Source organism: Litoribrevibacter albus, from assembly GCF_030159995.1.
In the GTDB taxonomy this organism is placed as follows: Bacteria; Pseudomonadota; Gammaproteobacteria; order Pseudomonadales; family Litoribrevibacteraceae; genus Litoribrevibacter; species Litoribrevibacter albus.
This window is the reverse complement of the sequence record NZ_BSNM01000025.1, coordinates 1-50,273: the sequence shown is the minus strand read 5'-3', so window position 1 is coordinate 50,273 and position 50,273 is coordinate 1. Positions and strand designations below refer to the sequence as shown.

Sequence of the window (50,273 nt, the reverse complement as noted above, 5' to 3'; positions counted from 1 at the left end):
GACTGTTGGTATGGGTTCTGTAGGTGGTGTATCTCAAACAATTGGTACAATCCACATGGAGAACTTGGACGTATCTGGTACTACTTTGAAAGTATACGGTCACTAAGTTGATCTGATTGCTTTAAAGTAAGTATTGAAAAAGCCGCCTTCGGGCGGCTTTTTTGTGTTTGATTAACTTATTGTTACTTCAATTGGTTAGTTTTAATCGGTATTATAAATTTTTATAACATAGCATTCTAAAGGAATAAAAATAATGAAATTAATGTTGAGTGCCTTCTCTATTTTTATGATGTTTTTCTCTGCTTTAGCTTTTTCTGATGAGTCAAAGCAGGTGGTTGAGCGTGATTTTAATCTTCTAATGAAGAACGGTATGAAGACTGCGTTGACTCAGCTTGGTGAGTCAAGACAGGTTCCTCCTTTTATGTTGCTTGTTAAGCAGGATGGTGAGTTGGGAGTTGTTTATGTTCCCCAGGGAGAGGAAGCTAAGAATGTTTCTGTTGATCGACAAGTTTTCAAGTTAAGAGATATGGCGGTTCAGACTGCTAAAGCAGGTGAAGCAAGGGCGATTTTGATTTGTTTCTATTCATCATTGGCTGTGGATGAGGTTCAACATCAAGGGTTGATGTTTGAAATGGAGCATGCTCAGAAAGTCGGAATGCTTAGATTTTTACCAATCACAGAAAATGAAGAAACTGAAAACTTAGTTGTGCATACCAAAAAAATGGTTACAGAGAATAAACCGTTGGTTATGTTCAAGTAGTCATCGTCTGACTCTTTTAAATTTTCTTTTGTATAAAAATGTGAAACGCTTAATACAATTTTTGGTACAGTATGTACTATAGTGTAGTAACTCTAATAATAAGAAAGCGTTTCACATGATAATTATTCTTCTCGGATCTCTCGTCGCCTTGTATGGCACCTTCTATGTAGCAGATATAGAAGAGAAACCAAGAGATGTTGTTTACTTTGAACAATCAGGTAATCAATATGTCCCTTCATTTACTGATCACACAAATGTTGAGCCTTTGGCGGCTATGCGCTATCGAAATATGGTTAGGCAGGCATATGATTACAGTTGTGGGTCAGCCGCTTTAACTACAATTCTTGATTATTACCTTGGTAGGAACTTTCAGGAGCGTCATGTGATGGAAGGTCTGCTTGAGTATGGTGAGACGGAAAAAATTGTAGAGCGACGAGGGTTTTCCTTGTTGGACATGAAGCGATTAGTGACTGCATTAGGTCACCCTGCTGGTGGCTTTAAAGCGAGTATTGATGATTTAGTTGAATTAGAACATCCAGCTATTGTTCCAATTGAATATGCAGGCTTTAAGCACTTTGTTGTTGTAAGGGATGTTCTTGATGGTCGTGTTTTTCTTGCAGATCCATCACTCGGGAATTTAAGTTTTACATTGACTAGATTTGAGGAAATATGGGACAGAAATGTACTGTTTATTGTATTTCCTGGTGATAGAGAGCCGGTGAATGCCCTTAAGTTGAAAGATGAGGATCTTCGTTATATTAGTGAATCAACAATTAATGTTGTTGCTTTCCATGAATTTCCGCAATTTATTACAAGTATGGAACATCAGACCGAAACGGCTTTTGGCGGTATTCAAACATATAGGGAAATTACGACTGATACATCAGGTGAAGTTTCTGAAGAGACTTACAAAGCAAACCCTCCTGAAGGTCGAATTTACTTTAAACGAAAATAATTATAAAAATTAGAGAGTAGATAAATATGAAGACTAAAGTGATTGGCAAGGTGCTCATTACTTTGATTACGACCAGTGGATTAGTTTTTTCACATGGTTTGTATGCTGCAACTAAGGAAGAGGCTAAGTCTGCTGCTCGTGAAGCCCTAACAAAGAAATCAGATGATTCTGATTCGCAAAAGGCGCTAGAAGAAGTTTTTGAAGCAGCTGAAAATAATTACTCTTTACTTAAAAAAGGCGGTATGGCGTTAAACTATAGTTTTAGTTACAGCTACTTTGCAGATCAGAGTATTGATTTGGATATCCAGAGTGGTCGTATTATTGCCGCAGATACAAGTACCTCTGCTAATCATAGTTTCACTAATACATTTACTTTCGATTACGGACTTTTAAATAACTTAACGGCAAGTGTTAGTCTTCCTTTGGTGGCTAAGTTTGAAACGACTGAAGACATCAATTCTTACGCTTTAGGTGATATTTCTTTGAGTCTTCGCTGGCAGCCCTGGGCTGTAGTTCCTGGAGAACTTAATAAAACATTGTTTGCAACCTTTAGTACAAAAACTGGGGAGAGTCCATACGAGATTAAGATCGATGAGGAACTTTCCACAGGTAGTGGATATTATTCATTAGGCTTTGGTGGAAGTGCATCCAAAGTATTGGACCCTGTAGTACTGTTCGGATCTTTAAGTTATACGCATAACTTTATCGTTGAAGATCTGTATCAGGCCAGAAGTGGTCGAATTCTTGAGGCGGTTGATCCTGGTGATTCTTACTCATTATCTGGTGGTTTTGCATACTCGCTATCATATGATGTTTCTTTGACTGCTTCTGTCCAGGGGTCATATAGTGACTCAACGATTTTTGATTTCGTAGATACCCGCACAGTACGTAATGTCGGAACAGAAGATGATCCTGTTGAGGTTGTAACTGTCCTGGATAATAAGGCCGAGTTAGGGCAGCAGTTTAGTGGGGTTATGAACTTTGCTTTAGGTATCCGGATTGACCATTCTACAATTATGAATATCAATACTGGTTTTGGTTTGACCGAAGACTCACCAGACATGGTTGTGGGTATATCAATGCCATTGGATATTTCGGGATTGAAAGACTTTTCAAGCTCAGAACAATAATTAATAAGAATAATAAATTAGGATAGCCTCAATGAGATTTAACACACTAGCGGCATTGCTGGTTACGGTCTTCTATTGCCTATTTCCTCTGAACAGTTTTGCTCAAATGGGGCAGAACTTAACAATTAGTCCGCATGCGCGTTCACAAGGAAATGCGGTTACCGCCAATCCTCAAGGTGTAGTTGAATCTATACACTTTAATCCAGCTGGTTTGACCAAGTTAGATGGTCGTCAGTTAGAAGCAAGTCTTACCAACGTTGCAATGCGGTTAAGTGCTAAGTTTCATGCTCCGGAAGATTACGAGTTGCTTGGGCTTGATGAGGATGATGATCCTGTTGCTAATACTAAAAGCTTGACTACGACCATTGCATTGTATGCTCCTGTTCTTGGTTATCAGGCACCTAAGTTGCCTATGGCTACTCTTCCTAGTACTGGGATTTCAATTCAACCACCAGGTTCAAAGCTAACCTTTGCAAGTGGTATATATGCTCCCTTTGCGTTTGGCTATAAAAGAGCAGGTGATGATCCAGGTAAATATCAAGGTGAAGAGTTAGCTTTGACACGATTAACTTATTTTTCACCTTCCATCGCATATAAGTATAGTGATGAGCTGTCTTTTGGTGCGTCTTTTGGCATGTCCTACCAGAGTTTGTACCTACAACAAGATATGCGTACACCAAATATTTTAGTCGCGATGGCTGATATGCTACAGGATGCTTTTGGTTGTGAAGAAGGGGGCGGGGGTGATGATCCATTGGCTCCATTACTGACTTTGTGTGGTGGTCGTGTTGGTCCGTTTCGTGATGCAGGTGAGTTGACTGTGGAAATGGAGGAGCGTTTATCGCCGACCTTTAATGTGGGGGTTTTGTGGGAACCAACTGACTGGTTTGCGTGGGGTGCAACTTATCAAAGTTCATCTGATATGTCTTTGAGTGGTAAATACGAGTTAGATTATTCATCTGATTTTACAGGCTTTTGGCAGGTTTTTAACTCTTCCATTTTTGGTTCAATCACTGGGGCTATTTTCAATTTGCCTCGAGGTGTTGATATGGATCGTGGGAATCTGTCCATGGATCTGACTTATCCTATGCACTTTCAGACAGGTGTGAAGCTTAAATTAACGCCTCATCATACCTTTACATTTGATATCGGCTATACAGATTATGACGAGTGGGAAGCGTTCGTTATTGAGCTTGATAAACCACTGGATATTACAGGGGCTGGTCAAATTCTTTCACCTAATAATGTGGGCTCCCGTTCTCTGAAAATTGGTCTTGATTATAAAAGTGTATGGTCATGGGGAATTGGCTTTGAGCATCAAATTACCTCTCGTTTAAAAACTCGCATTGGCTATGAACCACGTCGTTCTTCAGTGCCAGACGATAGACGTAATATTCTTGCGCCTCTTGGTGATGTTCATTTCTTTAGTACAGGTTTGGGCTACACCTGGGATAAGGACACCGAGTTGAGTTTTGATTTGTCGTTTCTTCAATCTAAAGAATATATTCCTGCTGATACCAGTGATGGTTTGAATATTGATTCGGTTACCAACTTGGTTTACAACCCCTACGCTGGAATGGATGTAGAAACAAAGCTAACTCTTGTTTTAGCTGGTATGACCTTTAGGACAAAATTTTAGGTGAGTGTTATGTCGAGTTCTTTAGTTAGATTTATTTATACAGCTTTTTCATTCTTCTTAATCTTATTGTCTCAGGCTATTTTCGCAGCAGGGATTTCAATTGACTTAACTACCCAAGTTTCAATTGATAGATTCGACTATGGAGAAAATGGTGAGGTCATTACCGAAGAGTTGGTGTTTGGAGGTTCTGGTGGTGATGAGGAAATCCAAGAGAATACAGAGGTTGAGTCTTCGTTAGGTGATGTTGTATTAGGTTATGTTGGTGAACAACATTATGGCTCAGTAATTGATCGATCAGGCTTTGATATAACTGCACATGATTCAACAGCTTCAGAGCAACTTGTTAGTGAATGTACTATTCCCGTAGTAACTCCTATATCTACAATATACTCACAATCTTCAGATGATATTTCAAACATTCTTTATCTACGTGAGCCCTTCTTTTCTTCAAATAGTGTTATTAATAGTCGTTTTGATACTTCTAGTTTTAGTCCTCTGGCATTTGGTGGGGGGCTGGTTTCTACAAATATTCTGGCTGAGTCCGAAGGGACTGTGTCTAAAGTCTTAAATTTTCTTGAGTCAGGTAAGTTTGCTTTTGAGGCTTATATCGATGGTCAAGATCCTGATGATAAATTTGAATTTTATGTGGATGATATAAAGATTGTTGAAATTAAAAATACTCATTCTCGGTTGTATGAGTTTGAGATATCAGCAGGTCCTCATAAGATTGAATGGATATACACCAGAGGTGTTAGTACTAATGGTGAGGGTAGGGCAGTAATTGACCTCATAGTATATGGCGGGACAAATTTAGACTCTGATGGTGATGGTTATAGTGATTATGATGAAATGCTATGGAGTTTGAATGCAGGCTCAGCTGATTCGGATAATGATGGTCTAACTAACCTTGAAGAATACCAAATAGGTTCTCATCCTTATCGACGTGATTCTGATGGTGACGGAATCGAAGATGGGAAAGAAGTAAACGTTTATGGTACCGATCCTAGAAAATATGACACTGATGGCGATGGGCTGTCAGATCTATGGGAAATTGCTCAATCTGATTTTAATGATTTAATCACTCTTGATCCTTTGAATCCCGAGGACGGTCAAATAAGTGATTACATTAAGTCCAACTCATGGGAAAAACGAATTACTGTTTTTGGCGCAAAAACAGATCAAGAAACAGATCAAGAAACAGATCAAGAATCGGAATCGGTGTATTCCCGGCTGACATTTGAAGGTTATGAAAATTCAGGTGAACTTCGGTTTTGGGGGGGGACAAGTATTTGTCAAACTGCGTTAAATCGTAATTTAAATAGTCACGCAAATAATGGTTCCGCTGCGTTGGAGCTATCTGGGTTACGTAAATATCAGCGCAGCTTGACTACTCTATTACTTCCAGAAAGTACTTCTAACAGATGGCTTGTTAAGCTTAATCATTTTATGTCTGAAGATTATGCTATTTACTATAAAGCTATTGATCTTGCTAATCCAAATACTGAATTAAATAACTATACTCGGTTGAATTCCATGCAAGGTGTATGGGAGGGCTCTGACTTATACTTTGATTTATCAAGTGAAAGTTTTGTACAGCCGGCACTAGGCTTATATATCTATCGATATAAAAATACAGAGGGTAAACAAGGTGCGGCCCTTCTGGATGATATTGAGGTTATGTCTCTTGACTCGTTGAGTTGTACTGCCAAGGATGGATGTTTAGCGCTGATTGATGCTGACAGTAATGGTATTAATGACTTTTGGGAAGAAGAGCAAGGATCGGATTTAACGGATGAAGATGGATTAACCATCTTACAGGAATACCTAATAGGTACTTCTGCTGGCAACAAAGACTCTGATAATGATGGTTTATCTGATGATCTTGAGCTGCAGAATGGAACGCTTGCGTTATCTAAAGATTCAGATAGTGATGGCATCATTGATGGCTGGGAGCTAGCATTCAATCTTGATCTATTTACTCCGAATACTTTGTCTGACATTGATGGTGATGGGACACAAGATCGTTGGGAGTATCCTAGAAATACAGATCCCAATACACCGACTGATTTGTCTCAAAACCTGGTAGATTTCTATCGATATGATCTCAATGATTTAAAGAATATAGATTACGACTTTTCAGAATTAGCAAGTTTACCGAAAATTAAGTCTTTGTTTTCTGACTTCGACAAGTATTGGAATGTTAATAACAATGGTGAACTGGAAGCGTATGTTCCACAATTTACTCAAGTCGATTTGTCAATCCTAACGAATTCTAAAACAGCCGCTACTTTACATATGGAAGTGCTTTATGATCATGAAACAGGGTGCTGCGATAGTTTAAAATTTTATGAAGATGGCAATTTTTCTCAACAATTGAGTGCTTCCCCTGATTGGCAAACGGTAGAAATCACAATTCCTAATCATGTAACAATTGTTCAATTGTTTGCGAATCGTGACGGTAGTGCAGGCGGAGTTCAAAATGTATTTAAAATACGTAATGTCTTTTTTGCGGATAAAACGAAAAACTCGGATGCTGATACCTATGAGTTTAATGACTTTTTCGAATTAAAGAATGGTTTTGATCCATCCGATTCAAGTATTCCTGACGCTTTAGGGGATCCTGATAAGGATAATCTCACTACCTTAGACGAGTTTACCCAAGGCACCAGTCCAACGTCCAAAGATACTGATTCTGATGGTGTTGAAGATGATGAAGATCCTTTCCCGAACGATCCTGCGGAGTCGGTGGATACCGATGGTGATGGTATTGGAGATAATGCGGACTTGGATGATGATTCTGATGGTATGCCTGACCTTTTCGAAATGGCAAATGGGTTTAATTGGTTAGATGCTTCAGATGCAAGTCAGGATAAAGACAACGACGGTATTACCAATGTAATGGAGTATATTTTAGGTCTGAACCCTAACGTTGATGATAATCCTCCTACTATTCATGGAATAAATAAGATCACTATTAATAGTAGTGGTAAATTGACTTATGTAGATATTGAGACACCAGTAGGAAAAGATGCTGGTTCTACTAAAGAGTTTGATGTGTTTAGTGATGTTGATGATTATTGGTTTGAGCCGGGAAGACATTTAATTAAATGGACGACTGAGGATGATGCTAAGAATGTTACGACAAAGACACAGCTAATTAATGTTCGCCCTAGACTTAACTTTAAAGATCCTTATATATACACGCAAGATGGTGAGTCAAGTGTCTGTCTGGAGTTAAACGGCAACAGTTATGTCTATCCGCTAGAGGTTAACCTGGAGATTGGCCCTGTAGAGTTTAGTAAACTCCCCGGCGAGTTCAACTTTACAGGATCGGTATCGGATGATGAAGAAACACCGATGTCTCAACAGACTAAACAAGATTTGAAGCTGACAATAAATCAAGGGCGTTTAATTTGTACAAATTACACCTTTGAAGATTCGGCCCAAATAGTAGTTAAAAATGTCAGTGATGGTATCGTACGTTCGGGTAATGAAACTGCATATGTTATAAAAACAGAAGAAGCGCTAGCACCTAAAGTCTCTTTAAGTGTGGAGCAAAGCTCTATAATTACTCGTCTCTTGGATTCTAATTCAGGTATCGTTGAAGTTAATTTAGATGTCACTTTTCCTGATGGGATGGAAGGCATAATTGATTGGTCAAACAGTGATTCATCTCTGGTCAGACTGGAGTCAGATCCTACGCAATTTATCTTTTCACCAGCAGGGTTGATTGACGGTGTATACAAAGTTGTGGTGGTTGTTTCTGATGCTGTAGGGCAACGATTACCTATCAGAAAAGAGTTATCTTTGTTTGTAGAGAGTAGAGCTTCCGGGCCGCTACCTGATTTTGATCTCGATGCCATTGCAGATTATTCTGGTACGAACAATGACAGTTCCAGTGTTATCACAAGCGATGGTCACAAAGTGGTTATGGAAACACATTCTAACTACAGTCTTTCTTTACCTGATAACTTAGTAACGAAAGGATCTTCATTGCCATTAATTCGTTTGACCGAAGAAACCTATAAGTTAATTACTGGTAAGGCGTTACCTCCTCCTGATGATCAGTCAAGCGATGGGGTTGATTTAGATGAAACACAATATGAATATATGTCAGAGATGTATTCTGAAATATTTGGCCCTACAATCCCGACTAAGATACAACCTTCTAATATTATAGGTTTTGTTATTGAAGGTTTGTCGCAACCAGGAGAGCAGGCGAAAGTGGTGATTAAGCTAGAAGAGCGATTACCTGTCAGTAGTACCATTTATAAGTATGTGTCTGGAGCTTGGGTAGAATTTGATACTTCTGGTAGTGATTCATTAGGTTCTGCAGCATCAATAAATGGAGCATGTCCAAAGCCTGGTTCTTCGAGATACATAAGCGAGCTGAGATTGGGTAATGATTGTGTTCAAATCAGTATCACAGATGGTGGGCCGAATGACGAAGATCATTTAGCAAATGGAACGATTGTTGATCCAGGAGTAATTGGTGATCAGGGAGACTTTGTGCGTGATGAGCCTTCGGTGAAAAAACTTGGAGGAGGCGGTTCCCTTGGTTGGGGGCTGATTATTTCTTTGTTCTGTATTTACTTGAAGAGAAGACACTTGATCAAATATGCGTAAGTTGACGCTGATTTTTTTGCTTTTTCCTATATTGGTTTGGGCTGATGATTACTATTCATGGATTGATCAGAACGGAGTTTTGAGAAATAGCTTCATTGAAAGAAACAGGGTTACTCTGGCTGAAATTGAACGCTATAAATCTCTGTCTCTTTCAGATTATGTTGCGGAGGATAATAGGATTGCATCTGTTGCGTATCAAATTGATCCCTTATCAGAAAAAGAGAAAAAGCGGAAATACTATACTTGGGTAGAGGCAGACGGGAGAACTCATAATACTGAGTATGCGACAGCTCCTCAAAGTATTGAAAAGAAAACTCTTGTGCTACAAGGTGGTGAGCTTGCCTCTGATTATATCGATGGGGATCAATTGGCAAGACAAGGTTTCCTTAGGGAAGAGGAGTCTTTGCATTATAGCTGGGTCGATCCTACTGGTCGGCTTGTCTCTTCGGAGTATACACCTGGTTCAAATGTATCTATTCAATCACGGACAATTATTAATTACACGGACGCAAATCAATACCTTTTTGAACCTGATCAGGGTGACAGGCCAGTTCAGGCGTTGGGTGACTTAGTTCCTTCATTGAGCTCGGAACCAAAGTCAGTCATTTCTTTGGATAAGAAACTCGTTGCTCGTATAAAAGACACATGCTGCGCTCAAATTCCAGAAGAAAGCTTTTATTCTTTAACGCCTGAAGACTCTGTGTATGAAAAGTTGGGTGAGCTGTCTCCAAGTTATGAATTTCCAACGGGTCAAAGTTACTACCTTCCAATTCGTTTACCTGTTTCACAGCAGACCTATGGCATTAAGGTAAAAAGCTTTGCTCAAAAAGGCGTCTTTTATCCAGTATTATTATTTCTTGATGAAAACAGACAGCCAACGCGTTACGTGACCGACTCTGTAGTTGAATATCATGAAGAAACCTGGGATCGGTATGCACATCTTGAGGGAAGAATCATGATCAAACCAAGTTATGGCGAGCGTTTTGTTTTGATTTTTACAACTCAAGAAGACCTAAAAAGAATTACTCAAAGGAAACAAAACTTAGCTGTCTTAGCCGAGCATGAACACTCACGGACAGGAAGTTTAGAAGTGAAAGTTATTTATTGATAGCTCTCCAGAGTGATCATTCCCATCCTGGGTGTGATGAAATTTCAGGTTAGGATTGAAAAGGTAATGTAAAACAGTGTAAATTGAGCCACTGCAGTTTAAGTAGATCCATTTTTAAGTATTTGTAATTTTTTAGGACAATATCCAAGGATGAAGGCTATGTCGTTTTGCCGTGTAATAGGTGTTTTGATCACTTTCTTTTGTTTTTTTAATACGGCTTTTTCAGCTCCTTCCAATATACCCCCTCAATATCAAAGTGTTTTTAAAACATTACCTGCTGATCAGCAGGCTAGAGCTCTCCAAATGCTGAAGCAAAACGGGGCTGACGAGCAGAAAGCAGAATTTATCCAGCCTCATATATATCAACCTCGTTACACGGGCTCTATTACCCAGTCTAGTAGTAGAGAGTCTGTTATCCAATCAGTGACACAAGACGATATCTCTCAAGAGCAAAATTTACGGCCTTTTGGATATGATCTTTTTGCCTCTGAGCCAACAACATTTGCTCCAGCTACAGATATTCCAGTCCCTCAAGAATATGTTATTGGTCCTGGTGATACTTTTGAAGTCAGTCTTTTCGGGAAGGTGAGCGCTCAATACTCTTTGGTCGTCCAGAGAGATGGAAGTATAAATGTTCCAGAATTAGGCTTGATTCGAGTTGCTGGGCTGGAGTTTAGTGAGGCTCGTGATGTTATCACGAATCGGATAAAGAATCAGAAAATAGGTATCACTACTGTTGTAACTATGGGTGAGCTTCGTTCGATGCGTGTCTTCGTTCTTGGAGATGCATGGAAGCCCGGTTCATACACTGTTAGCGCATTATCAACAATATCACACGCTATCATGGCTAGTGGTGGAGTGAAAGAAAGTGGTTCTTTAAGGAATATTCAGCTTAAACGTAATGGCACATTAGTAACTATTTTTGATTTGTATGACTTCCTATTGGAGGGGGATACTTCTAAGGATCTAAAATTGCTGCCAGGTGATGCAGTGTTTATTCCACCTGTTGGATCAACCGTGTCAGTTGATGGTCAAGTTAATCGTCCTGCTATTTATGAGTTGAATGGTGAGAGCACCCTAGATGAGGTTATCCAGCTTGCTGGTGGCTTAAAGGCAACGGCGGATAAGCGTTATATACAACTACAAAGAATTGAGACGGGTACTCAGCAATCTCTGCTTGATATAGACACTACTCAAAAGAATGTACTAAGTACCAAAATCAAAGATGGAGATCGATTAATTGCCTACTCGATTGTTGACCACTTTGAAAAGGTTGTCACTATTAAAGGTCATGTTAAAAGAGAACGTAAATACCAATGGTTCAGAGGCATGAAAATGTCTGATGTGCTTGGAGATATTTCAATCTTTAAAGATCAGGTGGACCTGAAATATGTATTGGTGAAGAGAGTTAAGGCTAGTAATAGGTCAATTGAATTTCATTCAGTTAATTTGGTGCCTGTAATTCTAGATTCTACTGCTCCTGAAAATATTTTGTTAGAACCAAGGGATGAGATTCGGATACTGTCTTTAGGAGAGAATCGTGCCAAGCAACTATTGCCGATAACCCAAGAGTTAAGATACCAAGCAAATGCATTTGAATTACCAAAGTTGGTAGAGATTCAAGGCGCAGTCACAAATCCAGGGGTTTATCCTTACGTTCAAGGGATGAAGTTATCGGATATTTTTGAAACTGCAAAAGGTTACTTAAGAAATGAATACGAACCTTACAATTTATTTGGTGTAATCGAACGTATTGATCCTCAAACCAAAAATAGAAGCTTTAATACCTTCCTTCCTTATAGAGTATTGGTTAATTCAGATGATATTCAACTCCGATCAGGCGATAGAGTGTTTTTCTTTAATGAAGAACACATTGATTATCTGTCATCTGCCGATATTCATGATGTATTAAATGGTCAAGAACCCTCTTCTCTTAACTTAAAATCAGATGGTCTATTGGTTACAAAAACTCTTCAAGAGCAAACAGACGCTCTGTTAGCTGAGGATCGATCTTTAAGTGAGAGCTTTAAAGAATCGCAAGGAATTGTCACACAAGAGCAGCAAACTGCACTCTCTGGTTTATGTCGGGGTCTTATTGAATTAGCAGAGGTTGTTAATAGCGAGGGTGGGAGCCGCATCAAACGAGCTATTGCAACACAGGCAACTGCTGAGCAGATTTCCCTCAAAAATGTAATGAAATGTCCTAGTATTTATGACTCTTATCCTTATCTTTTACCAATGTTGATGGAATATGTGGTTGCTGTCCAAGGGGAATCCAGAGAGCCAGGTTTATATCCTATAGCTGAATCTGTTGACGCTGGCTTTATGATTGAAGCTGTTGGTGGGATTACTCAAGATGGTGATTTGCAACATGTAGAATTGGCTTCAGTTAAAAACCAATTAGCTAGTGGGCAGCTGTTTAGACAAGTGAACCTGCAAGAAGAGTCTCATCAAACATATCCTGGTGATATTCTTAGTGTTCGTCCAAAGATCACTCAAGTTGAAAAAGGAGTGATAAAGTTAAGTGGAGAGTTTGTTTATCCTGGTGTTTATAGCTTTAAAAAGGGTGAAACCTTATCTCAAGTGGTTCTCAGGGCGGGTGGTTTAACAAAAGATGCATATCCATATGGTGCGGTTTTCACCAGAGAAAGTACCAGAAAGCTTGAGCAAAAAGCATTTAAGCGAGCTGCAGAGGAATTAAACAGTGCCTTATTCACTGCAATTGCAAGTGGGACATTCAAATCAGCAGGCGGTGCTGATGCGATTGCTATGCTACAAGGACTGACCAAAGAGCTTGAAGAAACAGAGGCTCTTGGGCGTATTGTTGTTGAGGCTGACCCATCAATATTGGAGGTTAGGCCTGAACTGGATATAAAATTGGAAGTCGGTGACACAATTTTTATTCCTAAGCGCACTCGAACCGTCTCTGTCGTTGGACAAGTGTTAAATCCTGGTACGCTCTTATTTGATCCAGAGCTTGATTCAATTGATTATCTAAATCAATCAGGTGGCTACTCTGAATCAGCGGATGAAGATAGGGTCTTTATTGTTTTACCAAATGGTAGTGCACGTACACTTCAAGCGTCTTGGTGGAACTATCAATCGACAAATATTCCACCTGGCTCGACAATCATTGTTCCTCGTGATGCCCGGCCTATTGATTGGTTAGCGTTAACTCAAAGTGTCACAGGTATTGCTTCGCAGTTAGCGATTACAGCTGCTTCCTTGGCAACAATTTCTGATAATTAAGGTTCTATAAGAAATTGTAAATTTTACAGTGTTCTCCCTAAGATAATAGGTCCTACCTTGTTAGGTAAACAGGGTAATTAACGATAATATGGTTTATGAATAAGCAATTGACTAAGAACTCTCAAACTCCTACTCCTTACTTCGAACAAGCACCAGATGAAATTGACCTGCTTGAACTTTGGCGTGCGATATGGTCTCAAAAGTGGAAGGTTATTCTGATTACGTTAATTTTTTCTGTTGGTAGCGTAATTTTTGCACTGTATCAACCGAATCTATATACATCAGAGGCGCTATTAGTTCCAGCAGGTGATGATAAGTCTAGCTCGGGCTTGGGCGCTTTGGCTGGGCAGTTTGGCGGGTTGGCATCTCTCGCTGGGGTTAGTTTGTCTTCTGGGGGGGGAGATAAAACGGAAGAAGCATTGGCGATTCTTAAATCAAGGGAGTTTATTACCCAGTTTGTTCGTAAAAGTAATATTTTAATCCCGCTTTTCGCACTTCAACCCATGCGATTCTCTCAAGGTGTTGCCTTAGATCCAAGTATATATGATGAATCGACAAATACCTGGGTAAGAGAGGTTCAATCTCCATATACGGCTGAACCAACGGATTGGGAGATCTACAAAGCGTTTTCTCAAATCTTAACAGTATCAACTGACAAGCAAACAGGATTGGTAACAGTATCGATTGAGTGGTATTTACCTGAGCAAGCACAGCAGTGGGTAACTTTATTAATTAAAGGATTAAATGAGCATATAAAGAGTAGAGACGTTAGTGAGGCACAAAAAAGTATCAATTTCATTCGGGAAAAGATTAAAGAAGTGAGCTTGGTTGATATGCAGGCGATCTTTTTTAACTTGATCGAAGCTCAAGGTAAGACAATTATGCTTGCAGAGGTGCGAGATGAGTATGCGTTTCGAACTATTGATCCTGCCGTGGTGCCTCTTGAAAAATCAAAACCAAAACGCGCCTTAATATGTGTTTTGGGGACTTTGCTTGGGGGGATGTTAGGTACCCTATGGGCATTAGTTTCTTATTTTGTTAAGAAACGTTCAGAAACTGAGCCCATGGATGCAGTTAACTAGCCAATATTGAAAAGGATTTGCATTGACGTGCTGGATGCCGTGGTTGGAGAGATTGATTGTAAGCGTGCCTTTGGGTTTTTTTTGCTTTTAGTTTTAAGTTGTATTAGCTGGGCTGAAGAAACTCTTGTGGTTGAGCCAGTTCGGATGACCCATTCTGACTTTGGTGGTGTAGGGTTGTTGCAAACCCCTACTGCACGTCATGCTCCAGATGGTAACTTTAATGTCAACTTTTCGCACGTTTCCCCATACAATCGTACTTCTATAACTGCCCAAATTTTACCTTGGCTAGAGGGTACTGTACGTTATACCGCAATTACTAACCGACGTTACAGCCAGGATGAAGAGTTTTCAGGCTCTCAAACCTATAAAGATCGGGGATTTGATATAAAAACCCGCTTATGGCGAGAAAATAAATATCTACCTGAAGTCTCTTTCGCTTTTTATGACTTTCTTGGCACAGGTCTGTTTAGCTCAGAATTTTTATTAGCTTCAAAGCGTTATTATGACTTGGATTTTTCTTTCGGGTTAGCTTGGGGCTATGCGGGCATAAATGGTGGTATTAAGAATCCGTTCACGTTTTTAAGTAATCGCTTTCAGACTAGAGAGAAGGATGTTGGTGAAGGTGGGGATGTTTCTCTGGGGCAATATTTCTCAGGGGAGGAAATTGCTTTGATTGGAGGAGTAGAGTATGCACCTTCAGGGAGTGATTGGGCATTTAAACTGGAACTTGACGGGAATGATTATACTCAAGAGTCTTCTGATCTTGATGGCCAAACAAACAATGATGGAGACTTTGTACAAAACTATCCTGTCAATTTAGGTGTTGTTTATCGTCTGAATGATTTATTTCGTGTCCAGGTTGGGTGGGAGCGTGGTGATACCTTAATGGCAGGTATCCAGTTGGGTATGAACTTAGGTTCTGAAAAAACAATGATGCCTAAGTTCGATAATCCACCTGAGCGCATTTTTGAAAAGCAAGCCGAAGATAACCGGTTAGTCAACGAAGCTTTGCTTTCGAAAGGTAAAAGAGAACAGGTTCATGCTCGATTAGCCGCTGAGAAAATAACAGTTTCTGCATTGGATTCTTCTGAGAACCAAATAACAGTTTATGCTAGTCAAAAACGCTTTCGAAACCAGGCAGATGCGGTTGGTCGAGCTACTCGAATCTTAATTAATGAGCTTCCTTCAACTTTGGCAAGTGTTCGCTATGTGAATAAAGAAGGACCTGTTAATACAAATCAAATTGATGTTTATGTTGAGCCTTTTAAGAGAGCTGTGGCAGACGAAACGGAAGGCGGTTTTAATAAGTCGTACTTGCGATTAAGTGAAGCTCCTTTGGATGACCAGGGAGCGGATGAGTTAGTTGATTATCCGCTGTTTGATTGGAGAGTTAGGCCAGTTCTTACCCCAAGCTTTGGTGCACCTGAGGCTTTTGTTTTGTATCAGTTCTGGTTGAAGCTTGCTGCAGATTTCCAATTTAGTAAGAATCTGTCTTTAAATAATGTTTTTGGTGTTGATATAGCCAATAATTACAATAAGTTGGAAGTTGAATCGGATTCTGTTTTGCCTCATGTCCGTTCAGATGTGGCAAAGTATGCCGAAGAAGGTGCTACTGGCATTAAGCGGATGCAGATAGATTATATCTGGAAGCCTTTCGGGGCAAGTTATGCTCGTCTATCATCGGGTATCTTTGAAACTATGTTTGGTGGCGTTGGTGGTGAGTTTTTATACAAGCCTGTCAAAAGTCGTTTGGCTGTTGGGATTGATGCGAATTATGTGAAACAGCGTGATTACAAACAACTTTTTGTATTTAGAGATTACACTGTAGCCACTGGTCACCTGACTATGTATTATGATATGCCTATCAGTAATACTTTGGCAAAAGTTAGTGCTGGACGCTACTTAGCTGGGGATATAGGCACCACGATCGATTTGAGTAGGAAATTCAAAACCGGTGTCGTAATGGGTGGCTGGGCTACTTTTACTGATGTGTCCTCTGAAGAATTTGGTGAGGGAAGCTTTGATAAAGGGATTTACATAGAATTTCCACTGGATCTTTTCTTTGTTGAATCTCGTAAGGATAGCTTGAGAGCCTCGTGGAGCCCTATTACACGCGATGGTGGGCAGAAGTTGAACCTAGGCAATCAGCTATACGATATATTGTCTCCCTAGAATTGCTTAATAATTAGAGTGTGGGCGATTTATACCGATTTTTATATTTAGTTTAGATTCTCAATATCCCTATTGACTTAGGAGTTAGTTATGCATGTTTTGATTTTAGGTGGCGATGGCTATTTAGGATGGCCAACGGCAATGTATTTTTCAAACAGGGGTTATGAAGTTACTGTTGTTGATAATTACTTTCGTAGAAATGCTTGTTTAGAGCTTGATTCTGGAATGCTGTATTCGGTACCAAGTTTGATTGAGCGTGCAAAGATTTGGTATGAAAGAACAGGCTACGAGATTAAGGTTGTTTTAGGAGACTTATCAAATCCTGAGCTGATGAGGGGATTATTTGATGGTAGGGTTGAATATTCTTGGTCTGTTAGTACGGGATTTACAGGGGTGCCGTCAACAGTAGTTCATTATGCAGAGCAGCCTTCTGCTCCTTATTCATTGATTGATTATAAACGTGCTGATTTTACAGTTGTAAATAATCTTAGGGTTACAAATAATTTATTATGGGCTGTACGTGATCATGCACGAGATACTCATATAATAAAATTGGGTACTATGGGGGAATATGGAACTCCGAATATTGATATCGAGGAAGGATGGATAAATATTCAGCATAATGGTCGAGAAGGCCGTTTTCTTTTCCCTAGAGCAGCAGGAAGTCTCTATCATACAACTAAAGTAATGGATACAGATTTAATTTGGTTTGCAGTACGAATGTGGGATCTTAAAGTAACGGATTTAATGCAAGGTCCTGTATATGGTATAGAGACGGAAGAGTCTAATATCGATAAAAGATTAAGGACAATTTTTAACTATGACGAAGTGTTCGGCACTATTGTGAATCGTTTTGTTACTCAAGCCGTTTCTGACTATCCTTTGACTGTATATGGTAAAGGTGGGCAGACGAGAGGCTACCTAAATATTAAGGATACTCTTCAATGTATTCATGCATCTGAAAGATCGCCAGCTTCTACAGGTGAATTAAGAATATTTAACCAAATAATGGAAACCTTTAGTGTTAATGAGTTAGCTGAAATAACAAAGAGGGTGGGAGATTTAAGAGGTCATAATGTAGAAATTAAGTCAATTGATAATCCTAGAAAAGAAGCAGAAGAGCACTACTATAATCCGAAGTATCAAGGGCTTAAAGATATAGGAGTTACCCCTAATTATCTAACTGATGAAGTCATGAATGGCTTATTCAAGATAGTGGAGTCTTATAAAGAAAATATAAGAACGGATGTTATTTTTAAAGGGGTTAAGTGGGGATGAAATGGTTAATTACAGGTGGTTGTGGTTTTATAGGTCTCTCGTTAGTTAAAAATTTACTAGCTGATACTAATAATAAAATAATAATTTTAGATAATTTAACTGTTGGTACTAAACACGATTTAGCGCAAATTTGTAAATTTGAGGAAATTGATCCTCAAAATATAAAATATTCCGATTCTTTAGTGCAGTTCGTTCAAGGAGATATTTTAGATGCCGATCTAGTTAAAAAATTAAGTAAAGACGTCGAGATTATTGTTCATTTAGCTGCTAATACAGGTGTAGCACCTTCTGTAGATAACCCTAGAATGGACTGTGAGAATAATGTAATTGGAACTTTTAATGTTTTAGAGGCAGCTCGAACTCAGAATGTATTACGAGTTGTATTTGCTTCTAGTGGAGCTCCTATTGGTGAAGTAAGTCCTCCAATTCATGAAGAATTAGCACCTCATCCGGTATCTCCTTATGGCGCTAGTAAATTGGCTGGTGAAGGATATTGTTCAGCCTATTATAGAACTTTTGGTGTCGATACTGTTGTCCTTAGGTTTGGTAACGTATATGGTCCAGGGTCTGCTCATAAGAGTAGTGTCGTTGCGAAATTTATAAAACGTGCCATGGATGCTAAACCGTTAGAAATATATGGCGATGGTAGTCAAACTAGGGATTTTATTTATATAGATGACTTAATAAAGGCAATTAATAAGGCGGCAAGGGTTTCTGGTGTTGGAGGTGAAATTTTTCAAATTGCGACAAATAAAGAAACAACAGTTTCTGAAATTTCAATGTTAATTATAGATTCATTGAAAGAAAACAATATTTTACCTGTTGGCATCGAATTATCTCCTTTTAGGTTAGGCGATGTTCAAAGAAATTTTTCTGATACGTCTAAGGCTAAAAAGCTACTTGGTTGGAGAGCAGAAACCTCTTTGAAAACCGGAATTAATTTAACAGTCCGAGATTTTATCAATGAAAAAATTTGAAAATAAGACAATACTCGTAACTGGTTCATGTGGAACGGTTGGTAAACAAATTATAAGTCAGCTCTTAAATATAAATGGTCCATATAAGCCAAAAGAGGTTGTTGGAATTGATAATAATGAAAGTGAACTATTTTTCCAGGACCAAAAATACCTTGCTGATCCTCGCAGTCATTTCTATGTCGCCGATATTAAAGATGAGAATGAACTGATTAAGAAATTCTCTGGCGTGGACATAGTGTTTCATACTGCGGCCATGAAACATGTTGTATTAAGTGAAAGATCCCCGGACCAAGTTATACAGAATAATATAGTCGGTGTGCAAAATGTGATAAATGCGGCAATCAGAAATGAGGTTGAGAGAGTTATATTTACTAGTTCTGATAAAGCAGTTAATCCAACTAATGTGATGGGAACGTCTAAGTTAATGGGTGAAAGACTCGTAACAGCGGCTAATAGTACCCAAAGAAAGTCTAAAACTATATTTACTTCAACGAGGTTCGGGAATGTTTTAGGCTCTAGAGGATCTGTTGTTCCTATATTTAAGAAACAAATTCAAGAAGGTAAAGATATAACTTTAACACATAAAGATATGACTCGTTTTGTGATGACTGTAGAGGAAGCTGTCTCTTTAGTTTTGGAGTCTGCTGAGATCGCTAAGGGAGGTGAAGTATTTGTTACTAAAATGCCTGTACTCTCTATTTTGGATCTTGCTAAGGCAATGATTGAAATCTTATCACCTACCCTTGAAGGTAAAAACAGAACGAATATTAAGATCATTGGTTTGAAGCCTGGAGAAAAACTATATGAAGAGCTGATGAGCTCTGAGGAAACTAGGAGAACAGTAGAATTAGATAAGTATTTTAGTGTTCTTCCAGCTTTCAAAGGTATTTACAACGACATTGAATATATGTATGAAAATTTTATTAGTGGCCAAATAGAAAGACCATATATCTCTGAAGAAGAACCTAGAATGAGTGTTGAGGAGATTAAGGAATATCTAGTTAGCCGAAAAATCCTCGAGGAAAATCTTGAAATACCGGATCAGCGCTATTGGCCTGGTGATAAAGAGAGTAATAGAGGATGATTCATGGCTAGGAGGTATCGTGAGTATTTTTATTATTGACGATTCAGTGGGGGTGAAAAAACATGGGCCGGCTATAGTAGCTGAGAATCTGACTAAGGTTTTTAAATGTAAGAATTTAGATTCGAAAATTATAAGTACTGGCCTAGGTGGAAAAAGGTTTGAACAGTATAAAATATTATTTTTAGCCCTTTTTTCTAGGGATATAATCATTGTTTATAATTATTTCCCAGTTAATCCTGTAAAAATATTTTTACTACTTTTGTTGACTGTCTTACGACGCAAGACTAATTGCTTTATTCATGGCGATCTTCCTTGGACCTTTCCTGATTTGTGTAATAAGAAAAGGATGGTTGAAAAGTTTGTTGTAAGTAATTTTAGCTTTGTGTTTAGATGTTTGTATTTTCCAAGTACTAGCACCAAAGAAAATGTTCTAAAAACTCTAAAGTTCTCCAAGTTTAGTAGTTTAAACGTCATTAATAATACGATATCTGATAGTTATTTTATTGATTCTAATGAGGTTACTTCGAAGGAAGTCGTTACTTCCGAGACAAACTATATTTTGGTTATCTCTAATAATGATCCAATTAAAAGAGTGGAATGGTTTGTTCAGGTTTTTCGCGAAGTAGTAGATCGGCTCAGATTACATGTTCCTGAAGTAAAGCTGGTAGTTGTTGGTAGTGGCTATGATCAAAATTTAAGCGATGATGACGTCCTATATGTAGGTGCTAGAAATGAGTATGAGCTTATTAAGCTCTATGATGGTTGTAATTTCTTTGTTCACCCATCAAAGCATGAAACATTCGGTATTCCATTAGTAGAGGCTTTGAGTAGGGGGAAGCTAGTTTTAGTAGAGTCTTCTTTTGGCGTACCAGAGGCTATAGGTTCTTTTGGTGTAAAGCTTTGCGAAGGTGCGTCCGAGGTTGATTGGAAGACTACGCTGATAAAGATAGCTGAGAATATTGAGCGTTTTTATAGTCCTGTTAGAGTTTTAGCTAGAAAAGAGTATGCTAAAAGCTTTAGTGCTTATAACCTATCAGTAAGGAAAAGTGAGTTACTTGATGAAAATTTCGGTTGTAATAATTAGTTATGAGCGCTGTGATCTAGCAGTTCAGAATGTTAAGTCATTAGTTGGTGCTTATGACTTTGAAGAGGTTTTGGTATTAGATAATTCCTCTAAGAAAAGCAAAATTGGAGTATATTCTGAACTTAATCAATTCGATAATGTAAAGGTAAATTTGAGTGAACAAAACTTAGGTGTTGCGAAAGGGAGAAATTATGCCTTTTCACTATTAAGTCCAGTGGATTATGTCCTATTTATTGATGATGATGCATATCTTGATGAATATACAGATATTTTAGATTTATGTAATTATATGCATCAAAAGGATGTTGGTGTATTGGCAAGTAATGTTTATAACCATTATTCTAAGCAAAAGCTGCACCATGAATTCCCAGGACCTAGGAGGCTGCTCTATACAAATAAAGAGTTTTCACCTACTTACTTTATTGGAACTGCTTTTATTTTTAAATTTAACTATTTCAAGGCATTGGGAGGTTTTGGGGATAAGTTTTTTTATGGAATGGAAGAGTTGGACTTGTCAATAAGGTATAGGGAAATATATGGAAATACTATTATCTATCATCCATTGTTTAAAATTTATCATATGGTAGATGTTCGAGGTAGGCAGAACTCATTCGAAAAGTGGAGAGGGATGTATACATCTAGAGTTTTCATTACAAAGAAATACTTTATTTATCCTGCATATATAATAACATTGCTCGCATGGAGTGTTCTTATATTGTTGAAAACAAAGTCATTTAAAACTGTACTTAAGATTAATAAAATGGCGTTAATAGATAACACTCATCAAGAAAAATACTCTTTTATGCGTAGATTGAAAATAAGTATAAATGAATTGTGCTCTGGAGGACGTTTTTTTTGGTAAATAAAGTAGTATTTATTGCCTCTTCAAGTCGTAGCGGCTCAACAATTTTTGAACAATTATTATCACAAGACCCTAGGTTTTTCGGGCTTGGTGAAATGCGTTACTATTATACCCGAATGATCCGGGATAATGAGCTATGTTCATGTGGAAAAGTTGGTGGAGAATGCGATTTCTGGAGCGGGAATTTTAAGCATGTAAGCGAATGTGGCTCAATAATTGATAGTCAGAATAAAATTGATAGAATTAGATATTTATATAAATATATATTCTTAAAACCCGCTAATGTTGATGATCCTTTTATAAATAATATATTGTCCACTTATAACTACGCTTTTGAAAAATCAAAAGTAAGTAATTTAATTGACTCATCTAAACATCTTTCTTACGTTTTTTTGTTTTCAAAGATTCACGAAAATAAAGTTGTATGGTTCATTCGTAAGCCGAAGGATGTTGTTATTTCATGGTTGGTTCCCAAGAGGAGACCAGAAATAACTGGAAAAATCACTTATATGGAAAAGCAGTCAGTTATATTTTCGACTCTTGAATGGGTTTTTACTAATATGCTATTTCTTATTATGTTTTTAGTAAAAGGAAAGGCAAAAGTGAAGCCTGTTTTTTATGAGGATTTTGTTAATAATCCAGGAGGTATTTATTCTGAATTCTTGGACTTTATGGGGTATAAACCAAACGTAGAGCTTTTATCTAGTTTAGATTCATCTAAGAGCTTTGAAGTCAATGAGAACCATCAGGTGGCAGGTAACCCTGTTAGATTCAATACAGGAGTTATAAAGATAAATATTGGTAAATCTAGTAATGCAGTTTTTAAGTGGTATCACTCGATATTTGTCAGGTTATTCGCAGACCCTTTATATTATTTAATAAGGGTGATAACTAAGTGATAAATGTTTTTGTTTATATCTTAACTTTTGGTGTTGACAAGGTCTTACGTATCTCTTTCCTGTTGTTGGCTCCCATTATTATAGATCCTATTTTCTTGGGTGAATATGTATTGTTTATGGGGTTGTATGCTTTTTTTGGGGTTTATTTTATTTCATCAGCACCGGCTCTTGTAGTTAAAGAATCAAAATCAGCTGTTAACTTTAATAAGAGATTTTACTTTTATTTATTTTTTGTTTTGGTTGCTTTAATTTTATGTGGTGTCATAAATGAGTTTTTTTCTTTTTTAGAAAGATTTGACTTTATTAGTTTTGTTTTGCTGGCGTTATCTTTTCCTTTTCACGTCCTGCTGTCTCTTCGTTTTTCAGAAATACGCGTTATGGGTCTAGGAAGAAAAGAGTCGTACTTACGCTCAATATTTTACCCATTAGTATTTTTTCTTGTTATATATCTTGGGGTTTCTGAATACCAGGGTGTAGCTGTATCTCTAGGTTTTTTAATCGCTTCTTTAGTAACTTTAATTTATGTGTCCTATATTGAGCGGGGTGAGAGTCAAGTACAAGAGCTAATTAAAGATGTAGATAGGGATTTTCTATTCAATATGACTTCTATCGGGATGATTCTCGTTATTGTATCTCAAATAGATAAGTTTGTTATTGCAGTATTTTTAGATAAGTCAAATGTCGCTTTATATTCGATTATTATTTCTTTGACTGTTATTCCATCAATGCTTCTTTCAGCGATTAATCCATATTTCATAACAGTTTTTTCCAAGTATAAGGAGGATTCTGGTTTTGTTATAAATTTCTACTCTGGATACGTTGTGGTTTTGGGTTCTTTGGCAATTATATTATTCCCGTTTATTGAGTGGTTTATAAAGGAATATTTTATAATTAGTAGGGCGGATTATAATCTTGATCCCTCTGTTATTTCTCTTTGTGTTAAGTTGGGAATTTTTGCAACTTTATATAATGTTATTACTGGCCCTTTAGCTTCGATGTTGCAATATGGTGGTAAACACAGACTTGATTTTCGGCTTAGTGTTTTTCAAGTTTTAATTGCGATTGCTGTTTCACCTGTTTTGATTAAATTCTACGGTTTTGAAGGGGCATTTTATTCTTATATTATTTCTAATATTTTCATTAATTTAATAAGGTTTTATTTTGTTAGGAGGCAGAATGAAGTTGGGGTAGGCTTTCTTTTTTTATGTTTGATTTACTATTTTATTTATTTTTTCTCTGGGTTTCTTGTGGTTTCGGTTCTTGTTTCAATTTTCTTTTCCATTATTTTTATTTTTATTTATAAGGACAGAGTTGTTTTCTTTATTAGAGGGTTGAGTAGATAGGTCTATGGAGGTTAATGGTTACTCAGTTAGTCTAGGAAGGATAACTTTATTGCTGTTGATAGTTATTCTGTTGTTACCGATCTATGACTATAGACACTTATTCGCTGGTTTTTTATTTATTTTGTGTATATACAGGGTGGTATTAACGAGACGTACTAATTTATTTTATTTGTTATTGATTTTGATTTCATTTTTGTATTTGGTGTTTTTTCCTTTTTATTATGATGTTTTAATATCTATTCAGTTTTTTTTCTTGCTATTGTTACTCTTTTCATGTTCGTATTCTGTTTTAAATTTAGGTGTTAGTTCTTTCTTTGTCCTTTTGAGAGTTATTTTGTTTTTATCACTGTTTGTTGGTGTGTTTCAAATATTAAAATATTCTTTTGGTTCTTATGATTTTTTTGGACGAGCTGTATTTTCTAAAGATAGATTTTCAGATAAGTTTCTTTTATTTTTTAACTACCCTTATCCGAGACTTACTACCTGGTATTATGGATTTGGAGAGTTTGGTGGGCTAATAAATAGTGGTATATTTTTATCTTTTATTTTGATTAGAAACTGGTTTTTTAAGCTTTTTTCTGTTTTAGTGCTGTTCTACGCACTTTATTTGACTGGCGCTAGAGCTAGTTATCTTGCTTTTTTCTTGAGTTTTATTTTTTTTATTAATAGGTTTTCTTATAAGTTATTCTCAAGCTTTATTATTTTTATCTCTATTTCTATCCTTCCTTTGTTTTTTCTTTCAGCGTTAGATGATTTTCACTTTTTAGGTGGTGGGACTGTTGCTGAAAGACTCTCTGGCTATGTTGTTGCAGCTAAACAAATCTTATCTAGTCCTATAGGACATGGGCCCAATCACTGGGAGCATATAATGGCCATAAAGGTTTACGGAGAAGGTGAAGAAGTTGCTCTGCATAATTCTATGTTATGGTTTGGATATGTTGCTGGATTACCAGTCTTGTTACTTTTTCTTTCTCATTTATGGTATTTTATTTTAAGTTGGCGCGGTTGGTCTGAATCTACTTTCTCAAGAGGCTTATTTTGTACATTTTCTAGTGCTTTTTTATCGATACTTTTTAGTCCATTCTTTACAAATTATTTGATGTTTATACTTATCGGAGTGTTATTTTGGTATGTCAGAAATAGAGAAAAGTATTCTTTTTGTTAATGTGGGCCCTAGTTATTCTAAAAATTTTAAATATTACACTAGTGCAAAGTTTTGGGACTTTTTTAGTTGTGCTGTTTCAGATGTTGAGACAGTTGGCTACATTGGTCCTTTTTCTGAAAATACACCAAAAAATTTAGCCTTATTTCCAGTATCTGGTTGTAGAACATATAAGCTACCATTTTTCTCTTCACAGAGAGAGTTTTATTGGAAATATATTACATCTTTATTTTTTAGAAATGAATTAAATGTAGTGCTTAGTGAACTGGCAAAATTTAACTTTGATGTTGTCTATTTAAGAGATTTTGGATTATTTCCATATCTTGTTGTTAAGAGACTAGTTAAAAATAATCCTGATATAAGGGTTGTCTTGCATATAACTTCTGACACTAAAAAACTTGCAGAGAGTAATTTCAAAGGGATTAAAAAGCATGTTTATAGGTTCTACTCTATGTTTAGGTTTAACTTTGAGTACAAATTTCTAACTAAGTTTGACCATAAAGTGTTACTAAACTCTCCACATCCTTATTTTAATTTTAATGATAATTGTCATTTAATGATGGCTCATTCGAGTAAAGGTTTTAAAAGCCGCGAAGAGGCTTATGCTTGTGTTAATAGAACTTTCGAAGTTGATGCCCCATACATTTTGTTTGTAGGAAGAATTTCTAAAGAAAAGGGTGTAGGGATTCTGATTGATTCCTTTTTAGGGTCTAAAGACTTGAAAAATAAATTTAAGTTATTAATAGCTGGTGACGGACCTGAGTTAGCGGCGATTAAGAAAAATTATGAGTGCTCTGAAATAGTATTTTTAGGTAATGTTTCTAATCAAGGTATTTTGGATAACTTATATTCAGCTTCTTCCTGTGTTGTTATTCCTTCTCTAGAAGACGGGGTTCCAAAAGTTTTGATGGAGAGTCTCTCTTGTGGCGCTGTAACTCTTGCCTCAAGGGTAGGTTTTATAGATAAAATTCTTGATTCTCGTTACATATTTGAGCCAGGTAATGTCAATCAGTTAACTGAGTTGATTGAGGCGGTGCTGGTAGGTGATGAGTCAAATAAGGTCAAGGATTGGTTTTTATTGGAATCTGAGAGGTTTTCTTCTGAGGCATTACAGGCTCGAGTAAAAAAATTCATTTTTTCTGATTAATAAACTTTCTGGTTATATAAGGTAAGTGCTTATTTTCTTGCTATTGAGCTTAGTGAGAGTATTGCATATTGAGAAAATAAGTAAATGCTTTTAATTATGTTGAATTTCAGTTCTTCTCTATATATACGCCATTGCCAGATAGCTGCTTTAAATTTATTTGAAGATATAGATTTATCATGAATTCTATAATACGCTAGTGTCTCTTGTATACAATATATTTCACCTGCCTTCTTTGCTAATTCTAGCCACATTATATAATCTTCATGCCCTTTTGTTTTTTGTTCTATAATACCTAGCTTTTCTCTGTTGTATATGCCAGTTAAATTGCCAACGCAGTTTTTCTTGAGCATTGTTTGATACTTAATTATTTCTGGAAACTTACGGTTGTTTATTACCTTTTTAGGATCTTGTTTAAAAGTTGAATAGTTTGAGCATACGATGTTGTAGCCTTCTGATAACTTGGATATTTGATATTCTAACTTTTCTGGTCTCCAAATGTCATCGGCATCTAAGAATGCTATGTATTTCCCTTTGGAAGTATTAATTCCCATATTCCTTGGAGTGGCTGGGGTTCCGGAATTAACTTTTTGTTCTAAATATATTATTCTAGGGTCTGTAAAGTATTTAATGCAGTCCTGTGTCTGGTCTATAGAACAGTCATTAATAATTATTAATTCCCAATGCTGATAGGTCTGAGATAAAACAGACTTTATAGATTCTTTAATAGTCTTTTCACCGTTGTGTACCGGCATAATAATAGATATAAGGTCTTTTTTATGTTTACTTTTCAAAATTAATTTCTCTTTGTTTATAACTAAGACCTTTGGTAGGTTTATTGCCCCATGCCAAATAAGACGGTTTTAATAGTTAGTGCTACAATTTTAAAGTCAAGAATTAAATTCTGGTGTTTGATGTAATATGTATCATATCTATGCTTACATTTTGCATCTTCTATAGTCTCTCCATAGCGATATTTAACTTGAGCTAGGCCTGTTATTCCTGGTTTTACCGCATGCCTAAACCGATAAAAAGGAATTTCTTGTTCTAACTTCTCTATAAAAACAGCTCGCTCTGGCCTTGGGCCAATGAAAGACATCTCGTTTCTCAATACATTTATGATTTGTGGTAGTTCATCAATACGCGTCTTTCGGATAAAATTTCCAACCCGAGTAACACGTGAATCGTTTTTCTTGGCATATTGTGCACCGTTTTTTTCAGCGTCTATTGCCATTGAACGGAACTTTATAACTTCAAACTCTTTGTTGTATCGACCTACTCGTTTTTGTCTATAGAAGATTGGACCAGGGCTATCTAATTTAATGGCTATGGCTGCAATTATGCCAAGTATTAGTGCAGGAATGGCAATCAATACGCTTAATAGTATATCTGTGAGGCGTTTACTCGCGTCTTTTTTCCGTTCTCTAAGTATTGAGAATGATTTCCTGTGTAGGTAGTAGTCGCTATTTAATAATTCAACTTCTGTGTAGCCCAGTTTACGATCCAAGAAGTCAATCAATGGCTCAACTAAATGGCCGTATTTAATTTTTTCAATCAAAAACTCTTTTTGTTCTGTGCTTAGGCGTTTGCTTTCATAATGAAAAATATCTGCCCCTTCAGTGACTCTCTCATAATTATTGATGTAGTGAGGGATAGAGTGTTGTTGTAAAATTTTTGAGATTATTTCTTCTTGATCTAGGGGGCAAAAAATAAAAATCATTGATTTTGAAAAAGTATGGCTAGAGTTTTGTTTCGAGTTAGATGGAAGAGGCTCCTTATCAGAAGCAAAAGCTAACGGTGTTGAGGGGCTTTCTGTCATCATACGTCCAGTATGTTGGATGTCCATAGTATCAACCAATATTAGCAGAGCGACGATATTTTCTAAAGTTATTTGGTGATTCTTTATGGTTTGGATTTCTTAAGGATTAAGGTTGACCGAGCTGCTCCTCCAGGTTCTAATTGGTACATCTTTTATTTATAGATGTGTAGTTTATGGAAAATACCACAAGTAAGGAAGTAGTCTGGCATGCCCATGGCGTCTCTAGAGAGGATCGTTCACGGCAAAAGTCACAAAAGCCTTGTCTATTATGGTTCACTGGTTTGAGCGGAGCAGGAAAATCAACAGTTGCTAATGCTTTAGACTGTGCTTTATTTGAACAAGGAAAGCATACCTTTTTATTGGATGGTGATAATGTTCGTCATGGCCTGAATAAAGATCTAGGTTTTTCGGACGCCGATAGGGTAGAGAATATTCGTAGAATTGGTGAGGCATCTAAGTTGTTTTCTGATGCAGGTTTGATCGTGTTGTCGGCTTTTATTTCACCGTTTATATCCGATCGCCAGATGGTTCGTAGCTTGTTTACCGCAGGTGAGTTTATTGAGATATTTGTTTCTACTCCTATAGATGTATGTGAACAACGAGACCCAAAAGGTTTATACAAAAAAGCCCGTGCGGGTAAAATTAAATACTTCACTGGTATCGACTCAGATTACGAAGAGCCTGTAAATCCTGACATTATCCTTGATACGTCAAAACACTCGGTTGATGAGTGTGTAGAAGAACTGATTGAACTACTCAAGGCAAGAAAAATTATTTAGCTTTAAGCCTAATTAAAATGATTAACAGCACAACTTTAAACACTATTCAATCCATTGCTGTCTCCGCTGGTAAAAAAATTATGGAAATTTACCAACGTGATTTCAAAACCTATCTCAAAGATGATAAAAGCCCGTTAACCGAGGCAGACCTAACCGCCCACTCCCTGATTTGTGGTGCTTTAAGAGAGTGCTTTCCTGAGTTGCCTGTGTTGTCAGAAGAGTCTTCTGATATTCAATATCAAGACCGTAAAAATTGGGAAGCATTCTGGTTGGTTGATCCTTTAGACGGCACCAAAGAATTTGTCAAAAAGAATGATGAGTTTACGGTGAATATTGCTTTGATCGTCCAAGGACAACCAGTTTTGGGTGTGGTATACGCTCCCGCTTTAGATATAATCTATGCAGGAGCTGAAGGCGTTGGTGCGTACAAAGAAATTAACGGCCAACAGAGCGTAATTTCAGTAATCAATGAAACGCCTGAAAACTGGATCTTGGTTGGTAGTCGTTCTCACCGTGGTGAGGCTATGGATGACTATCTTAAGAGGTTTGCTTCTTATAAATTTATTGCTATAGGCAGTTCTTTGAAATTGTGTATGGTGGCAGAAGGTTCTGCTCACTTGTATCCTCGTTTAGGGCCAACCTCTGAGTGGGATACGGGTGCTGCTGATGCTGTGGTCCGGGCTGCAGGTGGTGTAGTGACAGACATCAAAGGGAATGCTTTGCAATATAATAAGGAGATCATCTTAAATCCTTGGTTTGTAGTTCATGGCAAAGATTTAAAAGTTCCAAGTTTGTAGTTAAATGATAAATCTTAGGACTTTAAGTTAAAAATAATCTATTTGAGTCATGTTTCAATTAAACCGGTGACTCACACATAGCTATCTTTTTTTGGAGTAGTAATGACGCAAATCTTAGTCACGGGCGGAGCCGGCTACATAGGCAGTCATGCGGTCTTGCTGCTTCAGCAAGCAGGTTATGATGTAGTAGTAGTTGATAATTTGAGTAACTCGTCTGAAGAGTCTCTGCATCGTGTCTCAGGAATTACGGCTAAAGATTTTACTTTTTACAAGGCGGATATCTGCGACTCTGATGCCTTGGAGCAAATTTTTCTCGAACACAGCTTTGATTCAGTTATCCACTTTGCAGGTTTGAAGGCTGTCGGTGAATCCGTCGAACTCCCTCTAAAGTACTATCAAAACAATGTGGCTGGAACTGTTTCCTTGTGTCAGGTAATGGCTAAGCACGATGTGAAATCTATTGTCTTTAGTTCATCTGCAACTGTGTATGGTGATCCAGTCTCTGTACCGATTCTTGAATCGTTTCCTACTTCAGCAACGAACCCTTATGGTCGTTCAAAGTTGATGGTGGAGGAGGTCTTAACGGATCTCTACAAGTCTGATCCAGATTGGCGTATTTCTTTATTGCGATATTTTAATCCGGTAGGTGCTCATTCTAGTGGTTTGATCGGCGAAGATCCTAATGGTATTCCGAATAATCTAATGCCTTTTATTTCTCAAGTAGCAGTTGGTAAGCGTGAGAAACTGTCTGTCTTTGGTGGCGATTATCCAACGAAGGATGGAACTGGTGTGCGTGACTATATTCATGTGATGGATCTTGCTGAAGGTCATCTAAAGGCATTGGAAATGCTCAAAAAGAAGCCAGGCTTGCACACCCATAACTTAGGAACTGGAAACGGCTATAGCGTTCTTGAAATGATCAAAGCTTTTGAGGCTGCGTCTGGTCAGAATGTGCCTTATGAAATTGTTTCTCGTCGTCCAGGTGATATTGCAGAATGCTTTGCAGACCCTACTAAGGCCGAGCAGGAACTTGGCTGGACAGCAAAGCTGGGTATTGAAGATATGTGTGTTGATGGTTGGCGTTGGCAGAAGAATAACCCAAATGGTTATAAAAATTAAAAAACTTCAATAAAAACAGTTGACGAGATAAAAAGCTTCCGTATAATACGCCTCACTCTTCGACGGAAGCTTAACTTTCTGTCTGTAGTGCCAGTGTGGTGAAATTGGTAGACACGTCGGATTCAAAATCCGATGGCTTCACGGCCGTGGCGGTTCGAGTCCGCCCACTGGTACCATATTTTATATCTTCAATATCTTTTCTTAATACAATACCTCCAGTAACTTATTTAGAAATATTTTCCCTTATATCAATAATTTCTTCTGAATTGCTGACCTTTAAAGCTTATTGATTTTTTTATCTAGTGGAACGAATCTCGGTTTACGTTTGTTTTGTGCGGATAGCTATATGTCTATTACGTTTTGACAGTCTCAGGCTCTCTATGGCTTTCTCTATGATGTTTGCAATAAAGAGAGTGGAGAGGCGTAAAAGACGCTAGGAAGTGTTTAGGAAGGCTTAGGGTGTTAATTGTGAGGGTAGAAAAGAGGAAGAGGCTTTAGGTAAACACTCAGCCCACATGAAGAAGGCTGAGTGGGTGATACAGCTTAACGAGCGCGCTTCAGACTGTTTTTGTTGAAGTCGCTGTCATCCAGGCCATTTTTGAAGGTAAAGTCACTCATCACAAGGTCTGTACTTTTCCCTGTTTGGTGATTAACCATGGTGGAGTTGTGTGGACGCCAGTATTGTTCCAGGTACTCTTTCCACTTTGAAGCAGTCAGGGTTTTAAGCAAAGACTGCTTACGGTCATAAAACTCGACTTTCAGCGTTCTGTATTCTTCCTGGTCAACCCAGGCCACTTGTTTGGTGTAACCTGAATACTTATCCACAGGGTAGCGTTCAACGACGAAGCACTTTTGTCCATCCAGTTCTTCTTCTTTGATGAACTTGTAGGTGTACTTTTCCACTTCCTGAGGCGTCATATCTTCGAAGGCAAACTCACTGCCCATGAATGGGCCGGACTTATTACGGCTGGCAATGCGTTTTACTCGGCCAAGTTTTGGTAAATACAGCCATTGATCGTCCGACTCAACTTTGTGAGAGAAAGATAGTAGGGCAGTGCCTTTCACATCACGAGGCGAGTTGAAAACGGTTAGGCTCTTATCACCGTCATCTTGCATTTCAAGGGCTTTTACAGAAAGATCGCGAGAGCTTTCATCACCACGTTTGTTTCTAAGGATCATGGTCATGTTAGCAGTTGAATCTTGCCAGCCGGTGTTACGACGATCGGCTTCTTGAGCGATGGCTAATCCCTGTTCTTCTGCTGTTTGTGCATAAGCAGTAGAAATTTGTGTGATCGCGGTGGTAAGTACCAATCCAGCGATGGCAGTGGCGCGACGAAAACGATTATTAGACCAGTTCATGCTCAGGCTCCTTGTTGAGGGTCTGCTGTTCAGTTGTGTGCTTTTTTTCGACGTGTGTCGTTCCTGTATTGTCCGGGCCTTGTTTACGAGTCTTTTGGCGTTCGGACAGGTACTTCAATAGGGCTGGTAGGAATAAGAAATCGGTAATTAGCGCGATTACAATCGTAATGGCGGTCATCAAGCCCATTTGTGAGTTCATGCTGAAATCAGAGAAAGCCAGGATACCGAAGTTCACGCACAGAATGACGGTTGTCACGATCAAGGCAATGCCTACGGTATTAAAGGCGTAGTGGATTGCTTCGTCTGTGGATAACCCTTGTTCACGTTTCGCTCGGAGATATTTACTCAAGAGGTGAACGGTATAGTCTACAACGATACCAAGCGTCATGCAGGTAACGATGGAAAGTGATACTCCAACACGGCCAGAGAAGATCCCCCAGATACCAAACGCAATAGCGGCTGGTGCAATGTTTGGAATTAAACTCAGAACCCCGTACTGCCAGGATTTAAGCGCAACGGCCAGAACCAGCGATATTAATAAGATCGCCATGATCGTGCCTTGCAGCATACTGTTGATGTTGCGTTCACCAATGTGTGCAAACATGATATCGCGGCTAGATCCATGATCAATCATGTGTTCCGGCAAGTTTGTCTGCATCCATGCATAAGCACGATCAGCAAAGGCCAGTAGATCAACGGTGCTTAGACGATGGATACTGACTACCACGCGAGTCGCTGATTTATTCAAATTTACTTGGTTATTGAGATCCAGACCAAATGGCAAGGATAGTTCGTATAAGAGTAGGTATTGAGCCGCTAATTCACGATCGCTAGGTACTTTGTACCATTCAGGGTTATCCGCGTGCATATTTTTATTCAGACGCTTCATGACGTGGATAAAGCTGTTTACGTGCGCGACTTCAGGTTGTTCGGACAGCCAATTGGTGAATTTCTCAAGGCCAGCAAGGTATTCAGGGTCTGTGACGCCGTTTTCTTCTTTGGCTTCTAGCGAGTATTCCACGGTGGCGACACCCGTTAGGTTGAACTGGGTGAAATCAATGGCTTGGCGCACTGGCATACTTTCGTCAAAGTACTCAGCCCATACATCGTACAGTTCATTCTTTGGAACGAACGCCCCGAAGCCAATGATGATTGCCATAACGCCGATCAGGATAGGACGGTGTTTATTAATGGTTAGTGAGGCAATACCTTGCATTAAAGGTAAGCCGCTGTCGTCTTTCACGCGTACTTTGAAAGGCAGAATCATGATCAATGCCGGAAGTAGTACAACGGAGTATGCCCAGGCAAATACCACGCCCATCGCGACCACATTACCCATATCTCTAAACGGTGGGGAGTCGCTGAAGTTCAACGTTAAGAAACCAATCATGGTGGTTAAACTGGTTAGGAAAACCGGTTGAAAATTCAGGCGTAAACTCTCTTTAACAGCATCCGCCTTTGCGAGCCCTCGTTGGCTGGCAAGGAAGAAAGACACCAGAATGTGGATACTGTCGGCGATGGCCAAGGTTAAGATCATGGTTGGGGCATTAGCTGCTGGTGGCGATAAGTTAATGCCTAACCAACCGGCAACGCCTTCGGCGGTCCAGATTGATGCAATGATAATAACCACGGTTGCGAGCGTACCGGAAAGCGTAGTGAGTACACTGCGGCTGGCAATGTACATGTAGATAGCAATACCTAAAATAGCCAACAGCATCGCCATCGGGATAAGACTGGTTAAGTCATTAATGGAGGCTTCTTTAAAGGCATTGTTATTGATAATCGAACCGGCCAGATAGAAGTTTGCAATATCACTGTATTTCGCTTCATATTTGGTGATCATTTCACGGCCATAGGCCACAACTTCCGGCACTTCTTTCGATTTCTTAACGCCCGGCAAACGAACCGTCACATTTACCGCTGTAACCCGGCTGTCAGATGAGATCAGTCTGTCTTTCAGAATGGGTTCTTCTAAAGCGATTGCTTGTGCTCTTTTGAAATCGTCTTCGGTTAATTGATCGGCATATTCAACCAGATTACCTACGATCAGATCGTCTTCTTCTGCATAGGTATGCTGATAGTTGGTTATGGAGTCAACGCGAGAAGAGAAGGGAACCGTCCAGCCTTCTTCGGTCAGCTCTTCGATCATGGACAAGGTTTTTTGCTCGAAAACATTACCTTGCTTGGATTCGATGACAAACAGTAATGAGTCATCCTTGGTATACGTGTCCTGTAGGTTCTCAAACGCCAGCATGTGCGGATTGTCATGGCTAAAGAAAATCCGGTAATCCGTCGAGAACTTGATGTTCTGCATCCCCAAAAAACACAGATAAAATACCGCAGCCGTGGCCAATAAAGTGATAAAGCGGGCTTTAATCACTAATGATGCGAGGCGTTCAGAGGCATTATCAGAACTAGACAGCGACGATGATTTCTCAGGCTGAGATTGCTGTGACATAGTGCTTCCTTTATCGAGCTACAGCCGTACACCTTTATAGGTCTATGAAGGCTGTAAGTGTTTGCTTTTAAATTATTTTTCTTTTGATATTAATTATAATTATCAAGTCTAAAATAGAGCAAAAGCCCTAATGTATAGCGTTCCGGTATTGTCCGGTTTTTGTCCTTTTAAAACAAACGAAAGTTTTCACTGTATACATGAGCAAAATTCACCTGAAATATTCGCTTCTTTATAACAATCCAAGTTTCAGATTCAGCTTGTCCTACAAATTAAACGCTTTCATGCGTTAAGTTCTGCAGCATTCCTTTAATCCAGGTAGAGAATGTTTTGATCGCCGGTGTAAGGCGTTTATCTTTCCGATACACCAGATACAGTGCTTCAGGTAATTCAAGTACTTCCTCAATGGGGCGGATGAGTTCCCCCCGATCTAAGCGCAATTTCAATAATGGCAATAACCCCAGTGTGATGCCGTGTCCTTCCGTACAGCTCTGCAAAATGCTGGTGTAGGAATCCAACCACAAGTCGGTATTTTGAGGTTGATAATCTTCATCAAACGCAGAAAAGAACCGTTTCCACCCGTCACTTACGACACTGGAATGAATCAAACGATGCTGCGTAAGCGTTTGAAGCTGAAGATTCTCTGAATCCTGTAAGGCCGGACTCATGACTGGCGTGGCTGACAGCGACGTTACTTTTTCATAGGAAACATCGGTATGAGATGGCTCTGTACCGAAATATAGAATCACATCCAGGTCATCGCGTTCGGGATTCGCCCACTTCAGACTGGTTTCAAGTCGTAGCTCGATGTTCGGATTGTGTTGTTGGAACTCGCTGAGATTCGGAATAATAAAATCGCTGGCAATCATCGGTGGGATACGCGCGCGCAGTACATTCTGGCTGAACTGGCGTTTCAAGCGATCTGTACCTGAGCTGAGCTCATTGAGCGCTTTCTCTACAATGTTCTTATACATTTGACCCGCAGGGGTGAGCTTGATCTGGCGGTTTTGTCTCCGAAAAAGCTCAAGGCCAAGTGTGTCTTCCAACCCTTTGATTTGATGGCTAATCGCTGAGGGGGTCAGGTGAAGCTCAGTGGCTGCAAGTTTAAAACTTTCATGTTCAGCGGCCAGCAGAAAAGCTTTAAGGCTTTGCAAAGGGGGTAAGGGTGTACTCATAGACTGTCTATCTCAAAACCCGTTGGTGTCAGCGAAGAATGACATATAGATGACAAATATTAATTGATGTGTCAACTATATAATGTAACCGCACATTGATGTTCTGTATTTTTCGAGTGACATGGACGACTAATGATTTACACTTATGGCCATGAGGGAACTGTTCCTCCAGCTTTTGTATTAAGGAAATTTGAATGACTAGAGAAATGCGTGATTTTTATCTGCGTCCAGAAGAAGAACAGCAAGCTTTTCTGGAACAAACTTGGTGTAACGAATGTATGGAAGTGGATTTGGGGATGAAAAACCCAAAAGAGTATGAAGAAAATGGCCGCGTCTTTATTGAGGGTGATTGTTTGAAGTGTGGAAACCCGGTGGTCACTGAAGTGGTTGATGGTGTTGATGAAGAGGATGACCTGGAAGAGTTCTAGTCGTCTACACTTCTAATATCATCAATTGATAAAGTAGAGGTGGGTATGTTCCAATCATCGATCAAAACATACTTTCCTCTTACTTGCTCTCGTCTCAGCTTAGCTGCTTGCGTATTCATACTGTCTGCTTTTTCTCCTGTTGTCTCTGCCACTTCTGTTGCTAATGACGCCCGTCCTGTTGTCATCTGCTATGAGAATCTGGATTACGTACCCTTCATGATGGGAGAAGAAGAGGTGCCTGACTATAAGCCTGGGGTTTTAATCGATCTTATTCGTACGGCAGCTCCGGACCAACCGTTCGATTTCCAGAGAAAGCCCTGGAAACGTTGTATCAAATTACTGAAGGATGGGAAGATGGATGGTATGTTCGCCACCATCTGGCTCAAAGAGCGTGATCAATGGGGGCAATTCCCGCCAGCAACTAAACAGTTTGGAGTGCCAGCGGAGCAGCGATATCGTTTATGGCACGTTCAATATCAAATCTTCATTAATCGGGCTTCTCTTCTGAAGTGGGACGGACATCAGTTTTCAGGCTTTCGGGGAATAGGTCTTTCGGCCCCTCCGGGTTATGTGGCAAAGATCAAACTAGAGGAATTGGGTGTGCTTGCCTCAGGCAGTTATACGGCGTCCGAAGGCTTTAAGCTGGTGGCTCTTGATCGTCTGGAAGGGTACGTTGTTGAAAAGCTGATTGGCCTTCAAACCATCTATCGAATTCCGACTGAATTAAGGAATCGAATTTCGTATATCAAAGAGCCACTTTTCAATGCGGATTGGCATCTGGTGTTTTCTCATCAATTCATGTCTGATCATGCGGAGATCGCTCAGGGCGTTTGGGATGGATTGGCCGACGTGCCAATGGAAGAACGTCAAGCCATCTTTCAACGGTATTCGGACCTCTATAGTCTCGATGTAGATCGAGAGATCCAGTAAACCTTAGGGATTATTATCTGGCGTTGTTTGTAACCCAATCCCATTGGGCATCGGGTTTGTCACGACGATCAGCAATGACTCTTGCAGGATTACCCACGGCGACTGCGTATTCAGGTATATCTTGTGTGACCACGGCACCCATGCCAATGATGGCATGATCATGGATACGCACTCCATCAACAATGCTTGTATTTGCGCCTATCCAAACATCCTCGCCAATGTTGATGCCTTTCGAACTGACAGCTTGTTCCCGCACCAGCAGATCCGGTGCCATACCGTGATTAAAGGCAAAGAACGTACACTGGCAGGCAACCCGGCTATGATCGCCAATGGTGATACCTGAAGATCCGCCATCCATACTGACGTTATGGTTGATCGCTACATGATGGCCGAAGTTTGCTGGTCCGTGGATAAATACGTCGGCGGCAATGGTGGTGTAATCCCCGATCTCAATGGTTCGACCGGGTTCAGCAAATAATTTGGCCGACGGTGCAATAAAACACTCATCACCAAAACGAACGGTTTCCAACTTGGATAATCGATTTTGAAGATGTTCTTGCCACGGTTTAGCCCAGGCTTTCAAGCGAGGTTTCAGCGTGTGATACAACCAAGGCATGTAGCTGAGTCGTTGCTTTTGTTGTTCTTGATAATCACTTTCGGTTAATTCAAGTGATGTGGTATCAGAAGTCTTTGTCATTTTGATGTATTGATGAATCGTTATTAGGTGTTATCTGGCTGTTGGGTTCAGTCCTGACAATAGCGTTGAACATCTGCTAACACGCGATTGTACTCCGAATCTTTGGCGTAACGTAGTTTGGCTCTGGCTTTATCGCATTGCTCTTCTTTATTGTCTTCTCTATTGCCGTCTCGATAGTGTGGCTGGCTCTGATTGAAGGTTGATGAGTAATGATCGTTAGGCGGCGAGTTAGGCTTATTTCGGTGTGATGGTTGTGCTTCTTCACAGAATTGATGGCTGACTTTAAAGAGTTCTGCTCCGTGATCGCTTTGTTCAACGGCAACACAGTCTCCTGTCCTGAGGTTATTCGGCGGTGTAGCGATGGAAAAGGATTGGCCGTTGACCAGACGAACAACTACTTTATGGGCTTCTTGGCCTGAGGTAATCGCTCCTTCGAGTCCTGCGCCAACTATGGCTCCGCCTAGCGCTCCCCATCCTCTGGCGTTTTCGGCCACTACTGCACCTGTGATAGCACCCAAGATTGCGCCACGGCCATAGCTGGGATCAATTTTATGGATGTGATGTGCAACAACGCGTCCATATTGAATTTCCTGGGGTAGGTAGAGCGCCTCTGCGTGTAAAGATTTACTACCAAACAGAAGACAGAAAACCAAAGAGATGGATGCCTGGAGATTGCAGGATTCGGGGGCTTTGAATCTTATTTTTAGCATTTTAATACTCCAATTTCCTACACTAAAAGGTACATATGTCACACGCAAAAACTCCATAAATAAACTATGGTTATTTACAGATGGCTTGAATCTTCGATAGAGACATGGGTTAGTCGGACTAACTATTCATCGTTTTTAATCAAAGAACAATAAATATTTATTACAGACAGCAAAGCATCGGAACGCTGCTGTACTGGCTCTAAGTATAACTGCTTCTGATTAGGCAGGTTATTAACCGGAATTGGTTTTAGTTGGAATGATCTGTCAGTTGAAATGACGTGTCACCTGACACTAATTCTCAACCGAAACAGGTTGCTTGCTGAAAGAATCGGTCTATGCCTTGGTTGGATGGCTCTTAATGGGATTACTTGATGAAAGTACTGGTTGTTGATGATGAAATAGTAGCGCGCAAAGCTGTTTTTCGTTCGCTGAATGAAGAGTTCCAAGTCACTATGGCGGAAGATGGGCCCTCTGCCATAAGTGCCGTTAAACAAGAAAAACCTGATCTGATTTTGTTAGATGTAGAAATGCCGGAAATGAATGGTTTTGATGTGTGTAAAGCCATCAAAAAATTAAATTCCGGCTGCGAAGATATACCTGTTGTTTTCATTTCCTCTCGGAGCTCCGTTGCCGAACGTCTTCGCGGGCTGGAACTTGGTGCCGAAGATTACCTTATTAAACCTTTTGAACCTGAATTCTTGCGAGCCAAGTTATCCAAGGTGCTGGATTATCGACATGAGCGTGATCAGTTAAGAAATCAGCTCCATGAGGCTAATCAGGCCGCGTTTCAGGCACTCTCCGGGACGAGTGAATTTGGAACTGCCATTCGTTTTGTAGAGAAAACCCACAGCATTGGATGTCATGATTTATTAGCTACTCAGTTCTTCAAAGCTACTGATCAGTTTGGCTTGAATTGCAGTTTGATGATCAAGTCGGATTTGGAAGTAAAGTTCTACACCAGTAATCCCCAAAATCCTGTCGTCAGCCCTCTCGAAAAAGAATTGATCACTGTTCTGTCGGAAGCGAAGCGATTTAATGATTTTGGCGCCCGGACTCAGATTAACTACCCCTATGTCTCTTTACTGGTTAAAAACATGCCAGTGAGTGAGCCAGATCGTTATGGTCGGTACAAGGATCTGCTGCCATTCATGATTGAAGTGGCTAATGCGACCATTCGTTCGTTGAATATTGAGTCTCAATTGATTGAGCAGTCCCACAATCTGAGTAAGTCTTTTGAAATTGTGAAGCAAACCCTGGTGCAGTTGACCGATGCGCTTCGGGTCAATCAGGAGGACGTGGCCAGCATTATGAATAAGATGCTGATGGAGCTGGACGAAGAAATTCCAAGAATGGGCTTGGATGATGACCAGGAAACTTACCTGATTCGACGGATTGATGGTGCCGTGACAGAAGCCAATGGGGTGTTGGATACCGGTACGAATTTGAAAGGTTCAATTAACAACGTGATTCGATTGCTCGATCACTTGGTCGATCAGCAAAATCAAATGGTAGATAAAGCCATCGCAAGTAAAAACCAGGCTGATAATACAAATTCAGGTAAACCCACAGCCGATGCCTCCCTTGAAAGTGTTGCACAAGGTGGGAACGAGGTCGCCAATGAGGAAGGTAGCTGTCAGGATGAATATTTGGGTGAAGATATCGAGCTTTTCTAGTTCGTGTTTAGCTCTTATTTAGCCCATGTCTAACTCTTGAACGGTCAGAATATATTCGTGCTAACTTAGGCGGACAAAAGTAATCGCTCTGTGGTAGGGTGCGTCCATAATTTTTCGTCATTATGGATGATCCCGGCGTATGTCATCGAGCGCTCTTAAACCTATCGACAATCGTTTTCTATTTGTTCTTCTAACGTCGCTATATTTCTCGCAAGGCTTTCCCTCCGGATTATTGGCTCATGCCATGCCTGCCATTATGCGAGAATACGGAGCTTCCCATTCGGCTATTGGCGCGCTGAAGTTATTGGCGCTGCCTTGGTTGTTTAAATTTCTCTGGGCACCCTTCATTGACCGTTTTTATTATGCTTCTTTAAGCCCGCATCGTAGCTGGATTTTGATGATGCAGTGTGGTGCTGTGGCTACCTTACTTGGCTTGTCTTTGATGCCTGCCGATTGGATTTTTGGCCAGGGTTTGGCGGTATTGTTTGTTCTGCTGTGTCTGCTCAATGTGTTTTCATCAACTCAGGATGTCGCGACGGATGGTTTAGCCGTTTCATTGTTAAGCGAAAAATTGCGAGGTCTCGGGAATACGGTTCAGGTTGCCGGTTACAAAATTGGCTTAATGTTAGGTGGTTCCGGCCTGTTGATCATGATGAATTCCATTGGGTGGAGTTTAACGATTCAGCTGGTGGCTGTGACTTTGATTCTGATGTTGATTCCAACCTTATTTTTTAAGGAAAACTCGGTGTTAAATCGAGAGGAGAGAATTTCCGGGCGGTCATCCGGTGAAACCGACAGTTATTTCTTTTGGGATTACTTCAAAATTAAGCACATCGCCTACTGGCTGTTGGTTTTGTTTACCTACAAGTTGGCGGATGGCATGTCGTCCACTTTAGTGAAATCGATGTTGATTGATCAGGGTATGGATTTGGCGAGGGTAGGAGAGATCACCTTATTTTCTTCCATTGCCGGTTTGCTCGGGGCTGTACTGGTCGGAGTTATCTACCGCTACTTCAAACCGCTTCAGTTATTGTTTGGCTTTGCTGTTCTGCAAATCGGGTCGATCAGTGCGTATGCTCTGATTCCTGGATTACAAGTCACCAATCATTCGGATGTTTTTTGGATGTATTGGATTGTTACTCAGGATCAGTTGGTGGATACCATGTCGACGGTGGTTCTGTTCGCGATCATGATGGGGCACTGCCGGAAAACCCATGAAGGTGGAGACTACACCTTACAAGCGTGTGTTCAGGTTCTGTCAGCCGGTATTGCCGGTGCCTTGGGCGGTATGATTGCTGATGTTTTGAATAACTACGTTTGGTCGTTTCTTTTTGCGGCAAGCCTGGGCGTCTTAGCGCTTATTTCGTTAGGGGTGTATTTCTCAAAGCCGAAAAGCTCAGGGTTGATGACAGCGGCAAATTAACTGTTAGGAAGCGTTAGGGTAAATCGAGTGAATTTCCCGGCTTCAGTTTCCAGTTTAATGGTTCCGTGCAGTGTTTGGGTGACCAGGTTTTGGACGATGTTTAACCCTAAGCCGCTGCCACCTTTTGAACGCCGAGTGGTAACGAAAGGCTCAAAGAGCGAGTCTTTGACTTCCTCTGAGATCCCTTGTCCGTTATCTTCTACGGTGATTTGAATGTGATCTTCCAATGGCTCTACTTCGATGAAGATACTGCGATCTTTTTGATCTTCCGAGAACGCATGTATTCCTGCATTCATCAGTAAGTTTGTCATTATCTGAGCAATGCTGCCTGGGCAGGAGTTCAACCGGATATTGGCCGGACAGATGAGGTTGATCTCTGTTTGATGTTTCTTTTTAAGTTCGGGTTTCAGGCTTTTGACGATATTGGTTAAGGTGTCCCCGAGATTAATCTCCATGACACTGTCATTACTTTGATCAACCGCTATTTGTTTGAAACTTCTGACAAGCTCTGCGGCTCGATTCAGATTTTCCAAGAGTAGATGACTTCCTTCCTCGATACTTTCAAGAAAGTCTTTAAATTGTGTTTGGGTAATGGTGCCTGCTTTAAAGGCGTTAGAAATGTCGTGTGTCATTTGCTGGATGTGCGTTACTGTCGTCACACCTAAGCCAATGGGGTTATTAATTTCGTGCGCGATACCAGCCACCAGTTGGCCCAGCGCAACCATCTTTTCTTGTTCTGATATTTGTTGGAACGCGAGATTAAGGTGATGATTTCGTTCTTCAATGAGTTGAGACAGTCGGCGATTGGTGTCTTCCAAATGAGTTTGTGCAGTAAGTCGATCTTGAGCGGTTAATGCGCGCCCGAGAATGTCTGCTAAGGTGCCGGCAAAACTCTGTTCTTCCGGTGTCCAGGTTCTGGCGGGCCCAACGTGTTCGCAGCACAAGGTGCCGACAATAACCCCTCCTTTTCGAATCGGCGCGTCCAGAATGGAGTGAATGCCTTCCTCCATCAGGTAACTTTTAAACTCGATGGTATCCGGGTCTGATATGGCATCATTCGCTACGATAAAGCGCTTTTCTCTCAAGGCATCGAAATAAGCCGGATACTCTTTGTCGGAAAAGGCACTGTCTGGATAGTCGATGTGATCTCCGTGATTAAGCATCAGGCAATCAATTTCTGTAATGTTTTTATCGAGTGTCCAGATGCTGCATCGGGCTACGTTAAGGCCCTTTCGACCTATGCCGGTGACAAACTCAGCAGCGGCCTTGTAATCACCACTATCGATGATCGGGGATTGGGAAACCTCCAGCAAAAGTTTGTTGAGCTGGTTTGACTTATTCATCTGGGTATCTGCGTCGAATGGCTTCAAAATCTTTTTGATTGTCCAGAATGATCTTCACCAGTGCCGGATCAAAATGTTTGCCAGATTCCTGCTGAATAAACTCGATGATCTTTTCATGGGGCCAAGCGGTTTTATAGCAACGAGCACTGCCAAGTGCATCATAGACATCAGCCAACGCCACGATTCGGCCGCATATATCGATGTCTTCCCCTTTGATGCCATTGGGGTAGCCGGTTCCGTCCCATTTTTCATGATGTTGCAACGCAATAATAGCGCCCATTTTGAGAATACGTTTTTCAGACTTTGCCAGAATTTCATATCCGACCTCAGCATGAGTCTTCATGATGATCCATTCATCATCCGTATGTTTGCCGGGTTTGTTGAGAATGGAATCCGGTACCGCTATTTTCCCAATATCATGGAGCGGTGACGCATGTTTGATCAACTCTACCTCGGCTTCGGAGAGTCCTACTTTTTGGGCAAGTAGCTCACTGATTTTAGCCACCCGTTTTACATGGGCACCGGTTTCTTTGCTTCGTTTTTCAACGGCCTCACCCAATAGGTACACTAGCTCACGCTGGGTATCTTCAATTTCTTCTCTGAGCAGTAGATTTTCATAGGCAATGGCCACGCTGGTGGAAAAGATCTCCAGTAACCTATGATCAAGTTCAGTGAGTGTGTAGACGTTTGATACATAAAGCAGGTTTTCGCTGCCTGAACGAGTCGCAAAGAAGCCTACAAAATGATTGTCTTTATGGAGTGAGCATCGTTTGCTCATGGCTTCTTCGAAGAGCTCCATAATGTCGTCGGGAATTTCCTGATCTTGTGTGTCAAGCAGGGGGCCAAGCTGTTCGCCTGTCGCTGCAAGAATCTGGTATTCATTCTGTCGGTGAGACGCTGCAAAGGCTGAAACGGTATTCAGATACATGGCGTTTTCATCCAAGCCCAGGATATTGGTCACTTGCATAAGCATCGCCGAAGCAAATTCTTCCAGACGGCTGAACTCCATGATCTCATTGCTGGCATGGATGACTTTTTCCAGGCCCAGGCGATGATTATCAATCATCTTGATATCACGATAGGAGCGCAGGCTGGAAAAGAACAGGGTTTTAAGCTTGGTGACGGTTAGTTCTGTTTTGTCTTTATAGTCATGAATGTCTAAGTCCCGGATCACTTGTTCTTCAGGTGCTTGTCCGGGTTGCCCTGTGCGAAGTACAACACGCGTGGTTGTAATATTGAGGTCAGTACGAATGTATTCCGCTAATTCCAAGCCAGCGTGTTCGGTTTCCATGACCACATCGACTAAGGCCAGTGCATATTCTTTCTCAGCAAGAAACTGCTTGGCTTCGGCGGCAGAATAGGCGTTATCAAAGTGCAGGGTTTTATGGTCGAACTCGAACCCTTTCAATACCATCTGAGTGACTGTATGGACTTGGGGTTCGTCATCCACGATCAGAATGTGCCATTGACCTCGTTTCTGAGAGGGTTTTGGCTGATCTTTTTTGAGAGTGGAACTCTGATCTCCGAACAGTAATGTATCGCCCATGACTGAGAAAGCACCTATGTGAACCTTACTCAATTCAGTTTAGTCGGGATTCAAACAACTACTAATTGGATTTCAAACAACTACTAACCGGATCTCAAATAACTACTAGCCGGATTTCAAATAGAGAGTAATTGGATTTCACTTAACGGGTTATTAGCAGATGCCTAACAACCCGTTAAGTGATCGATAAGAGAGGAGAACCTTGGATTTGTGATTACTGCATTATGATTCTGAAGTATTCCGTTCAGTTATCCAGTTCAGTCCTTCCATTGATTGATAGACCATTGCACTCGCTCGTCGACACTCAGTTCAGTGTGTTCTAAGCGTTCGACGGTTTGTAATCGATGGGCTAACCCAATTTGATTGGCGATCTGAATGGCTAATCCCGGACGGGCATTTACCTCAAGAATCAATGGTCCAAGGTCTTTGTCCAGAACAATATCCGCTCCGAGATAGCCCAGATGGGTCATTTCATAGCAAGCGGCAGAGAGCTTCAAAATAACGTCCCATTGAGGAATATCTAATTCATCAAAAGGCTTTTCTGTATCGGGATGAACATCTACCAAATAACCGTTTTGAACGGCAAACAAGCTTTTTCCGGTACTGATATTCAGCCCTACACCCACGGCCCCTTGGTGAAGGTTCGCTTTGCCGTCCGAGTCTTTTGTGGAGCACCGCATCATGGCCATAATCGGAAAACCTTTAAAGATGATGACCCGAATATCCGGTACCCCTTGATAACTGTAATCGTTGAAGCGCGGATCAAAGTTCACCAGATCTTCTACCATGGCGACATCATTACGGCCACCCAGACTGTACAAGCCACTGAGTGTGTTGGAGATATGACGTTGGATATCCATTAAGCTGATTGAGTCACCACTGGGCTTCAGGAAGTGATCACCTTCACGACCAACAATCACCAGAATGCCTTTGCCGCCACTGCCTTGAGCCGGTTTGATTACGAACTTCTCAAGTTTTAGGAATTTCCCCAAGGCTGACTTGATCTCAAACTGATGAGAAATCACACCGATCAGATGAGGGACCGAAATCCCTGCTTTCAACGCAGCGGTTTTTGTTTTCAGTTTGTCATCTACCAAGGGATAAAAACGGCGGTCGTTATAGCGAGCAATGTAATCAACGTTACGCTGATTCATCCCCAGTATGCCCATGCGTCTGAGCGCAAAAGGGTTAGCTAACATTAGTTTTCTCCCTGTTTGGTCGACGCTTTAGGCGCTGGGATGTGCCAATCGTGTTCAGACTTACTGACTTGTGCAAAACGGAGCAGCTCAGACAAACGATAGCCGTTGTATTGACCCAAAATAAGGATGAAGCCCAGTGTTGCCAAATGCAGCTCAGGGAAGTTGAAGACCAGATATTTCAAGGTACTTGAGGTCATCACAAAGTAACACATGATCGCTACCACCAAACTGCCGGTACCTTGAACCAATACATCTTTAGGGCCTTCTTCTTCCCAGATAATCGACATGCGCTCAATGGTCCAGGCAAGAATAATCATAGGGAAGAAGGTTACGGTAAGACCTTGCTCAATACCTAACTTGTGGCTGGTAATGCTAATCACGCCCATCAGACCGACCACAATCACAACGATGGCGGCAACACGGGCAACCAGCAGCAGGTTAATGTTACTTAGATACGATCGAATCAGCAGACCAACGAAAACAATGGTTAAAAATACTGGCAGCCCGGTGGTCAGTGTTGTTTCAATGAATGCCAGAGCGATCAATACCGGCATAAAAGTACCAGAGGTTTTAATACCGATCAGAACCCGTAAGAACACCACAACCAAAGCGCCAAGCGGGATCAGCAGAATCAGCTTGAAAATACTTTGCTGTTCCGTTGGTAACCCAAGAATGGTGAATTCTGAATCGCTTCCATCGGCGTGTAGCTCATTCCAGACAGCAACTTTTTGACTGGACATAATGTTACTGATGATAGAAAAACGAACTTCTGAATTGGTGCCGCCAACCACATCAAGTAACGATTTGCCTCCGATCTGCCAGATCAGGAAGTTATCCAAACGCGTGTCTCGATCCGAATCAAAATTGAACAGGCGCCATTCACCATTGATATACACAGACAATATTTCAGAAGGCAGTAAACGTCTGTGGCCGTCTTCGAGATATAAGCCGCGAACAATGGTTGAATCTATGCCTTTTAAGGCCAGCAGGTCTTTGATTAATTTAGGTTGGCTGCCGGTATTTAATTCGTCATTCAGTAGATAACCCACTTCAGGCAAATCCTTGGTACGAATGATTTGAATAAGGCGATTTACCAAACTTTCGGTATCTGCGGATTGATCAAAGGCCATGTCAACAATGGCTTGTGCGGCAACCTGTTGGTCTTTGTCGAAACTGGCAAGCGGTTCTGGATTCGGCTCCGGCATCAGTGCCGATTGCTGTTGGCCGTCGTACGACAGCTGCATCTTATAGTAAAGACGCTGAGGCCCTGTGGCGTTGCGTTTACTCCAGATAGCTTGGCGAACATTGTTTTCTTCCGTGGTGGTTAGCCCATAGCCACCCGTTGTGTATTGTTCATCCAGAATCACGATACCACTTTGCTGACTTGGCAGCGTCAGTTTGGCTTGTGCTTCGGGTTGGGAGGCATCAGCTTTAAAGGTCACCAGAGCCTCAATGGTCCAGACTTCCTGAGTTTCGCCTTTGGCGAGCGGGAAGCCTTTTTCATAGGACTTGTGAAGCGTCATGCCAATCCCTAAGAGAATAAGGGCAAAGGCAATAAAATAGACTTGGGCTCTGCTGGACATAGGGTTGGTTCCTTTATTGATGTTCCATTATTTTTGCGGTTGCGTTAAAACGGGTGATCGCCTGATGCTAGGCTTGTTTTATACCAGGCTATTTCGTTTCGTTAGCAATGAACTTTTGACTCACGTCGATAACGGCTCGATCCATCAGGAAGTTTCTACCAATAAGAACAGGGTATGTAAATTCACTACGATCAGTCAGAGAAACTTCAACGCGTTCGGTTAGGTTGCCAATGCTCAGATCCAGCAACACAACGTAGCGCTCTTGCAGCTCTGTACCATGACGCTTGATTTTCACCACGCGTTCCACCGGCTTTTCAATTTCGAATGTTTGCTTGGTTTTTCGATCGTAGAGATTGAAACGCACCCAATCCTTACCATCGCGTTCAAACGGTGTGATGTCTCGGGCATCAATCGAAGTGGTGGTGGCACCGGAATCGATTCGGGACTCAAACGACCATTCGGATGGAGTGATCTTTGTGTTTTCTACTTGCCCTATGACGGTCTTTTTCTCGATGCTTTGAAAACGAGCAGGCAGGACTTCTACGCGCTTTTCGACTTCTTTGGTGATCACCGTCGGCTTAACGTCAGGGCAGGCTTGTTGAACTTCCTTTGGCGGAGGGCAGTTCTGAGCCTGTGGATTACCTTCTGATGGTTGCGTCGGCAAGGCATCGCAGCCTGCAAGTACGCCAACAAGTAAAAGAACACTTAATGATTTGTTTACCATCGGTAGGATACTCCAAATGTTAGGTTGCTGTAGGTCTTACTGTCACCCGACTCCGGGGCGTCGTTGTAATCCCATTCGTAATTCAAATTGATGCCAATGTTGTATGGCAAGCCGTATTCCAGGGTAGAAATGGTTTCGATGCGCTTGTCGTCTTTCCCGAAGTAGAGCAGGTTGTTTTCGTGGAAGAAATACAGGCCATCGATGATGGTTTCTTCTTTATAGTAGAAACGAAGTTCAAGACCAAACTCCTGTACCTGGCCTTCGTCCTGGTAGTGCTCATCCAGAAATACCAAGTCCATGCTATAGAGCATGTTTCTGAAAGGCGCTAACCAGGGTTGATGACCGATACCCAGGCCGAAGATACGACGACGATCCAGGTTCTCGAATAAATCCTCTTCGTATCGAAAACGGGATGTCAGGAATATCTTCGGACTGACAAAATAGTCGATGGAGGTATCAAACAGAATTTCACGATCGGTGGTGACGTTGTTGGATGAGTCTCGCTCGTATTCAAACTTTGATCGGTTTCGAAGGTTTTCATAAGTGATCGAGTTTTCCAGCGTGAGTTCTAACTCTCTGGAATTCTTACCACTCTCACTGTGTTCAATATCGATCTCCGCAAGGATGGAACCAGAGTAGTGGAACTCCCTGTTGATCGGTGAGAGGTAGTAAAAGTACTTTACGTCATCCATTGTCGACAGCTCGACCGTCTCACCATCAATGGTTTCAATAAGGGTTACCCCGCCAGTAATGCTTTGCAAACGACCTTCATACCGCTTGCCGTTTTTAAGCCGAATACTAACGTTGCGCTCAAGTATTAAGCTTTGGATATGACTTCTGTTTAAATTGATGGTGCCTGAGTGGGAGGTGGATAACCGTAATTTGCTGCCATCCATATAGCTTATAAACCCGGTCAGTTGATCACCGCTGCCCGTTATCACTTGATCAGAAAATACGGGAAGACTAAAGAGTGCTAGCAATGATGAAAACAATAGCTTTCCAACACTTGTCCTGAGTAACAGGTTGTGTGTGACTAAAATCCTGTATGGAAATGCTGAACGCATTTACTGATCAATCCTTGAGTATGTTGAAAGTGTAGGTTGTGTTGAAAGTGGACTTTGAGACCTGTCGTTGGAGATGGTTCCCTTGATCTACCAATAATTAAACTTATTTCACGTTATCTTAATCACAGCGCTTTAAGGTTTAAAGCGAATGATGAATTTACTGCTTCTCTTCTGAATTCCTCGGTATACGCCTGGGTCTTTTTACGTGCCATGAGAGCACCTCCATAGTGGTCAAATATAACTATAGGAGGTGTCTACAATTCGTGGGGAAGACGGGTAGTTAACGCCGCCAGCATGGCTGGCCTTGTTAGCCATTGATCTCAATTCCGTATTCTTGGGCGACCTCATCGAGATTTTGGTAGATTTTTGCAGTATACAGATGCTTGCTCTTGTTTATTGCTGCCAATAGATGACTAGCAATATTGCGATTCATGTCTTCCCCGCCACAAGAAGGTATAGTAACTAGAACCAACAATAGCGGAATTATCGCAACGAGTAATTCCGCTGAGTATTGAGATATGTAATACGCAGCGGCCATTCGTGGATCATTAGAGTACTCGTCATGAGGCGCACAAATATTACAAAGCTCTAAAAGCAACTTGGGATCATTTCTATGATCAGAGAAGAAACTCTCAGCTTCTTTGTCTGAATGTAACGCGGCTATTAATTTTTCTCTTAGTGGATTCATGCTGGTACTTTTAGTGTGGCTAACGAACCTGTAGAAAAACCCTTCTACAATCCTTGTTTTTGTTGATCCCTATCCTACCCAACACATTGTTTTTATTGAACATTTTTTATTCGCCCGAGGTTTAACATAACTTCCTATTATGCGATTAATAAGGTCATTTATTAACCATAGTGACGATATTCACCCTTTTAGGCGGCCAACTCACCGT

General features: G+C 40.4%; 39 protein-coding genes and 1 tRNA gene. 26 read left to right on the top strand and 14 right to left on the bottom strand.

Annotation, left to right across the window (positions count from 1 at the left end; all coding sequences use genetic code 11):
- Window positions 1-253: 253 nt before the first annotated feature.
- From QQL66_RS18715 to QQL66_RS18630, 18 genes are all read left to right on the top strand, one after another.
- Window positions 254-760, top strand: a complete 507-nt coding sequence (locus QQL66_RS18715) for a hypothetical protein (RefSeq protein WP_284383548.1) — start codon at window positions 254-256, stop codon at window positions 758-760.
- A 115-nt stretch (window positions 761-875) separates the two neighbouring features.
- Window positions 876-1,715, top strand: coding sequence for a C39 family peptidase (locus tag QQL66_RS18710; RefSeq protein ID WP_284383546.1), 840 nt, complete (start codon window positions 876-878; stop codon window positions 1,713-1,715).
- A gap of 26 nt (window positions 1,716-1,741) precedes the next feature.
- Window positions 1,742-2,845 (top strand): transporter, encoded by a 1,104-nt coding sequence (locus tag QQL66_RS18705; RefSeq protein ID WP_284383545.1) that lies wholly within the window; start codon window positions 1,742-1,744, stop codon window positions 2,843-2,845.
- A 31-nt stretch (window positions 2,846-2,876) separates the two neighbouring features.
- On the top strand, window positions 2,877-4,484 hold the full coding sequence (locus QQL66_RS18700; protein WP_284383543.1) for an OmpP1/FadL family transporter: 1,608 nt from the start codon (window positions 2,877-2,879) through the stop codon (window positions 4,482-4,484).
- A gap of 9 nt (window positions 4,485-4,493) precedes the next feature.
- Entirely contained in the window at window positions 4,494-9,110 is a 4,617-nt protein-coding gene (locus QQL66_RS18695; RefSeq protein ID WP_284383542.1) for a choice-of-anchor U domain-containing protein, read from the top strand.
- On the top strand, window positions 9,103-10,218 hold the full coding sequence (locus tag QQL66_RS18690) for a MalM family protein (RefSeq protein ID WP_284383541.1): 1,116 nt from the start codon (window positions 9,103-9,105) through the stop codon (window positions 10,216-10,218). Before QQL66_RS18695 ends, QQL66_RS18690 begins: the two co-directional genes overlap by 8 nt.
- Window positions 10,219-10,377: 159 nt before the next feature.
- Window positions 10,378-13,467: an SLBB domain-containing protein gene (locus QQL66_RS18685; RefSeq protein ID WP_284383539.1), complete on the top strand. Its 3,090-nt coding sequence runs from the start codon at window positions 10,378-10,380 to the stop codon at window positions 13,465-13,467.
- 95 nt (window positions 13,468-13,562) lie between these two features.
- Complete coding sequence (locus QQL66_RS18680; protein ID WP_284383538.1) at window positions 13,563-14,549, top strand: Wzz/FepE/Etk N-terminal domain-containing protein; 987 nt, start codon at window positions 13,563-13,565, stop codon at window positions 14,547-14,549.
- A 27-nt stretch (window positions 14,550-14,576) separates the two neighbouring features.
- Window positions 14,577-16,721 (top strand): YjbH domain-containing protein, encoded by a 2,145-nt coding sequence (locus QQL66_RS18675; protein WP_284383536.1) that lies wholly within the window; start codon window positions 14,577-14,579, stop codon window positions 16,719-16,721.
- Window positions 16,722-16,811: 90 nt separating this feature from the next.
- Window positions 16,812-17,999 (top strand): NAD-dependent epimerase/dehydratase family protein, encoded by a 1,188-nt coding sequence (locus QQL66_RS18670; RefSeq protein WP_284383535.1) that lies wholly within the window; start codon window positions 16,812-16,814, stop codon window positions 17,997-17,999.
- Window positions 17,996-18,976: an NAD-dependent epimerase/dehydratase family protein gene (locus tag QQL66_RS18665; protein WP_284383534.1), complete on the top strand. Its 981-nt coding sequence runs from the start codon at window positions 17,996-17,998 to the stop codon at window positions 18,974-18,976. The genes QQL66_RS18670 and QQL66_RS18665 overlap by 4 nt, the downstream gene beginning before the upstream one ends.
- Entirely contained in the window at window positions 18,963-20,060 is a 1,098-nt protein-coding gene (locus tag QQL66_RS18660) for a polysaccharide biosynthesis protein (RefSeq protein ID WP_284383532.1), read from the top strand. The genes QQL66_RS18665 and QQL66_RS18660 overlap by 14 nt, the downstream gene beginning before the upstream one ends.
- A gap of 19 nt (window positions 20,061-20,079) precedes the next feature.
- Entirely contained in the window at window positions 20,080-21,144 is a 1,065-nt protein-coding gene (locus QQL66_RS18655; RefSeq protein ID WP_284383530.1) for a glycosyltransferase, read from the top strand.
- Complete coding sequence (locus tag QQL66_RS18650; RefSeq protein ID WP_284383528.1) at window positions 21,119-22,006, top strand: glycosyltransferase family 2 protein; 888 nt, start codon at window positions 21,119-21,121, stop codon at window positions 22,004-22,006. The genes QQL66_RS18655 and QQL66_RS18650 overlap by 26 nt, the downstream gene beginning before the upstream one ends.
- A complete protein-coding gene (locus QQL66_RS18645; RefSeq protein ID WP_284383527.1) occupies window positions 22,000-22,905 on the top strand; it encodes a sulfotransferase domain-containing protein in 906 nt (301 codons plus the stop codon). Before QQL66_RS18650 ends, QQL66_RS18645 begins: the two co-directional genes overlap by 7 nt.
- The gene (locus tag QQL66_RS18640; protein ID WP_284383526.1) at window positions 22,902-24,248 is read left to right on the top strand and encodes an MATE family efflux transporter; all 1,347 of its coding nucleotides are present in this window, start codon (window positions 22,902-22,904) and stop codon (window positions 24,246-24,248) included. Before QQL66_RS18645 ends, QQL66_RS18640 begins: the two co-directional genes overlap by 4 nt.
- Window positions 24,249-24,582: 334 nt before the next feature.
- Complete coding sequence (locus tag QQL66_RS18635; RefSeq protein WP_284383525.1) at window positions 24,583-25,413, top strand: O-antigen ligase family protein; 831 nt, start codon at window positions 24,583-24,585, stop codon at window positions 25,411-25,413.
- On the top strand, window positions 25,379-26,557 hold the full coding sequence (locus QQL66_RS18630; protein WP_284383524.1) for a glycosyltransferase: 1,179 nt from the start codon (window positions 25,379-25,381) through the stop codon (window positions 26,555-26,557). The genes QQL66_RS18635 and QQL66_RS18630 overlap by 35 nt, the downstream gene beginning before the upstream one ends.
- Before the next feature lie 29 nt (window positions 26,558-26,586).
- On the opposite strand, the gene QQL66_RS18625 is transcribed toward QQL66_RS18630, so the two are convergent.
- Window positions 26,587-27,348 (bottom strand): glycosyltransferase family 2 protein, encoded by a 762-nt coding sequence (locus tag QQL66_RS18625; RefSeq protein WP_284383522.1) that lies wholly within the window; start codon window positions 27,346-27,348, stop codon window positions 26,587-26,589.
- Window positions 27,349-27,389: 41 nt separating this feature from the next.
- Complete coding sequence (locus QQL66_RS18620; protein ID WP_284383520.1) at window positions 27,390-28,400, bottom strand: sugar transferase; 1,011 nt, start codon at window positions 28,398-28,400, stop codon at window positions 27,390-27,392.
- A gap of 146 nt (window positions 28,401-28,546) precedes the next feature.
- Here QQL66_RS18620 and cysC point away from each other — a divergent pair, with 146 nt between their 5' ends.
- From cysC to QQL66_RS18600, 4 genes are all read left to right on the top strand, one after another.
- Window positions 28,547-29,152 carry an adenylyl-sulfate kinase gene (gene cysC / locus QQL66_RS18615; RefSeq protein WP_284383519.1) on the top strand — a complete coding sequence of 202 codons (606 nt, stop codon included), beginning with the start codon at window positions 28,547-28,549 and terminating at the stop codon, window positions 29,150-29,152.
- A 17-nt stretch (window positions 29,153-29,169) separates the two neighbouring features.
- Window positions 29,170-29,949 carry a 3'(2'),5'-bisphosphate nucleotidase CysQ gene (cysQ, locus tag QQL66_RS18610; protein WP_284383517.1) on the top strand — a complete coding sequence of 260 codons (780 nt, stop codon included), beginning with the start codon at window positions 29,170-29,172 and terminating at the stop codon, window positions 29,947-29,949.
- 102 nt (window positions 29,950-30,051) lie between these two features.
- Window positions 30,052-31,068: a UDP-glucose 4-epimerase GalE gene (gene galE / locus QQL66_RS18605; RefSeq protein ID WP_284383516.1), complete on the top strand. Its 1,017-nt coding sequence runs from the start codon at window positions 30,052-30,054 to the stop codon at window positions 31,066-31,068.
- Window positions 31,069-31,157: 89 nt separating this feature from the next.
- Window positions 31,158-31,244 (top strand) — tRNA-Leu (locus QQL66_RS18600).
- 367 nt (window positions 31,245-31,611) lie between these two features.
- Here QQL66_RS18600 and QQL66_RS18595 read toward each other — a convergent pair.
- The 3 genes from QQL66_RS18595 to QQL66_RS18585 all read right to left on the bottom strand — a co-directional run bounded on the left by QQL66_RS18595 (window position 31,612) and on the right by QQL66_RS18585 (window position 36,057).
- Entirely contained in the window at window positions 31,612-32,427 is an 816-nt protein-coding gene (locus QQL66_RS18595) for an outer membrane lipoprotein-sorting protein (RefSeq protein WP_284383514.1), read from the bottom strand.
- On the bottom strand, window positions 32,414-34,885 hold the full coding sequence (locus tag QQL66_RS18590) for an efflux RND transporter permease subunit (RefSeq protein WP_284383513.1): 2,472 nt from the start codon (window positions 34,883-34,885) through the stop codon (window positions 32,414-32,416). Before QQL66_RS18590 ends, QQL66_RS18595 begins: the two co-directional genes overlap by 14 nt.
- Window positions 34,886-35,154: 269 nt before the next feature.
- Window positions 35,155-36,057 carry a LysR substrate-binding domain-containing protein gene (locus QQL66_RS18585; protein ID WP_284383511.1) on the bottom strand — a complete coding sequence of 301 codons (903 nt, stop codon included), beginning with the start codon at window positions 36,055-36,057 and terminating at the stop codon, window positions 35,155-35,157.
- Between the two features lie 194 nt (window positions 36,058-36,251).
- Between QQL66_RS18585 and QQL66_RS18580 the strand changes: the two genes are divergently transcribed.
- Window positions 36,252-36,485: a hypothetical protein gene (locus QQL66_RS18580; protein ID WP_284383509.1), complete on the top strand. Its 234-nt coding sequence runs from the start codon at window positions 36,252-36,254 to the stop codon at window positions 36,483-36,485.
- 45 nt (window positions 36,486-36,530) lie between these two features.
- The gene (locus tag QQL66_RS18575) at window positions 36,531-37,415 is read left to right on the top strand and encodes a type 2 periplasmic-binding domain-containing protein (protein WP_284383508.1); all 885 of its coding nucleotides are present in this window, start codon (window positions 36,531-36,533) and stop codon (window positions 37,413-37,415) included.
- A 13-nt stretch (window positions 37,416-37,428) separates the two neighbouring features.
- On the opposite strand, the gene QQL66_RS18570 is transcribed toward QQL66_RS18575, so the two are convergent.
- Window positions 37,429-38,112, bottom strand: coding sequence for an acyltransferase (locus tag QQL66_RS18570; protein WP_284383507.1), 684 nt, complete (start codon window positions 38,110-38,112; stop codon window positions 37,429-37,431).
- 47 nt (window positions 38,113-38,159) lie between these two features.
- Entirely contained in the window at window positions 38,160-38,822 is a 663-nt protein-coding gene (locus QQL66_RS18565; RefSeq protein ID WP_284383506.1) for a glycine zipper 2TM domain-containing protein, read from the bottom strand.
- A 371-nt stretch (window positions 38,823-39,193) separates the two neighbouring features.
- Here QQL66_RS18565 and QQL66_RS18560 point away from each other — a divergent pair, with 371 nt between their 5' ends.
- Both QQL66_RS18560 and QQL66_RS18555 read left to right on the top strand, forming a co-directional pair.
- Complete coding sequence (locus tag QQL66_RS18560) at window positions 39,194-40,495, top strand: response regulator transcription factor (RefSeq protein WP_284383505.1); 1,302 nt, start codon at window positions 39,194-39,196, stop codon at window positions 40,493-40,495.
- Window positions 40,496-40,634: 139 nt separating this feature from the next.
- On the top strand, window positions 40,635-41,918 hold the full coding sequence (locus tag QQL66_RS18555) for an MFS transporter (RefSeq protein ID WP_284383503.1): 1,284 nt from the start codon (window positions 40,635-40,637) through the stop codon (window positions 41,916-41,918).
- Here the strand turns inward: QQL66_RS18555 and QQL66_RS18550 are convergent.
- The 7 genes from QQL66_RS18550 to QQL66_RS18520 form a co-directional block, all read right to left on the bottom strand.
- Window positions 41,915-43,261 (bottom strand): sensor histidine kinase, encoded by a 1,347-nt coding sequence (locus QQL66_RS18550; RefSeq protein ID WP_284383501.1) that lies wholly within the window; start codon window positions 43,259-43,261, stop codon window positions 41,915-41,917. The two genes, QQL66_RS18555 and QQL66_RS18550, sit on opposite strands and share 4 nt — an antisense overlap.
- Entirely contained in the window at window positions 43,254-44,807 is a 1,554-nt protein-coding gene (locus QQL66_RS18545) for a DUF3369 domain-containing protein (RefSeq protein ID WP_284383499.1), read from the bottom strand. Before QQL66_RS18545 ends, QQL66_RS18550 begins: the two co-directional genes overlap by 8 nt.
- A gap of 257 nt (window positions 44,808-45,064) precedes the next feature.
- Window positions 45,065-46,006: an alpha-L-glutamate ligase-like protein gene (locus QQL66_RS18540; protein ID WP_284383497.1), complete on the bottom strand. Its 942-nt coding sequence runs from the start codon at window positions 46,004-46,006 to the stop codon at window positions 45,065-45,067.
- Window positions 46,006-47,589, bottom strand: a complete 1,584-nt coding sequence (locus QQL66_RS18535; RefSeq protein ID WP_284383495.1) for a UUP1 family membrane protein — start codon at window positions 47,587-47,589, stop codon at window positions 46,006-46,008. The genes QQL66_RS18540 and QQL66_RS18535 overlap by 1 nt, the downstream gene beginning before the upstream one ends.
- Window positions 47,590-47,677: 88 nt before the next feature.
- Window positions 47,678-48,313, bottom strand: coding sequence for an ATP-dependent zinc protease family protein (locus QQL66_RS18530; RefSeq protein ID WP_284383493.1), 636 nt, complete (start codon window positions 48,311-48,313; stop codon window positions 47,678-47,680).
- Complete coding sequence (locus QQL66_RS18525) at window positions 48,307-49,305, bottom strand: DUF481 domain-containing protein (protein ID WP_284383492.1); 999 nt, start codon at window positions 49,303-49,305, stop codon at window positions 48,307-48,309. Before QQL66_RS18525 ends, QQL66_RS18530 begins: the two co-directional genes overlap by 7 nt.
- A gap of 379 nt (window positions 49,306-49,684) precedes the next feature.
- Complete coding sequence (locus QQL66_RS18520) at window positions 49,685-50,065, bottom strand: hypothetical protein (protein ID WP_284383490.1); 381 nt, start codon at window positions 50,063-50,065, stop codon at window positions 49,685-49,687.
- Window positions 50,066-50,273: the final 208 nt, after the last annotated feature.

Coding starts and splice junctions, on each gene's coding strand:
- QQL66_RS18715 (WP_284383548.1), top strand. CDS start 254: ATGAAATTAATGTTGAGTGCCTTCTCTATTTTTATGATGTTTTTCTCT.
- QQL66_RS18710 (WP_284383546.1), top strand. CDS start 876: ATGATAATTATTCTTCTCGGATCTCTCGTCGCCTTGTATGGCACCTTC.
- QQL66_RS18705 (WP_284383545.1), top strand. CDS start 1,742: ATGAAGACTAAAGTGATTGGCAAGGTGCTCATTACTTTGATTACGACC.
- QQL66_RS18700 (WP_284383543.1), top strand. CDS start 2,877: ATGAGATTTAACACACTAGCGGCATTGCTGGTTACGGTCTTCTATTGC.
- QQL66_RS18695 (WP_284383542.1), top strand. CDS start 4,494: ATGTCGAGTTCTTTAGTTAGATTTATTTATACAGCTTTTTCATTCTTC.
- QQL66_RS18690 (WP_284383541.1), top strand. CDS start 9,103: ATGCGTAAGTTGACGCTGATTTTTTTGCTTTTTCCTATATTGGTTTGG.
- QQL66_RS18685 (WP_284383539.1), top strand. CDS start 10,378: ATGTCGTTTTGCCGTGTAATAGGTGTTTTGATCACTTTCTTTTGTTTT.
- QQL66_RS18680 (WP_284383538.1), top strand. CDS start 13,563: ATGAATAAGCAATTGACTAAGAACTCTCAAACTCCTACTCCTTACTTC.
- QQL66_RS18670 (WP_284383535.1), top strand. CDS start 16,812: ATGCATGTTTTGATTTTAGGTGGCGATGGCTATTTAGGATGGCCAACG.
- QQL66_RS18665 (WP_284383534.1), top strand. CDS start 17,996: ATGAAATGGTTAATTACAGGTGGTTGTGGTTTTATAGGTCTCTCGTTA.
- QQL66_RS18660 (WP_284383532.1), top strand. CDS start 18,963: ATGAAAAAATTTGAAAATAAGACAATACTCGTAACTGGTTCATGTGGA.
- QQL66_RS18650 (WP_284383528.1), top strand. CDS start 21,119: ATGAAAATTTCGGTTGTAATAATTAGTTATGAGCGCTGTGATCTAGCA.
- QQL66_RS18630 (WP_284383524.1), top strand. CDS start 25,379: ATGTCAGAAATAGAGAAAAGTATTCTTTTTGTTAATGTGGGCCCTAGT.
- QQL66_RS18620 (WP_284383520.1), bottom strand. CDS start 28,400: ATGGACATCCAACATACTGGACGTATGATGACAGAAAGCCCCTCAACA.
- cysC (WP_284383519.1), top strand. CDS start 28,547: ATGGAAAATACCACAAGTAAGGAAGTAGTCTGGCATGCCCATGGCGTC.
- cysQ (WP_284383517.1), top strand. CDS start 29,170: ATGATTAACAGCACAACTTTAAACACTATTCAATCCATTGCTGTCTCC.
- galE (WP_284383516.1), top strand. CDS start 30,052: ATGACGCAAATCTTAGTCACGGGCGGAGCCGGCTACATAGGCAGTCAT.
- QQL66_RS18595 (WP_284383514.1), bottom strand. CDS start 32,427: ATGAACTGGTCTAATAATCGTTTTCGTCGCGCCACTGCCATCGCTGGA.
- QQL66_RS18590 (WP_284383513.1), bottom strand. CDS start 34,885: ATGTCACAGCAATCTCAGCCTGAGAAATCATCGTCGCTGTCTAGTTCT.
- QQL66_RS18585 (WP_284383511.1), bottom strand. CDS start 36,057: ATGAGTACACCCTTACCCCCTTTGCAAAGCCTTAAAGCTTTTCTGCTG.
- QQL66_RS18580 (WP_284383509.1), top strand. CDS start 36,252: ATGACTAGAGAAATGCGTGATTTTTATCTGCGTCCAGAAGAAGAACAG.
- QQL66_RS18575 (WP_284383508.1), top strand. CDS start 36,531: ATGTTCCAATCATCGATCAAAACATACTTTCCTCTTACTTGCTCTCGT.
- QQL66_RS18570 (WP_284383507.1), bottom strand. CDS start 38,112: ATGACAAAGACTTCTGATACCACATCACTTGAATTAACCGAAAGTGAT.
- QQL66_RS18565 (WP_284383506.1), bottom strand. CDS start 38,822: ATGCTAAAAATAAGATTCAAAGCCCCCGAATCCTGCAATCTCCAGGCA.
- QQL66_RS18560 (WP_284383505.1), top strand. CDS start 39,194: ATGAAAGTACTGGTTGTTGATGATGAAATAGTAGCGCGCAAAGCTGTT.
- QQL66_RS18555 (WP_284383503.1), top strand. CDS start 40,635: ATGTCATCGAGCGCTCTTAAACCTATCGACAATCGTTTTCTATTTGTT.
- QQL66_RS18550 (WP_284383501.1), bottom strand. CDS start 43,261: ATGAATAAGTCAAACCAGCTCAACAAACTTTTGCTGGAGGTTTCCCAA.
- QQL66_RS18545 (WP_284383499.1), bottom strand. CDS start 44,807: ATGGGCGATACATTACTGTTCGGAGATCAGAGTTCCACTCTCAAAAAA.
- QQL66_RS18540 (WP_284383497.1), bottom strand. CDS start 46,006: ATGTTAGCTAACCCTTTTGCGCTCAGACGCATGGGCATACTGGGGATG.
- QQL66_RS18535 (WP_284383495.1), bottom strand. CDS start 47,589: ATGTCCAGCAGAGCCCAAGTCTATTTTATTGCCTTTGCCCTTATTCTC.
- QQL66_RS18530 (WP_284383493.1), bottom strand. CDS start 48,313: ATGGTAAACAAATCATTAAGTGTTCTTTTACTTGTTGGCGTACTTGCA.
- QQL66_RS18520 (WP_284383490.1), bottom strand. CDS start 50,065: ATGAATCCACTAAGAGAAAAATTAATAGCCGCGTTACATTCAGACAAA.